This window comes from Bythopirellula superficialaquae, assembly GCF_059632245.1.
In genome coordinates, this window is the sequence record NZ_CP197426.1 from 3,228,515 (window position 1) to 3,285,920 (window position 57,406).

Annotated in this window: 53 protein-coding genes, 2 pseudogenes and 1 riboswitch (1 of these 56 only partly in view); of the genes and pseudogenes, 20 read left to right on the forward strand and 35 right to left on the reverse strand. The window is 56.2% G+C overall.

Annotated elements, in window-relative coordinates:
- From SH678x_RS13185 to SH678x_RS13200, 4 genes are all read left to right on the forward strand, one after another.
- Positions 1 to 301 carry the 3' portion of a tRNA (cytidine(34)-2'-O)-methyltransferase gene (locus SH678x_RS13185; protein WP_496918920.1) on the forward strand. It extends 176 nt beyond the left edge of the window, so only the last 301 of its 477 coding nucleotides appear in the window; its start codon lies off the left edge, out of view; it ends in the stop codon at positions 299 to 301.
- A 241-nt stretch (positions 302 to 542) separates the two neighbouring features.
- Complete coding sequence (murB, locus tag SH678x_RS13190; RefSeq protein WP_496918921.1) at positions 543 to 1,421, forward strand: UDP-N-acetylmuramate dehydrogenase; 879 nt, start codon at positions 543 to 545, stop codon at positions 1,419 to 1,421.
- Positions 1,422 to 1,498: 77 nt separating this feature from the next.
- A complete protein-coding gene (locus SH678x_RS13195) occupies positions 1,499 to 2,527 on the forward strand; it encodes a cell division protein FtsQ/DivIB (RefSeq protein ID WP_496918922.1) in 1,029 nt (342 codons plus the stop codon).
- A 237-nt stretch (positions 2,528 to 2,764) separates the two neighbouring features.
- Entirely contained in the window at positions 2,765 to 6,214 is a 3,450-nt protein-coding gene (locus SH678x_RS13200) for a hypothetical protein (RefSeq protein ID WP_496918923.1), read from the forward strand.
- Here the strand turns inward: SH678x_RS13200 and SH678x_RS13205 are convergent.
- Positions 6,211 to 6,450, reverse strand: a complete 240-nt coding sequence (locus SH678x_RS13205) for a carbon storage regulator (RefSeq protein ID WP_496918924.1) — start codon at positions 6,448 to 6,450, stop codon at positions 6,211 to 6,213. The genes SH678x_RS13200 and SH678x_RS13205 overlap by 4 nt on opposite strands.
- Before the next feature lie 243 nt (positions 6,451 to 6,693).
- On the opposite strand from SH678x_RS13205, the gene thiL reads away from it, so the two are divergent.
- Together thiL and tsaE are read left to right on the forward strand one after the other, a co-directional pair.
- Positions 6,694 to 7,638 (forward strand): thiamine-phosphate kinase, encoded by a 945-nt coding sequence (gene thiL, locus SH678x_RS13210; protein ID WP_496918925.1) that lies wholly within the window; start codon positions 6,694 to 6,696, stop codon positions 7,636 to 7,638.
- 2 nt (positions 7,639 to 7,640) lie between these two features.
- Complete coding sequence (gene tsaE / locus SH678x_RS13215; protein ID WP_496918926.1) at positions 7,641 to 8,135, forward strand: tRNA (adenosine(37)-N6)-threonylcarbamoyltransferase complex ATPase subunit type 1 TsaE; 495 nt, start codon at positions 7,641 to 7,643, stop codon at positions 8,133 to 8,135.
- A gap of 128 nt (positions 8,136 to 8,263) precedes the next feature.
- On the opposite strand, the gene hslU is transcribed toward tsaE, so the two are convergent.
- The 3 genes from hslU to SH678x_RS13230 form a co-directional block, all read right to left on the reverse strand.
- Complete coding sequence (gene hslU, locus SH678x_RS13220) at positions 8,264 to 9,610, reverse strand: ATP-dependent protease ATPase subunit HslU (RefSeq protein WP_496918927.1); 1,347 nt, start codon at positions 9,608 to 9,610, stop codon at positions 8,264 to 8,266.
- A complete protein-coding gene (gene hslV, locus SH678x_RS13225) occupies positions 9,607 to 10,140 on the reverse strand; it encodes an ATP-dependent protease subunit HslV (RefSeq protein ID WP_496918928.1) in 534 nt (177 codons plus the stop codon). The genes hslU and hslV overlap by 4 nt, the downstream gene beginning before the upstream one ends.
- 191 nt (positions 10,141 to 10,331) lie before the next feature.
- Entirely contained in the window at positions 10,332 to 10,514 is a 183-nt protein-coding gene (locus SH678x_RS13230) for a hypothetical protein (RefSeq protein ID WP_496918929.1), read from the reverse strand.
- 168 nt (positions 10,515 to 10,682) lie between these two features.
- Here SH678x_RS13230 and SH678x_RS13235 point away from each other — a divergent pair, with 168 nt between their 5' ends.
- The gene (locus tag SH678x_RS13235; protein ID WP_496918930.1) at positions 10,683 to 11,261 is read left to right on the forward strand and encodes an isochorismatase family protein; all 579 of its coding nucleotides are present in this window, start codon (positions 10,683 to 10,685) and stop codon (positions 11,259 to 11,261) included.
- Positions 11,262 to 11,357: 96 nt separating this feature from the next.
- On the opposite strand, the gene SH678x_RS13240 is transcribed toward SH678x_RS13235, so the two are convergent.
- Entirely contained in the window at positions 11,358 to 12,185 is an 828-nt protein-coding gene (locus tag SH678x_RS13240; protein ID WP_496918931.1) for a dimethylarginine dimethylaminohydrolase family protein, read from the reverse strand.
- A 47-nt stretch (positions 12,186 to 12,232) separates the two neighbouring features.
- The gene (locus SH678x_RS13245) at positions 12,233 to 13,495 is read right to left on the reverse strand and encodes an ornithine cyclodeaminase, nickel-pincer nucleotide-dependent (RefSeq protein WP_496918932.1); all 1,263 of its coding nucleotides are present in this window, start codon (positions 13,493 to 13,495) and stop codon (positions 12,233 to 12,235) included.
- Between the two features lie 222 nt (positions 13,496 to 13,717).
- Between SH678x_RS13245 and SH678x_RS13250 the strand changes: the two genes are divergently transcribed.
- From SH678x_RS13250 to SH678x_RS13280, 7 genes and pseudogenes are all read left to right on the forward strand, one after another.
- Positions 13,718 to 15,052 (forward strand): hypothetical protein, encoded by a 1,335-nt coding sequence (locus tag SH678x_RS13250; RefSeq protein ID WP_496918933.1) that lies wholly within the window; start codon positions 13,718 to 13,720, stop codon positions 15,050 to 15,052.
- Positions 15,053 to 15,153: 101 nt separating this feature from the next.
- Positions 15,154 to 16,788, forward strand: coding sequence for an adenine deaminase (gene ade / locus SH678x_RS13255; RefSeq protein WP_496918934.1), 1,635 nt, complete (start codon positions 15,154 to 15,156; stop codon positions 16,786 to 16,788).
- A gap of 9 nt (positions 16,789 to 16,797) precedes the next feature.
- On the forward strand, positions 16,798 to 17,241 hold the full coding sequence (locus tag SH678x_RS13260) for a nucleoside deaminase (RefSeq protein ID WP_496918935.1): 444 nt from the start codon (positions 16,798 to 16,800) through the stop codon (positions 17,239 to 17,241).
- 18 nt (positions 17,242 to 17,259) lie between these two features.
- A complete protein-coding gene (locus SH678x_RS13265; protein WP_496918936.1) occupies positions 17,260 to 18,306 on the forward strand; it encodes a type II secretion system F family protein in 1,047 nt (348 codons plus the stop codon).
- Positions 18,307 to 18,505: 199 nt separating this feature from the next.
- A pseudogene (locus SH678x_RS13270) lies at positions 18,506 to 18,871 on the forward strand (pentapeptide repeat-containing protein); the annotation flags it as partial.
- Positions 18,872 to 18,984: 113 nt separating this feature from the next.
- A pseudogene (locus SH678x_RS13275) lies at positions 18,985 to 19,047 on the forward strand (hypothetical protein); the annotation flags it as partial.
- Between the two features lie 123 nt (positions 19,048 to 19,170).
- On the forward strand, positions 19,171 to 20,160 hold the full coding sequence (locus SH678x_RS13280) for a pentapeptide repeat-containing protein (protein WP_496918937.1): 990 nt from the start codon (positions 19,171 to 19,173) through the stop codon (positions 20,158 to 20,160).
- On the opposite strand, the gene SH678x_RS13285 is transcribed toward SH678x_RS13280, so the two are convergent.
- Both SH678x_RS13285 and SH678x_RS13290 read right to left on the reverse strand, forming a co-directional pair.
- Positions 20,130 to 21,254, reverse strand: coding sequence for a WD40/YVTN/BNR-like repeat-containing protein (locus SH678x_RS13285; protein ID WP_496918938.1), 1,125 nt, complete (start codon positions 21,252 to 21,254; stop codon positions 20,130 to 20,132). The two genes, SH678x_RS13280 and SH678x_RS13285, sit on opposite strands and share 31 nt — an antisense overlap.
- 42 nt (positions 21,255 to 21,296) lie before the next feature.
- Positions 21,297 to 21,566 (reverse strand): MoaD/ThiS family protein, encoded by a 270-nt coding sequence (locus tag SH678x_RS13290; RefSeq protein WP_496918939.1) that lies wholly within the window; start codon positions 21,564 to 21,566, stop codon positions 21,297 to 21,299.
- A 61-nt stretch (positions 21,567 to 21,627) separates the two neighbouring features.
- Between SH678x_RS13290 and SH678x_RS13295 the strand changes: the two genes are divergently transcribed.
- Complete coding sequence (locus SH678x_RS13295; protein ID WP_496918940.1) at positions 21,628 to 22,449, forward strand: hypothetical protein; 822 nt, start codon at positions 21,628 to 21,630, stop codon at positions 22,447 to 22,449.
- A 3-nt stretch (positions 22,450 to 22,452) separates the two neighbouring features.
- Here SH678x_RS13295 and SH678x_RS13300 read toward each other — a convergent pair whose 3' ends face one another.
- From SH678x_RS13300 to SH678x_RS13320, 5 genes are all read right to left on the reverse strand, one after another.
- Positions 22,453 to 23,262 carry a DUF1570 domain-containing protein gene (locus SH678x_RS13300; protein WP_496918941.1) on the reverse strand — a complete coding sequence of 270 codons (810 nt, stop codon included), beginning with the start codon at positions 23,260 to 23,262 and terminating at the stop codon, positions 22,453 to 22,455.
- A 123-nt stretch (positions 23,263 to 23,385) separates the two neighbouring features.
- The gene (locus SH678x_RS13305) at positions 23,386 to 24,267 is read right to left on the reverse strand and encodes an ABC transporter substrate-binding protein (protein WP_496918942.1); all 882 of its coding nucleotides are present in this window, start codon (positions 24,265 to 24,267) and stop codon (positions 23,386 to 23,388) included.
- The gene (locus SH678x_RS13310; RefSeq protein ID WP_496918943.1) at positions 24,264 to 24,461 is read right to left on the reverse strand and encodes a C1orf53 family protein; all 198 of its coding nucleotides are present in this window, start codon (positions 24,459 to 24,461) and stop codon (positions 24,264 to 24,266) included. The genes SH678x_RS13305 and SH678x_RS13310 overlap by 4 nt, the downstream gene beginning before the upstream one ends.
- 129 nt (positions 24,462 to 24,590) lie before the next feature.
- A riboswitch (cobalamin riboswitch) is annotated at positions 24,591 to 24,828 on the reverse strand.
- Positions 24,829 to 25,031: 203 nt separating this feature from the next.
- A complete protein-coding gene (locus SH678x_RS13315; protein WP_496918944.1) occupies positions 25,032 to 25,727 on the reverse strand; it encodes a hypothetical protein in 696 nt (231 codons plus the stop codon).
- Between the two features lie 250 nt (positions 25,728 to 25,977).
- Positions 25,978 to 26,325, reverse strand: coding sequence for a winged helix-turn-helix transcriptional regulator (locus tag SH678x_RS13320; protein WP_496918945.1), 348 nt, complete (start codon positions 26,323 to 26,325; stop codon positions 25,978 to 25,980).
- Positions 26,326 to 26,435: 110 nt separating this feature from the next.
- On the opposite strand from SH678x_RS13320, the gene SH678x_RS13325 reads away from it, so the two are divergent.
- Positions 26,436 to 27,764: an SCP2 sterol-binding domain-containing protein gene (locus tag SH678x_RS13325; RefSeq protein WP_496918946.1), complete on the forward strand. Its 1,329-nt coding sequence runs from the start codon at positions 26,436 to 26,438 to the stop codon at positions 27,762 to 27,764.
- A 30-nt stretch (positions 27,765 to 27,794) separates the two neighbouring features.
- On the opposite strand, the gene SH678x_RS13330 is transcribed toward SH678x_RS13325, so the two are convergent.
- From SH678x_RS13330 to SH678x_RS13420, 19 genes are all read right to left on the reverse strand, one after another.
- Positions 27,795 to 29,828 carry a hypothetical protein gene (locus tag SH678x_RS13330; protein ID WP_496918947.1) on the reverse strand — a complete coding sequence of 678 codons (2,034 nt, stop codon included), beginning with the start codon at positions 29,826 to 29,828 and terminating at the stop codon, positions 27,795 to 27,797.
- Positions 29,829 to 29,870: 42 nt separating this feature from the next.
- Entirely contained in the window at positions 29,871 to 30,851 is a 981-nt protein-coding gene (locus SH678x_RS13335; RefSeq protein ID WP_496918948.1) for a YybH family protein, read from the reverse strand.
- Between the two features lie 237 nt (positions 30,852 to 31,088).
- On the reverse strand, positions 31,089 to 31,493 hold the full coding sequence (gene acpS / locus SH678x_RS13340) for a holo-ACP synthase (RefSeq protein WP_496918949.1): 405 nt from the start codon (positions 31,491 to 31,493) through the stop codon (positions 31,089 to 31,091).
- 1 nt (position 31,494) lies between these two features.
- The gene (trpS, locus tag SH678x_RS13345; RefSeq protein ID WP_496918950.1) at positions 31,495 to 32,463 is read right to left on the reverse strand and encodes a tryptophan--tRNA ligase; all 969 of its coding nucleotides are present in this window, start codon (positions 32,461 to 32,463) and stop codon (positions 31,495 to 31,497) included.
- 101 nt (positions 32,464 to 32,564) lie between these two features.
- Positions 32,565 to 33,524, reverse strand: a complete 960-nt coding sequence (locus SH678x_RS13350; RefSeq protein ID WP_496918951.1) for a dihydroorotate dehydrogenase — start codon at positions 33,522 to 33,524, stop codon at positions 32,565 to 32,567.
- A gap of 156 nt (positions 33,525 to 33,680) precedes the next feature.
- Positions 33,681 to 33,899, reverse strand: a complete 219-nt coding sequence (locus SH678x_RS13355; RefSeq protein ID WP_496918952.1) for a hypothetical protein — start codon at positions 33,897 to 33,899, stop codon at positions 33,681 to 33,683.
- Positions 33,900 to 34,275: 376 nt separating this feature from the next.
- Entirely contained in the window at positions 34,276 to 34,740 is a 465-nt protein-coding gene (locus SH678x_RS13360) for an HU family DNA-binding protein (protein WP_496918953.1), read from the reverse strand.
- A gap of 436 nt (positions 34,741 to 35,176) precedes the next feature.
- Complete coding sequence (locus SH678x_RS13365; RefSeq protein ID WP_496918954.1) at positions 35,177 to 35,620, reverse strand: YkgJ family cysteine cluster protein; 444 nt, start codon at positions 35,618 to 35,620, stop codon at positions 35,177 to 35,179.
- A 28-nt stretch (positions 35,621 to 35,648) separates the two neighbouring features.
- Positions 35,649 to 36,815, reverse strand: a complete 1,167-nt coding sequence (locus SH678x_RS13370) for an aminotransferase class V-fold PLP-dependent enzyme (protein ID WP_496918955.1) — start codon at positions 36,813 to 36,815, stop codon at positions 35,649 to 35,651.
- A 6-nt stretch (positions 36,816 to 36,821) separates the two neighbouring features.
- Positions 36,822 to 37,874, reverse strand: coding sequence for a GTP 3',8-cyclase MoaA (moaA, locus tag SH678x_RS13375; RefSeq protein WP_496918956.1), 1,053 nt, complete (start codon positions 37,872 to 37,874; stop codon positions 36,822 to 36,824).
- Complete coding sequence (locus SH678x_RS13380; protein ID WP_496918957.1) at positions 37,853 to 38,266, reverse strand: molybdenum cofactor biosynthesis protein MoaE; 414 nt, start codon at positions 38,264 to 38,266, stop codon at positions 37,853 to 37,855. Before SH678x_RS13380 ends, moaA begins: the two co-directional genes overlap by 22 nt.
- A 46-nt stretch (positions 38,267 to 38,312) precedes the next feature.
- The gene (locus SH678x_RS13385) at positions 38,313 to 38,555 is read right to left on the reverse strand and encodes a MoaD/ThiS family protein (protein ID WP_496918958.1); all 243 of its coding nucleotides are present in this window, start codon (positions 38,553 to 38,555) and stop codon (positions 38,313 to 38,315) included.
- Complete coding sequence (locus SH678x_RS13390) at positions 38,552 to 41,539, reverse strand: anaerobic glycerol-3-phosphate dehydrogenase subunit C (protein WP_496918959.1); 2,988 nt, start codon at positions 41,537 to 41,539, stop codon at positions 38,552 to 38,554. The genes SH678x_RS13385 and SH678x_RS13390 overlap by 4 nt, the downstream gene beginning before the upstream one ends.
- A gap of 46 nt (positions 41,540 to 41,585) precedes the next feature.
- The gene (locus tag SH678x_RS13395; protein WP_496918960.1) at positions 41,586 to 42,074 is read right to left on the reverse strand and encodes a hypothetical protein; all 489 of its coding nucleotides are present in this window, start codon (positions 42,072 to 42,074) and stop codon (positions 41,586 to 41,588) included.
- A 70-nt stretch (positions 42,075 to 42,144) separates the two neighbouring features.
- On the reverse strand, positions 42,145 to 43,014 hold the full coding sequence (locus SH678x_RS13400) for a hypothetical protein (RefSeq protein ID WP_496918961.1): 870 nt from the start codon (positions 43,012 to 43,014) through the stop codon (positions 42,145 to 42,147).
- A 48-nt stretch (positions 43,015 to 43,062) separates the two neighbouring features.
- Positions 43,063 to 43,668, reverse strand: coding sequence for a GTP cyclohydrolase I FolE (gene folE / locus SH678x_RS13405; RefSeq protein WP_496918962.1), 606 nt, complete (start codon positions 43,666 to 43,668; stop codon positions 43,063 to 43,065).
- A gap of 108 nt (positions 43,669 to 43,776) precedes the next feature.
- Positions 43,777 to 47,001, reverse strand: a complete 3,225-nt coding sequence (locus SH678x_RS13410) for an autotransporter family protein (RefSeq protein WP_496918963.1) — start codon at positions 46,999 to 47,001, stop codon at positions 43,777 to 43,779.
- A gap of 316 nt (positions 47,002 to 47,317) precedes the next feature.
- Positions 47,318 to 48,034, reverse strand: coding sequence for an LON peptidase substrate-binding domain-containing protein (locus tag SH678x_RS13415; protein WP_496918964.1), 717 nt, complete (start codon positions 48,032 to 48,034; stop codon positions 47,318 to 47,320).
- A 26-nt stretch (positions 48,035 to 48,060) separates the two neighbouring features.
- On the reverse strand, positions 48,061 to 48,462 hold the full coding sequence (locus tag SH678x_RS13420) for a DUF309 domain-containing protein (RefSeq protein WP_496918965.1): 402 nt from the start codon (positions 48,460 to 48,462) through the stop codon (positions 48,061 to 48,063).
- Between the two features lie 181 nt (positions 48,463 to 48,643).
- On the opposite strand from SH678x_RS13420, the gene nth reads away from it, so the two are divergent.
- Together nth and dcd are read left to right on the forward strand one after the other, a co-directional pair.
- Positions 48,644 to 49,396, forward strand: coding sequence for an endonuclease III (nth, locus tag SH678x_RS13425; RefSeq protein ID WP_496918966.1), 753 nt, complete (start codon positions 48,644 to 48,646; stop codon positions 49,394 to 49,396).
- 36 nt (positions 49,397 to 49,432) lie between these two features.
- Positions 49,433 to 50,008, forward strand: coding sequence for a dCTP deaminase (gene dcd, locus SH678x_RS13430; RefSeq protein ID WP_496918967.1), 576 nt, complete (start codon positions 49,433 to 49,435; stop codon positions 50,006 to 50,008).
- Between the two features lie 55 nt (positions 50,009 to 50,063).
- Here dcd and SH678x_RS13435 read toward each other — a convergent pair whose 3' ends face one another.
- Both SH678x_RS13435 and SH678x_RS13440 read right to left on the reverse strand, forming a co-directional pair.
- The gene (locus SH678x_RS13435) at positions 50,064 to 51,311 is read right to left on the reverse strand and encodes a Gfo/Idh/MocA family protein (protein ID WP_496918968.1); all 1,248 of its coding nucleotides are present in this window, start codon (positions 51,309 to 51,311) and stop codon (positions 50,064 to 50,066) included.
- Positions 51,312 to 51,445: 134 nt separating this feature from the next.
- Entirely contained in the window at positions 51,446 to 53,782 is a 2,337-nt protein-coding gene (locus SH678x_RS13440) for an ATP-dependent helicase (RefSeq protein ID WP_496918969.1), read from the reverse strand.
- Positions 53,783 to 54,032: 250 nt separating this feature from the next.
- Here SH678x_RS13440 and SH678x_RS13445 point away from each other — a divergent pair, with 250 nt between their 5' ends.
- Together SH678x_RS13445 and SH678x_RS13450 are read left to right on the forward strand one after the other, a co-directional pair.
- Positions 54,033 to 54,311, forward strand: a complete 279-nt coding sequence (locus tag SH678x_RS13445; RefSeq protein ID WP_496918970.1) for a DNA-directed RNA polymerase subunit alpha C-terminal domain-containing protein — start codon at positions 54,033 to 54,035, stop codon at positions 54,309 to 54,311.
- 452 nt (positions 54,312 to 54,763) lie between these two features.
- Entirely contained in the window at positions 54,764 to 55,789 is a 1,026-nt protein-coding gene (locus tag SH678x_RS13450; protein WP_496918971.1) for a hypothetical protein, read from the forward strand.
- A 110-nt stretch (positions 55,790 to 55,899) separates the two neighbouring features.
- On the opposite strand, the gene SH678x_RS13455 is transcribed toward SH678x_RS13450, so the two are convergent.
- Positions 55,900 to 57,381 carry a DUF8689 domain-containing protein gene (locus tag SH678x_RS13455; protein WP_496918972.1) on the reverse strand — a complete coding sequence of 494 codons (1,482 nt, stop codon included), beginning with the start codon at positions 57,379 to 57,381 and terminating at the stop codon, positions 55,900 to 55,902.
- Positions 57,382 to 57,406 lie beyond the last annotated feature (25 nt).

Genomic DNA, 57,406 nt, shown 5'->3' on the forward strand with positions numbered 1-57,406 from the left:
CCTGAATCTGGAAGTCGTCGAGAATTGGGCTGAGTTGGTGGCACGGCTGCCCGCCGAGAATCATTGGTACTTCACCAAAAGGGCGACCATCAATTACGGCGACGCGCAGTTCCTGCCAGGGGCCGCGCTGGTTTTCGGCAGCGAATCGGCGGGTCTTCCCGGCGAAATTCTCACCCGCCCCGAGCGTTGCTTACGAATCCCGATGCGTCCGGAAGTGCGCTGCCTCAATCTGTCGAACGCAGCTGCCCTGGGCTGCTACGAGGCTTGGCGGCAGTGGGGCGGCCTGTCGGAAGGTGTTTAACCGACCACCGAGTCTCCGCCTTGAGCAGATTCTCCCCAAATCCACAGAAAAACGGCGAATTTTTTCGCGTCTGCGCGGATTGTTCGCTTCGGAACGCCCCCATTTTATGCAAGAATAATACTCTGCCGAAACAAGAATCAGCGGCGGTGCGCCGTGGCGGTTGGCGCAATTGTCACAGGAGAATTGACGACTGGCGGCCTACAAGTCACGATAATGCCTGCTCTTTGAGGTGGAATCTGCAATGACTGTTGTCAGTGGCTTTGAAAAAATTGTTCGTGTGAATGAACCGCTCGCCGAGCGGACTTGGCTCAAGATCGGTGGACACGCCGAATTCTTCGCCGAGCCCAAGACCGTCGACGAACTGCGGGCCCTCGTGCGCCGTTGCCGCGACGAAGAAGTTCCCATCCGCATTCTCGGTGGTGGCTCAAATATCCTGATCCGCGATGATGGTGTTCCCGGCATGGTGCTGAGCCTCGCCGGTGGCGATTTCGCGGAAATTCAAATTCGAGGCAACCGTCTCACAGCCGGTGGCGGGGCGAAGCTCGCCCATGCGATCAGCGAATCAGTCCGTGCTGGCCTCGCGGGCCTGGAGCCGCTCGTTGGCATTCCCGGCTCGGTGGGTGGTGCGCTGCATGGCAACTCGGGTAGCCGCGCGGGCGACATTGGCCAATGGGCCTGCCGCGCGACCGTGATGACCCGCGCTGGCGAAATCCTCCAACGCGACCGCGAAGACCTCGTCTTCGCCTACCGCCAAAGCAGCCTCGACGAGCTGGTGATCCTCAACGCCGAATTCTTGCTCGAAGAAGACGACCCCGAGCAACTCACCAAGCGGATGCAGAAGCAGTGGATCGTCAAGAAAGCCGGCCAACCGCTTTCGCATCAAAATTGCGCTACCGTCTTCAAGAACCCACGTGGCATGAGCGCGGGGATGTTGATCGATCAGGCCGGACTCAAGGGAACCCGCGTCGGCGGGGCCGAAGTCAGCCAACGCCATGCGAATTTCATTGTCGCCACCGAAGGTGCCACGAGCCAGGACGTGCTGCGGCTTATCGACATGATTCGCAGCCGCGTGGCCGAGCGTCTCGGCGTGGAATTAGAAACCGAACTCGAGATTTGGTAAGGAAACACAGTGGTGGCTTCCAGCCGCCATTGAGCGAGTTAACCAACGGCTAGAAGCCGTCGTTACAAAACTAAGAAATGTCGCGACTCAACGCAGGAGGTGTTCGAGTGGCTACGATCAAACGCAAGAAATCCGCCGAAGGCAAGAATCCTCAACCGGCAGCGCCGACGAAGGCTCCCAGCAAGAAGCTTTCTTTTGCAGTGCCACGTATGCGCGTGTTGCTCTCTCTCGTGGTTGTTGCGATTCTCGGTTGGGGCATGCAGACCGTTTGGCAGCACGTCGCGCCGCTTGTGATTCATCGCCAACCGTATCTGCTTTCCGCCGAGCGAATCACGATGACCCCGCAGCCCGAATGGATCAGCTCAGATATTCGCGCCGAAGTCATCCGCAACGCGGGCCTCGATCAGCAACTCTCCGTGCTCGACGATGCCTTTATGAATGTCGTGCAAGACGGTTTTGTTCTGCACCCCTGGATTCGTTCGGTCGAAAGAATCACCAAGCAGCTTCCCGCGGGCGTACACGTCGATGTCGAGTTTCGTAAGCCCGTGGCAGTGGTGGAAATGGCGAGCGAAGAAGGAATGCTGCTCGTTCCCCTCGACGAGCAAGCCGTTGTGCTGCCGATTGGCGATGTGCCTGAGATTCGCAAGCGCTACATGCCCCGGATTCAAAACATCGTCGATCGTCCCCCCGTGGGACAAAAATGGGACAGCCCCCGCGTGCAAGGTGCGGTTGATCTCGCCGTGAAACTCTCCGACGTGTGGGAATCGCTGCATTTGGTCGATATCCTTCCCTCCACCCGGCCGGAGATTCTCGACGAGCATCGCTTTTTCGTCTACGACCTCATGACCCGCGGCGGTACCCGGGTTGTGTGGGGCGCGGCCCCCGGGCAATCGCCGCCAGGTGAAGCCGACTTCGCATCCAAGCTCGACCGCCTACGAAGCTGCGTCAATCAACACGGCCCCCTCGACACGGTGCAAAGCCCTGCGATTGTCGACGTGCGTAATCAGCTGACCGTCACGCCACGCACGGTAAAAAAGACCGATGGACCGGCGCGCACAGTGAAAAAAGAAGACCCCGTCGACGAAGATACTTCGGTGGTGAAGTGATGGCTGCGAATTTGTGACCAGATTGTGGTCATTTTCCAGCACACGATCAACTTTCCATCGCGGCAAGGCGCAGGTGACAAAACCGTTATAAAACGGCCCCGAAACCGACCATTGGGTCAAATTCCTTGTCCAATCGGCAGCGCCCATCTATTCTGGAAACTGCGGCACTCGACGCATATTCCAGGGAGCGGTTCGGCAATTCACTGCTCTCTTTTCCGATCGGAACAGGGCAACTTGATGATTCAGTATTTATTCTCCGTGGTGAAGAAGCGCTCATCCGTGCGCCCTGTCCCCAGCAGTTGCACGTTGCGCATCGAAATGCTGGAACCACGCTATGCCTTTTCGGGCGAGTCGCCACTGACGCTTGAGAATTGGCAATCAGCCATTTTCGACAACGGCATTCAAGGGACTTTGCCGTTCCAGTTCACCCGCAATTCGGAAACTGTTGATCCTCAGGGCAATTCCGTGGATGCCGGCGTGCCCCGGTACGGTGACGAAACGCTGCTCAGTGAGATCAATGCTTGGACGGAAGTTTATACGGACATCGGTCAATCGGAAATTCTTGGCACAGGCTGGGATCATGACGGTAGCACACCTTTGGCGATTTTGTGGGACCGTAGCGCACAACGCATGCAGTTCCTACGCGGCCAAGATTTCACTGTTGTGAACACACTGCAGCTTAACACTGCTAGCGGCGACCTGTTGCAAGGTACTGTCGCTGGTTATCGCTACATCGCACAACACGCGATTATTCATGAAGGTTTAGTCGTCGTCATGTGCCAACGTGAACGGCGCATGGGCAGCGCTTGGGTCGCAGAGGGCGTTTCCTTTGCTTACACCCAAGATTGGGGACAAACTTTTACCCGCATCGAACAAGTGGGTGGTGGCTACGACGTGCCGGCGATCGCTGGAAGCGTTACCGACGGTATGCAACGCGCGCGGAGTTGGTCGTTTGCCAATGCGTTTCCCGAACAGTCGCCTGAAGACAGACTTGGCGCTTGGTTTCCCTGGGCCGACTATCTGCAACAATCTGGCGATCCCCAGGGAGGGCAAATTGGCGTGTTCCGCGCTCGTCGTTCCGCCGTGGGGGAAGCTTGGGTTGTCGAAGCCAACAAATTGGTTTACGAAGCCTGGGAGCTTGGCGACATCGGAGGACTCCATGCACATACGGCTGGAATGTTCACCGATGGCATGGCCTCCTTTTGGGGCGATGTTTCCTATCGCAACCGGGTCGTGCGTCACGTTGCCGAAGATTTGGAAAACTACACCACCACGACCTGGACTCACCAACTCGAATTTCAGGGAGGGTGGAGCCCCAACGACGCGAAGGTCCACGTACTTGGCAATCAAGCCGTGGCGGCCGCTCCCGGCGCCGAGCTAGGCGATATCCTCGTCGCTGGCGATGAACAGGCCGAAGTCATCATGAAAGTCGAAGCGCCCGAGCAGCTTGGCGACAAGGCCGTAATCTCGAATCTTCGGGGATCGTTCACGGGTGCCATCTCGGGCAGCAGTTACGCTGGGCGACTTTCGATATGGTTGCAGCACATCCGCGGAGTGGGGTACATATCCAAGGAATTCAATTCTCAAGTCGGCAATATTGATTCGCTTTACTTTTCGATAGATGGAGAAAATTGGGGCACCCTGTTGAATCTGGGTGTCTCCGAACCTTACATCTACGGAAATCGCGTCGTCGTGTTGTACGGAGACGCGATGTATGCACTTGAATTGCCACGTAAGATCGAAACGAGTACTCAAGCACCGTTATTGATTAATCCAGGCGGATTTAATTTAGCTACCACCAACTGGAATCAAGTCACGGCTCCTGCAACTGGTAACACCCTGCGACGTGTGCTTTATGTTGATAACCAGTATGTCTACGCCGACAACTTGCAGCCTTTGGATGTTCAACCCGAAGGCGCGCCGCCTGTTGACGATGATATGCCGTTGTATGAAATCACCAGCGATGGCTCGAGCCGCAACCTTGGAGTCTGGGATGTGACGGGCTCGGCCAGTTTGGGCAATCAGCTGCATTGGCTCACCGCCTGGCATTATTCGCTCGATGGCAATGGCGTTACGCCGCAGATTCGAATAGGCAGTACTGTTGGAACAGAAAGAGAATCAGCCTGGTACACCAATAGTCAGTGGGTGCCATCGCTCGATTATGTTGTCCCGAGTCCAGCAAGTACGGTTGCAGGAGAACAGCAATTACGCCTGTTTACGGGCACCAATGCCGGACCCCGCCGGTGGCTCATGGCGATGGGAGGCTTGACACAATCCACAGATCCCACTTATCCGCTGGCACCTGATACGTTGGGCGGGCATGAATTGGCACAAGCCAATTTGCCCGCGACCACCACCACCTCTTGGTCAACGGCACTCACATTCGGTCTCTCAGAATTAAGCTCGTTTTCAAGTTATTTCGATGCGAACGGTAGTGGAGCGGTTCATACGATTGCCTCGATTTTTAAGAGTACGTCCGAACACATCGATGTCACATTCACGAGAACTAACACTGCTGCGGGCGTGCTTTCCATTGATGTTTACAGTAGCGGCGTGTTGCTCGACAAGATGGCATTCAAGTCGATTTACTGGGACCGGGAAGATCAAATTCGCTTGGTGATCTCCAATTCTCCCGAGGAATTGGGCGTCACGATGCTCGTGACGCGTAACGGCTACGGTTACGATAGCAAGTCTTTAACGGGGTCGACTACAAATCTGATTCCCACGAGTATTTTCCTGAGCAACGCCAGCAAGACGCAAGTCACACCGCTTGAATGGTACGCGATTCAATTTAGCCCGACCCAGGCCTTAACCACCGACGAGAGAGAAATATTCGTAGGCAGCTCGTACATGTTTGAGGCGCTCGACATCCCCCCCCAACCCAGCGCTCCCGATTTCGATGGTGATGGCGACATCGACGGTCGCGACTTTCTCATTTGGCAGCAAGGCGCCTGGATAACAGCGGGGGCATCTTTGGAGGATGGCGATAGCAATGCCGATGGCCGCGTCGATAGTCTCGATCTCGCAGCCTGGCAAGCCGGTTACGGATTAGGAATCAATGTTGGCCCCCCCGATGGCGATTTCAACGACGATGGTGTGATCGACGACCTGGACCTCGCCGCTTGGCAGGAGGGTTACGGCATTAAGTGGACCTACGGTGTGCATGTTCAGGGTGACGCTGATTTCGATGGCGACGTCGATGGCCGCGATTTTCTCATTTGGCAGCGTCAGCATTCGGGCCCGGATGCTCAAGAAATCACGGCCCCTTCATCAGCACTCGTTGCTAGTGAAGAATCGGAAGATGCAGATGAAAATGTAATCGCCGTCGTCGAATCCGTTCCGAGCATTCAGCAAGAAACGTCTTCACAACAAGCGTTATCTACCACCCCAATCACGGCAACCCGCGAGCCGGTCGAAAATCAAATATCGACTGCCAATTTCTGGCTGGCTCCACTACCGGTGGTGAATTGGATCGACCGCAGCGAGTATCAAGCCACAGCCTTGATCGCCGATAATCTCGTGCTGCAGGAAACAGCTTTCAACCAACAAAGCCTCCAGCCCGCTGATCTGGCGTGGGAGACCGCGCCCGGCATAATTCTGCGGGAAAATGAAAACAGCGATCTGGCAGAAGAAGTTATCTGGTCCGACGCCGCGGATTCCGCGCTCAATGATTGGCAAACGCTCTAGCGCTCTGCCGAATCCATGGATGCCGACTCGCCGTTTGTCGACGGATCTTGCGCAAGTTTGATTGTGAGCTCCTCGGCCCGGCGGACTTGCTCGGCGAGCTCTTCGCGCACGACGGCCATTTCCTTGGGCGCTTGGATACCAATCCGCACGCCGCCGCTGCCAACTTTGATGACGGTGACGCAAATTTGCTCACCGATCAAAATTCGTTCGCCAACTTTTCGCGAGACGACCAGCACGAGGTGAACTCCTTTTCACAACCCGCTTCGGGTTTCGAGGGCCTGGGTTTGCAAAACGCATCCATTACCTGAAAATAGCTGAGGACCGACAATCCAACGGCTTGTGATCGCCTCATTAACCGTAACGCTAATGCTGGCGGTGCTAGAACGCAAGCAGTTGGTCGAGCCGCGTTCAGCATTTTTCTCGAAGAATTCCCACGCTAGCAAGCCTAATTGGTGGTTTGCGTAATTTAGGTCATTCCTTTGTCGCTTGAAGCAGAACTCATCGACTGGCTCGAAAAAAATTTGCCCTCAGGCGAGCGGCTGAAAATTGCGCTCGGCGATGACGCCGCGGTCATCGCTGCGCAAAACGCCGACACCGTGGTCACCACCGACATGCTCACCGATGGCGTGGATTTTTTGATCGACCAAGTCGACCCCCAACTCATCGGCCGCAAGACGCTCGGCGTTAATCTCAGCGATCTGGCCGCCATGGCCGCGAAGCCGGTTGCCGCGTTTGTGTCGCTGGTGTTGCCCAAGCAAGGCACGGCGAAACTCACGGCATTGGAACTCGCGATCGAACTCTATCGCGGCATGATCCCGTTCGCGCAAACCCACGGCATCATCATCGCCGGCGGCGACACCAACACTTGGGACGGCCCACTCGCGATTAGCGTTGCCGCCATCGGCGAAACGACCGCGCGCGGTCCGCTCATCCGCAGCGGGGCGAAAATCGGCGATCAGATTCTCGTCACTGGTTCGCTCGGCGGCAGTATCTTGGGCCGACATCTTGCCGTGGAACCTCGCATCGCCGAAGCACTTCTTCTCAACGAACGCTACACGCTGCACGCGGGAATGGATATCTCGGATGGACTCGCGATCGACGCCGCACGACTCGCCAAAGCGAGCAACCTCGGCATTGTGATTGATCCGCCATTAATCCCCATCTCCCACGCCGCTAACCAACTTAGCGCCCAAGATCACCGCCCCCCCCTTGAACACGCCCTCGGCGATGGCGAAGATTTTGAACTGCTACTGGCCGTGCCGACCGACACCGCCCGCGAAATTTTGAGCGATCAACCCCTTTCCATTCCCATCACGCGGATCGGTGAGGCCATCGCCGATGCCGGTTTGTGGCAGGTCGATTCCCACGGGCACCGCCAACCGCTCGCCCCCCAAGGTTTTCAACACCGCGCAGACAACGATTGAACATGATGAGTTTCCATTTTCTCGCTAAAAACGAAACCGACACCGACCGCCTCGGGGAAATGCTCGCCGAGGTCCTTACTGCCGCGACAACCGTGGCACTGGTTGGCACGCTCGGCGCTGGCAAAACGCGGCTCGTGCAAGCCGTCGCCGCAGCGCTCGGCAATCCTCGTGATGGAATCACTAGCCCCACGTTCGTGTTGGTGAATGAATACCGAGCCGGCCGGATGCCGGTTTACCACTTCGACACTTACCGGCTGCGCGATGAGGATGAATTTCTAGAACTTGGCCCCGAGGAATACTTCGCCGGTGCAGGAGTGACGTTCGTCGAATGGGCCGACCGCTTCGCCGAGATTCTGCCCAACGATTATCTGAAAATCGAAATTGCCCCCGTCGGCGAAACCGAACGGGAATTCACCATTACGGCGGTGGGAACGAAGTACGATCCGCTTGTGGAAGAATTAAGAAACCACGAAAAACAGAACCAATCGTCATCCTGAGAGAGCCTAGGCGACCGAAGGATCTGGCCTGCAGCACCATCACACGATGAGAGCGTGTGAAGACTGAAGCTAGTTTCTTCGGGTCGCGGAACTCCCCTCAGAATGACAACTACACATATCTTTCGTGGTTAAAGAATATACTTACTCTGATCCTCATCCTGCACGATATCCGCCAGGCGCTCTTTCACATACGCCGCGTTGATTTCTACGCGGCCCATTTTCATATCCGGCGCGGCAAAGCTAAGTTCTTCCAGCAGCCGTTCCAAGATCGTATGCAATCGCCGCGCGCCAATGTTCTGAGTCTTTTGATTAACCTGAAACGCAAATTCGGCCAGCGCCTCGATCGCGTCGGTCTTAAAATCAACGTCGACCCCTTCGGTCTGCATCAGGGCCACATATTGCTTGGTCAGCGCGTTGCGTGGTTCGGAAAGAATTCGCACGAAATCGTCCTTCACCAACGCTTCCAACTCCACGCGAATCGGAAAGCGTCCTTGTAGCTCCGGCATCAGGTCGCTCGGTTTGGTCGTGTGAAACGCCCCCGCCGCGATGAACAGCACGTGATCTGTTTTCACATAGCCATACCGCGTTTGCACGGTCGTTCCTTCAACAATCGGCAGCAAATCACGCTGCACACCCTGCCGCGACACGTCCGCCCCGCGACCTCCATCGCTCGCGACCACTTTATCGAGTTCGTCGATAAAGATCATGCCCGTGTTCTCGGCAAGCTCCACCGCCTGGGCATTCACCTTTTCTTGATTGATGAGCGCCTCGCACTCCTGATCGAACAGCACCTTGCGAGCTTCGGCGACCGTCATCTCGCGGCGGGAGACATTCTTCGGCAGGATTTTTTCGAGCATCCCCTGCATATCGAAATCCATCGTGTCGCCGCCGGGACCAGCCAACCCCGGAATCATCATCGCATGGGCCTTTTGCTCGATCGTGATCTCGACGTTGCGATTCTCAAGCTCGCCGCCAACAAGCATCGCTCGCATCTTTTCACGTGTCCGCTCGAAGCGTTCCGGCGAATCCACACTGTCCGCCCCTACGTCGAACGACGACGGCATCGGCGCAAGCATATCCAGTAGCCGTTCCGTGACGCGCCGTTCGGCTTCTTCCTTGACGTTAGTCATTTCGCGTTCGCGAACCAAGCCGATTGCGTTCTCGACCAACTCGCGAACCATGCTCTCCACGTCGCGGCCATAGTAACCGACTTCCGTGTATTTGGTCGCTTCGATTTTGATAAACGGCGCACCGGTCAAATTCGCCAGCCGCCGCGCGATCTCGGTCTTGCCGACGCCGGTGGGGCCAATCATCAGAATATTTTTCGGAGCGACTTCTTTGCGCATCTCGTCGTCGAGTTGCTGCCGCCGCCAACGGTTACGCACCGCGATCGCCACCGCACGCTTCGCGTCGGCCTGGCCGACGATATGGCGGTCGAGATGTTCCACAATTTCGCGCGGGGTCAGATTCTTCACTTGATCTCTTCAATTGTGATGTGTCGGTTGGAATAAACGCAAATCTCGCCGGAAATTTCGAGCCCGGCCCGTACGATCTCGGCGGCTGACAAATTGCTGTGCTTAATGAGTGCCCGCGCGGCCGACAGCGCATAGTTCCCGCCCGAGCCGATGCCGATAATGCCGTCGCTCGGTTGAATGACGTCGCCCGTGCCGGAAACGAGCAGCGAATGCTCGGCGTTCACCACCGCCACGAGCGCTTCGAGCCTTCTCAACGCGCGATCCATTCGCCACTCCTTGGCCAACTCCGTACATGCCCGCGGCAGATTCGAGGGATGATCCTTCAACTTCCCTTCGAGCCGTTCCATCAAGGCAAAGGCGTCGGCCGCTGCACCAGCAAAACCAACCAGCACTTTGTCGTCCATCAAACGACGAATCTTGACGGCATCGCTCTTCACGACGGTTTGACCCATCGTCACTTGGCCGTCGCCCCCGATGGCAACTTGCCCGTTATGCCGGACGGTAAGAATGGTGGTCGAACGAATTTTCATAAAGGCTCAATCAGGCTTGCTACTCAAATTGAATGTAAGCAAATCATTTTCGCTCACATCCCCAAACCTGCCAAGGGGCTTGAATATTGCCCGAAGAAGTTGTGGACCACGAATCACACGAATAAATCAAATTCGCTATATTCGTGAGGATTCGTGGTTACTTCCACTTTGTGTACTTCGTGGCTTTGTGGTCAATCTTCTTTCGGCAGCTTCTTTGGCTTGCACAGCCACTTCTTCGCATTCGCAGCGCGGCCACATTTTGTGCAGCCATACGTCGGCTCAACCACGATCTTCGCCAATAGCCCGAAGTGGTTTTCGAGTTGCGACTTCGTCCAGTGGCAAATCTCTTTCGTGGGTTCGGGTTTGTCGCTCATTAAAGAATTCACCACGAAGGCAGAAAGGGCACGAAGAACAAATAAAGAAAAAATGGCAACCGAACTAAACTTTGTGATCTTCGTGCCTTTGTGGTTATTATAACTCGCTTTATGATAGCAGGCAGTTGATCTTCATTCCGAATTCCGCAATCCGAAATCCGCATTCCCATGCCTCTCCCCAAATCCCCTGAGCTCATGCGACCCGCCGACACGGCCCTGCTGGTGATCGACGTGCAAGAACGATTACTCGCCGTGCAAGCCGACGCCGCGCGGATCACCTGGAATATTCGCCGTCTGCTCGATGGCGCGAAAATTCTCGACGTTCGCATCGCCTGCACCGAACAGTATGCCGAGAAGCTCGGCCCCACCGCGCCAATCCTCGCCGAGCGATTGACGAGCGCAGCCGTAAGCAAGATGACGTTCAGTTGCGGCTCGTGCAGTACGATCTTCGACGACTGGCAAGCGGCCGGCATCGAGCGGGTCGTCGTCTGCGGCATCGAAACCCACGTCTGCGTCCAGCAAACCGTACTCGATCTATTAGCCGCGGGCTATCAAACATTGGTAGTCACCGACGCTGTAGGGTCGAGATTCCCTATCGACCACGAAATCGCACTCAAACGTATGGAAGCCTCGGGTGCACTACTCACTACGACCGAAGCCGCCCTCTTCGAATGGTGCCACCAAGCCGGCACGCCGGAGTTTAAGGAGATTAGCAAGTTGGTAAAAGAATGCGAGCCGTCAGCGTAAGCGCCCGGAATTAACCACGATATACACGAATAAATTTAGCCCCGGATGATTGCGAGGTCCTGCCGAGCACACACCCGGGGGCAGCAGTGTCATTAACTATGACGCCCTCCACCCCGCCGCTTCTTCTCCGTCGAGTCGTAACGTGAGGCACTTCGCACTGCCGCCGGCTTTCACGAATTCAGAAAGCGGCGTCTCGATCGGCGTGTAACCAAGCAAACGCAAAAGTTCGTGCAGATTAGGACAGCCGGTGTTCGTGACCACCGTTTTGCCGACGACCACCGCATTGCAGGCAAAGCTGCGCGCCTCGGCTTCCTCGATGGCGTGCAGATGCGGAACGTGCTCGGCCAGCACCTTCTGGCCGTAGTCGTCGAACGCGCCGGGGAAGTAAATCGCTTCACCGGGAGCCAGCGGGCAGAAACAGGTGTCGAGATGGTAATAGTAAGGATCAACCAGTTCCAATGGCAAAACGCGCACGCCGAGCGTTTCGCCGATTTGCTGGTGACCTCGGGCATCGCTCCGCATGCGATAACCGGCGAACAGTGTGTCGCCACAAAACAACGCATCGCCCGCCCCCTCGAAAAACATCCCACCCGGAGGGTAGTTAACGCGCCATCCGTTAGTTTCGAGCCACGCACGAAAGTGAGGTTCCTCGCCCTGGCGCTGCGGATGTTTGAAGTGGGCCAGTACGGCGGAATCACGAAACACGAGCGCCGCATTGGCCGTGAACACGAGATCGGGCAGTCCTTCCACAGCGGGGACTTCGGAGATCATCGCCCCGGTGCCGGCGAGGATCGCCCGAAGATCAGCCCATTGCTCGTTCGCCAGCGCGTGATCGGCCTGCCGTGCGGTGCTCATCCACGGATTGATTTCATAGTGGATGCCGTAGTGCGTCGGCGGGCACATGAGGATGTGAGGTGTAGACATGGGAAATCTCTTAAGCCCAGGGATTGCAATCCCTGGGCGTGTAAGTGTTACGATTGTTCCTCAAGCCGTTTGACTTCGCTCACGAGCGCACGCAGGAACGGTTCGACATCGGTCACGAGGCCGACCGTTTGAAAACTTCCGCGGTCGTTGAGTTTGATGACCGTCGAGGGATTAATGTCGACGCACACAACTTTCACGCTCGCGGGGAGGATGTTCCCGACGGCGATGGAGTGCAGCGTCGTGGCGATCATCAAGCAGAATGTTACATCGCGAATGGCGGCCCGCATGAGTCGTTGGTTGTCCAACGCGTCGGTGATCACATCCGGCAACGGGCCATCATCGCGGATGCTGCCCGACAGGATGAAATCGACATTGTTTTTGATGCACTCATACATAATGCCCGATTTGACAACGCTTTGGTCAACAGCGGCTTTGATCGAGCCAATTCGGCGGATGCGGTTGATCGCCCGCAGGTGGTGTTCGTGGCCGGCATCGGCGAGGCTCCCTTCGCTAATGTTCACGCCGAGGCTCGTGCCGAAGATCGCTTGCTCGATGTCGTGGGTTGCTAAGGCATTCCCCGCGAAAAGCTTGTGGATGTATCCGCCGCGGATCAATTCGCCGACCAGCGCACCGCTGCCGGTGTGGACAATGGCCGGTCCACCCACGAGCAAGGACTTGCCCGGGCCATTGCGATTCTCGAACAGCAGTTGTGCGATCTGCCGGATGACGACCCCTTTGGGTTTCTCGGTCGAGACCGCGCTGTTCATAAAGGCGAAGGCGTGATCCTGCTGGGCGCGTTCCAACGGAAAAACCCGCACCCCCGCGTGGCCCAAAACAATCGGCATGCCGACTTCCACGTCGGACATCGCCACGCACCGCGCGGCGTTGGTTTTGGGATCGACCGTGATCCCGCAATCCATCTCCTGAAGCGCGACAGGATTCCATTTGCCGTCGAGGCGGACCTCGGTTTCCTGGTTGGTCGTGCTGTAGAAGCCTTCGGGGAACGCGCCGGCGATATCGGCCTCGATCAACCGACAGTCGGTTCCCGCCGTGGGGACCGCGCCATGATCGGCAATTTGGGCAAGGATCGTTTGCAGGTCGTCGTTGGTCTCGGCACGAACTTCGACCAGCGCATAACTGGGATCGGAGCGTTCCTGACCGATGCTGATGTGCTTAATCCGAAAGTGCCCACCGAGGGTCGTGATTTGGTCCAAAACCTTGGGCAGGATGAGGCTGTCGATGATATGGCCGCGGACTTCAACGTCTTCGACCGGCCCATGCTGTTCGGCGGCAGTGGTTTCCAGCGTCATGACTTCACCTGGAGTGGCAAGAGGAGTCTGTGCAGGGAATTGTAGTCGTAAGTCCAGTGGGAGTTGAGCCGAATCAATCGAAAACCGACGAAACCGGGCCACAACGGCGTGTCTTTCCGAATTTGCGAAAACACCATATATTAAGGGGCTAACTGAATGACTTGGCCGCTTGCCCGAAACCGCGCGGTGATTTCGGCAAACGGTAATCAATATAAGTAAGCAATGATGAACGAAGAAAACGAAAACGGTTCGCCCTGGGACTCCCTAATCGGCGACCTGGGCGTGGAAATCCAACCCGAAGCACTCGAGCGCAAACAGCCAGCTCCCAAGGAATTGCCCAAGGTGGTCCAGGAGCGCAGCGAGGTTGCACCTCCACCAGTCGCCCCGAGCGATTGGAGTGGCTTGGCGTCGTCCTTAGGTTTGGAAGTACCTCCCGAACCCGAACCAGTTCCCAAGAAGGCGGAACCCATCGCCAAGAAGCAGTCCGAACCACAACGGTCGGAAAAACCACGCGAGCCCAAAGCACGTGAAGACCGGGCACGAGAAGACAAACCACGTGAGGAACGACCTCGCGAGGAAAGATCTCGCAGCGATAAACCCCGCGAAGGTCGACCGCGGCCTGAGCGTTCGCGCTCCGACGATCGCGCCCGAGAGAAAAAGTCGGAACGCTCGGAAGAGCGCCCGCGTGGTCGTGGTGATCGCCGTCGCGAAAAGCCGGTGGAAGCTCAAGAGGAAATCGTGTTTGAGGAAGTCTTCGAAGAACACGATGAGTTGATTGAAGATACCGCCGCTCCTACCTCGGAACCTCAAACGGCGGAAGAGAAAGAGAAGCAGCGGATCTCGGGCGAGGCGGCACGCAGCGCGTTCGATGCCCTGTTCTCGGCCGACGCCGTGAATTGGGGAAGTGCCTTTGTTTCGCCACGGACGAATGTTGAATCATCCTTTTTGTTCACCGAAGGTGAAGAAGCCGTATTTGCCGAGGACATCCCCGACAAGTCTCAAGATGACGAGGACGAAGAAGAAGCCTCGGATGAGACTAAGAAACGTCCCCGCCGACGCCGACGTGGTGGACGTGGTCGGGGCCGCGGCAGACGCGGTGAACAAGATGAGAAATCCGAAGATGATGTCGAACTCGAAGAAGGAACTTCTATCGACGACGAGGACGCTGGTGACTCCGAAGGTGCGGACACCGATGGCGAGTCCACCGAGGAAGGGGATGAACGGCCCGAGAAGCGTCGACGTCGCCGACGACCGCGAGGACGGGGCCGTCGAGATGAAGAGGGTGAAACCTCAAATGAGGAAGAGGACACGCAGGTCCGCCGCCGAGTCGCTGCCCACGTCGACGACGAGGGTGACGAAGACGACGACGATGATGAAATGGATGGCGATGGCGACGACGAAGCCCGCAGCGGTCATCGCAATTTGCCGACCTGGAACGACGCCATTGGCGTGATCGTCGATGGCAATCTGGCCCAACGGAGCAAGGCACCCGCCAAACCGCAGAATTCTTCGTCCCGAGGCCGCAGTCGCGGAGGCCGCCGGCATAAAAAATCGTAGTCCCTTTTACGAATGAATATTGAACCGAGCCGGTTCGTTTCGACCAGACAATCCTATGTCCGGCGATGCGAACCGGCTCGTTGAATGAAATGAGATCGCGTATGAATTCCGGAAGCGTCGTTGGAAATGTGGTCGATATTCGCGGCAAGCAAATTTTCGCTGCGGAGGTCAAATTTCTCGATGGGAAGATCACAGCCATTGAACCCGTCGACGCCAAGCCGGAGAAATACCTGCTGCCGGGTTTCATCGACGCCCACGTGCATGTGGAAAGCTCGATGCTCGTGCCAAGCGAGTTCGCCCGCGCTGCGGTAACGCATGGCACGGTGGCCACGGTGAGCGATCCGCACGAAATTGGCAATGTGCTGGGCGTGGCCGGTGTGGAATACATGCTGGCGAATGCCGCGGCTTCGCCATTCAAGTTTAATTTTGGTGCCCCCTCGTGCGTACCGGCCACGACGTTTGAAACCGCCGGCGCGACGATCACCGTCGATGAAGTTCGCGAGCTGCTCGCCAATCCACGGATTTTGTATCTGAGCGAGATGATGAACTTCCCCGGCATCTTGCACGACGACCCAGAATGCATGGCGAAAGTCGCTGCAGCGCAGGAAGTGGGTAAACCCGTCGACGGCCATGCCCCCGGCTTGCGCGGTGAGCAAGCTGCCAAATACATCGCCGCGGGAATCTCGACCGATCACGAATGTTTTACGAAGGAAGAAGCCCTCGATAAAGTCGCGGCGGGTTGCAAGATTTCGATCCGCGAAGGTTCCGCCGCGCGGAATTTCGATGCTCTCTACACGCTGATTGGCGAGTATCCTCAACAAACGATGCTGTGCAGCGATGACAAACATCCCGACGAATTGTTGATCAGCCACATCAATGGCTTGGTGCGCCGTGCCGTCGAACGCGGGATCGATGTCTTCGATGCCCTGCAAGCGGCCTGTCTCAATCCGATCGATCATTACCGCCTTAACGTCGGCCAACTTCGTGTGGGCGATCCGGCGGATTTTATCGAAGTCGATTCGCTCAAGGATTTCAACGTCAGCCGCACGTGGATTGATGGCCAGCTTGTGGCAGAAAACGGTGAAACGACAATTCCGCGAATCGAGCCGGAAGTCGTCAACAACTTTACGGCCGATTACATCACCACCGACCAACTCAAAGTCAAAGCCGGTGGAGAGACTTTGCAGGTCATCGAAGCGCTCGACGGCCAGTTGATTACAAATTGCTTGCCGCTGCCGCCGAAAGTCGAGGATGGCTTCGTGGTGAGCGACACCGACCGCGACATTTTGAAGCTGGTGGTGATGAACCGTTATCAAAAAGCCACGCCAGCGATTGCGTTCATCAAGAATTTCGGACTGAAGCGCGGTGCCATGGCCTCGAGCGTGGCCCATGATTCGCATAATGTGATTGCCGTAGGAACCAATGACGACGATCTCGTGACGGCGATCAACGAGGTCATGACTGCTGGAGGCGGCTTGTCGGCCGTTTGCGCGGCCGAGAAGGTTAAACTTGTGCTACCCCTCCCCGTGGCGGGATTGATGGCCACTGGCACCTGCGCTGAAGTTGCCGAAGCCTATGAAAAGCTCGACAAGGCCGTAAAATCGTGGGGTTCACTCCTGCGAGCGCCCTACATGACGCTCTCGTTCATGGCCTTGTTGGTGATTCCAGCGCTCAAGGTAAGCGATCTCGGCTTGTTCGACGGCGGTAAGTTTGAGTTCACACCATTACTCAAGTAAGGAGACACGATGGGCGATCCCTTCATGGAAGCTGCGATTGAAGAAGCCCGGGCGGGCCTTGCCGAGGGTGGGATTCCGATTGGTTCGGTGTTGGTGATCGACAACAAGATCGTTGGTCATGGCCACAATCGCCGCGTACAGAAGGGGAGCGCGATTTTGCACGCCGAGATGGATTGCCTCGAAAACGCGGGGAGGCTCAAACCGAAGGATTACCGCCGCGCCACACTGTACTCGACCTTGTCTCCCTGCGACATGTGCAGCGGCACCGCCCTGCTCTACAACATTCCACGAGTCGTGATCGGTGAAAATCGCACATTTCAGGGGCCTGAAGACTATGTCCGCTCGCGGGGCGTGGAACTAATCATCGTCGACAATGCCGAGTGCATAGAATTGATGCGTCAGTTCATCGCCGACCGTCCCGAATTGTGGAACGAGGATATCGGCGAGGTTTAACTCGGCCGGTGGATTTCAATGCTTTTCTCACCTCGCATACGCTTGAAGTCGCTCGCCCAGCTTTGCCATCGCTTGGCGACGGCTACCAATGCGGGGATTCAAGATCGCAAGATCTGGACCGACGAAGCAACCCGTGGTTCACGCAGTGAACGTGCCGCGGCAGGTTTGATTAGCGATCAATTGGCCAAAGGCAATTCAATCACCGATGCGCTCCGCCAGACGGGAGATTATTATCCCCCCCTGTTTCGACAGATGGTGGAAGTTGGTGAAGTGAGTGGCCGGCTCGGAGAAATCTACAAGCGCTTGGCTCGCAACTACGATCGTGTGTTGGCATCGCGCCGGGCGTTTCTCGGTCGCATCGCTTGGCCAGTTCTGCAACTCGGCATGGCGATCTTGGTCATCGGCTTGTTGATTTTGATCCTGGGCATGTTGCCGGTCAACCAAACCGCCCAAGGGGTCCAGTATGATTCCTTGGGCTGGGGACTGGTGGGCACACCGGGCCTCATTAAGTACGTCAATTTCCTGTTGCTCGTAACGATCCTATTCATCGTGTTCTTTGAATCCATGCGGCGGGGTGTCGGTTGGACACGTTCCATGCAGCGCATGTTGGTGACAATCCCCGTCCTCGGCGGCGCATTCAAAACACTTGCACTGGCAAAGTTCACATGGGCTCTGCAACTCGTGCTCGACACGCCGATGGATATTCGCAAGGCGCTCGCGCTCGCACTCAACGCCACGGGCAATGATTACTACTCACGACACGCCGAAGACGTTGCCCGGCGGATCGAACAAGGCCAAACGGTCACCCAAGCACTGATTGCCACGCGTGTTTTTCCCAGCGACTTGATTGACAGCATTGCCGTCGGAGAAGAAAGCGGCCGGATGGTCGAAATCATGGAACGCCAAGCGGCGGAATATGAAGAACGCTCGGGCATGGCGATCGCGATCCTCGCCCAATTCGCCGGCTACGTGATTTGGCTGTTGGTGGCGGGATTCATCATTGTCATGATTTTCCGCATGTTTTCGTCCTACGTGGGGATGCTCCAGGGGCTCACGCAAAATTAACTATTTCTACAGGGATTTTTAACATTAAATTTACTAATTTAATTACTCTAGGTGTCATGCATTGAAATCTGCGAAATTGGAGATTATTCTTTATAAGGATAACACAATGATTGGAATCGACCAACCGATTGTCCAGTAAGTGTTCGTAAAAACCATCGTCAAGTTAGTAATCTCAGACGGCATTGGATTGACAAATTTGATGAATTGCTTGAACAGATACTTATCCTCTGCGGCCCTTGCTCTTTTCGGACTACTATTTGCGTACCCTCAAAACTTGCATGCTGACATTTTTCAGTGGGAATACATCAACCCTTCAGACACATCACTAGGAAAACGCGAAAGCACGCTATTAACTTTGGGCGGAGCCGGAGCTAATCCTCTCCCAGGTGCGAAATTACGACAGCTTGATCTGCAAAAGGCATTTCTAGCAAATAAGAGTTTGAACGGAACAGATTTCTACAAGTCAAATCTTTCGCAAGCCTATCTCTACGGATCTGATTTGACCGACGCGTATTTGGGCTACGCAGATGTCACCAACGCGGACCTGGAAAATGCCGTTATTCGAGGGGCGGCTTTATACGCACAGGTTGGTCTTACGGCGTCGCAAATCTATTCAACAGCGAGTTACAAGAACAAAGACTTGAAAGGCGTTGGTTTTGACTCTCTCGATTTAAGGAACTGGGATTTTTCTGCCAAAACCTTGATGGTGCGAGCTTTAATTCTTCTAACTTCGTTAATGCAAATTTTTCTGGAGCAAGTGTCAGAGGTGCATCCTTTATTTCGCAGGACCATGGCTCCCTAACTGCGGCTCAACTCTACTCTACCGCTAGCTACCTCAACCGTGATTTATCAGAAATTCGGTTTATGGTAGCCGATTTGAGTGGGTGGAATTTGTCTGACCAGAATCTCTTTGGAGCTCTCCTAGATTCCAGTGATCTAAGCAATGCTAATTTCGAGGATGCCAATCTTGAACGAGCTATTTTGGATTTTTCATCTTTGCATGGAGCGAATTTCAAAGGTGCAAATATCCATAACGGTTCTTTTTGGTTTGTTAACGGTTTTACGCCTGAGCAACTCTATGAAACCCAAAGTTACCAAGTCGGGGACTTAACCGGCATAGGTATGTTTGGAAATGATCTGCGGGGATGGAATTTTGCTTCTCAAAATATGATCGGTTCAGAATTCCGCGAGGCCAACCTCAGTAATGCCAGTTTCCAGAATGCCAATCTTGCGAATTCTGTTTTTGAGGACTCAACATTCACGAACACCAATTTGACCGGGGCCGATATGCGTGGCAGTAGAGAAGCTAGGTTCGCAGAAGCAATTGTGTCCAATCTCATTCGACCTGATGGGACCATTCACGGATTAAATTTGACCTCGGGAAAACTGCTGATTGTGCGAGATCACGATGGCAATCCTAATCCGTACTATTCTCAGGCACCATTGCCTCCTATCGACATACTGGTTCAAGACGATTGTTCACTTGACGAAGGAAGTGAATTGCTTCTCCTGCTCGAAGATGACCATTGGGACTCGGTTATTTCTTTCGAGACAGGAATTTCTGTTGAACTTGATGGAATCCTTACACTCACCTTTAACAATGGCACCGATGTAACCAGTCAAATCGGACGCACATTCAAACTGTTCGACTGGACAGGTGTCGATCCCATAGGAATGCTGACTGTTTCAAGTCCATACCACTGGGATTCGTCAACGCTGCATACCACGGGTGAAGTTACTCTATTGGCGGTTCCTGAACCAACCAGCTGGGTCATTTTATTTTGCGCAGCCTTGGGATCGCTTGTATTGAATCGCAAAATGACTCAACTGTTACCCACAAACCGCACCGCATAAATCGGTGGCATGTTGCTCGACACATTCTGCCACGATTCGCCGCTGTCTTCCGAAATCCACAGATTGCCTGTTGTGGAACCCATCACCAAGCGGTCGCCTGTTTCGTCGACTTCGAGCGCGTGCCGAAACACGATGTCGTAAGCTTTTTCTGTGGGCAATCCTTGGGAAATCTGCCGAAAACTCTGCGCACCGTCCGTCGTTTTCGTCACGACAAATTTGGCGTCTTTGGGAATGCGAAACTCATCCTTGATCGCCGGAACAAACCACGCCGTTTGGGGATCGCGCGGATGGACGGCCACGGCAAAGCCAAACACGGCTGGCTCGACGTCAGTGATCTCCTCCCAACTTTCACAGCCGTTGGTGGTGTGGAACATGCCATTGTGATGTTGAATCCAGGCATGATTAAAATCGCTCGGACAAGCCACAAGCCGATGGGGATCTTGAATCACTGGGTTGTAGGCTTCCTCGGGGGGCATATACTCAGCGCGAAGCCCTGTGCTGCAACATTCCCAGTTGTCGCCGCCGTCACGAGTCCGCCAAGCGCCGCCACACGAAATTCCAATCACGACGTGCTGCGAATCCCTGGGATCGACCGCGATCGAGTGAATCCCCGGTTCATCCTTGCCGCCGCCAAACCACTTCATCCGCTCGGGGCGATTCCATAGCGACTCAACAAGTTGCCAACTCTCGCCGGCATCGTCACTGCGGAAGAGTCCCCCCGGAATCGTGCCGCACCATAACGTTTGATTCCCAGCGCCCCCTGTTTCCATGGCCCAAATTTCTTTGAGCGCTGCGGGCTTCATCGCCTGCGAACCATCGGCTTCGGGCATGCGATCGGGAAGCGTTGCCCCCTCGGGATAGGTCGGTGCCGCGACCTCGGTCCATGTTTTTCCCTGGTCATTACTGCGATGCAAATGCGCGCCAAAGTGCCCCAACTCCAGCGCAGCATACCAATTTCCATCCCGAGGATCGGCCAGCGACATCGACACCGGTGAGCCGAGAAATGCCAAGTCGGCGATCTCCCACTTTCCCGCGGCAGACCGCCTAAGCGTAAACAATCCCTTCCGAGAACAAACGTGAATCGTGTCAGACATGGTATCGCTTCAAGAATGCAAATAGATTTGTGAAAAGATTTGTCAGCCCCCTGAAAGGGCCTGCATCACATAAATTTCGGAGTTAGCCTGTATCGGGTCGGTAAGTCCCAAGCGGTCGGCAATGATTTCGCCGTCGACGAAGATCATCACATGCCGACGCAAACGGCCCTGATCGTCGAGAATATAAGTCCGCAGCCGGTCGCGGCCTGCTAGCGAACCCGTCAGCGCAGCTCCGACGGTATTCCCCTCAACTTGGACCGGTTCGCAGTTGACGAACGACTGCAAATGACTGGTAAAATGAACAACCGCCATAGCGTTCGATTATTGTCAACATGCAAACGCTTGAGAAGCTTCCTAGAATGGAAAAATCGGGATGAATCAAGACCAGGCCGATTCTCGCTGGAAGCGCGTGCGTGGCTGGTTGCTGTCGCGGAATGTGATCCGGGTCTGCTGGTTCATAAACGTGGCGGTTTTGCTAGGAACAACTGTCTGGATTCTCCGCGATGGCGAGTTTGCCGAAGGAGTGGTCGCCTTCAAACGGCACATCGCTGCCTACGGGAACGAAGAATCGGCACTCACGGTCGTTCCGCCACTGCTCTGGCCACGTGTCGATGCGTTATGGTTCGTATTCATCACAGCGGTTCTAAGCTCGGCTGGAATTTTTACCGGGTTGGTGGCCGGCGCGGGAATTCACCGCGGCGTGCGGGCATGGCTGGTGCTGATGTTGCTACTGGCCGGGTGGCTGACACTCGTCACGACCTGGCCGCAACTTGTCTGGCAGGGGCAAGTCTGGAGGGTGGCAGGCGCGATACCCGAATTCACCCAGCTCTCAGAAGAACTGCTCGCCAACTGGCCCGACAATGACGGCGACATCAAACCGCTGGGTCCTTTCATGGCTTACCCGATTGGCAAGCCACGGACGCTGATGCTGATTAAGAATCCACAAGTCTCTGGCACGGATCTCACGATTTCGTTAATCGAACGCAACACCGAAGAGACGCTACTTTTTCAACTGGCGGGCAATGAAGAAGGGCTCTGGCTCGTGAAAGAGCAAGCCGACGAACCGCAAGCCTTTTTCAGCGGCCTCGACGGCGAGTATATGCCTGTCCATTTTCGCCGCCTAAAACCGGGATGGTTTCTCGTGCGTTACATTTACGCACCAACCGTCATGCCTGAGTCGCGGCAGGCACGATAATTCTTAGTGCAACGTTCGCACGTGCTCACGTAAGGCAAGCTGCGGACCCACCAACCGCTTGGAAATCCGAACGCTCAGTGTCTCGGCGTGAGGCTGGGTCACGAGATCGGCCAAATAACTTGTCAGCACTTCGGACTTGCCGTCTTCAGATTCAATCAAGTAATGCACCCAAGCCCATGATTCGGCATAATCTTGTTGCGTCATATCGGCGGCCGATGTAAGCGATTCGAGCCGCGCTAAATCTGGCTGCCAAGTTCCTGCTTCCGCCTGCTTCACGAGCATTTCGATATGGGCTTCGTTATAACCCCGGCGGCCACGACCGACTTCAAAATATTCGGCCAACCCTTCGTCGAGCCACAACGGCAAATGAGGCACGGCCGCGTGTAGATAGCCGTGAGCCACTTCATGCCGCAGATCGACGGCCACTTGATCGCTCCAGTGAGCATAGACCGTGAGATCAGTGTTGGTTCCAACAAAAATGGCTCGCCGCGTATTCATCTCGGGGAAGCGCAGATTCAAGAACTTCGTATAACTCGATTCGTCAGCATACAGATAGATATGAATTGGCTTGTCGTTGGGAGTCAGGCTCAAGCGCGAGTTAATCCATTCGCGCTGTTCGACGAGCTCGTTGATCAGTCGTTGTTGACCCGCGAGCGGTGAATCGCTGTGGATCACCAGCTGTCCGCAGGGATGCTCATAGGGAAAGGCATCCCAATGCTTTTGCTTGTGCAAGAGTTGGCAACCCGCGCACACGCCCCCCACGAGAATCACTAGCCATAGCGCGGCGGTTCGAATCCAGGGGCGAGCGAGCATTCCACGACTCGCGCACTGCGAGTATCCAACGCCAATACGGCTCCCTCCGTGGTGACCGTTGCGGGCAATTGTACCGCTTTGCTAGCAAATCTCGAAGATCAATAAGCCCGGCGAATTAACGAGCTAGCAACTCACTGTGTGCGACTTTTCAAAGTGAATCACTTTTGCCAATTCTTCCACGGCGTCGGCAATCGAGGGGCCCGGCGCGGTGTAACAATTCTCGGCATCGACCATGTGTACGCGGCCATGTTGCACGGCGCGCAATTCTTGCCAACGCGGTGCTGATAAAATCTGGGATAAGGTTTCCTCGGTTCGTTCGGCGGTCCAGCCGCAACAACCCACCACGATCACGTCGGGATCGGCGGTTTCCAGGTCATCAAATGCGATTCTCTGCGATCGCTTCCCTGCCCTGCCGAGCACGTCGGTCGCACCGGCAAACTCGACGAGTTCCGGAATCCAATGCCCTGCACAATACAGTGGTGCTAGCCATTCCAAAAACACGACGCGCGTCGGTTCAGCAATGAGGCTCGTGAGATACCGCACATTGAACAATCGACAACGAATCGCCCCGGCCAATTCCTCACCAGCGTCGGCTCGATCGCAAACCCTGGCCAATTCCACGATGCCGTTGAGCACGTCGTCCACCGTGCGCGGCGACCATTCCCACATGCGACTCTCTAAACGGTGAACCATGTTCCGAATCGCCGACTCGTCGATGGCGCACACATTGCACAAAGATTGCGACAACACAACGTCAGGCCGCAGTTCCATAAGGAGCTCTGCATCGAATTCAAACAGCGGCTCACCCGCGCGGGCCATTCGTGTCACTGCGGCATCAATTTCTTCCGCCGTGCCATTCTCGGGTCCGCGCCAACGAGTGATTCGCGGCAAGGCAGCCAGTGATCCCGTGCGCGGGCAAGCATGACTCAACCCCACTAATTCCTGTTCGAGTCCCAATGCACACACGATTTCCGTCGCCGCGGGAAACAAGGAAACGATTCTCATGGGGTTGACTCCTTTCGCAATTCCGCCTGCATGTCACATTCGTACGGACAGTGCCGGCAACCATTGCCACAGCACCAACCGCGTTTGAGCAAATACTCCGCCGTAAACACCACGAAGCCACGTTCGACGTAGTAGTCGACGCCTGCGCGCAATTCATTCGCTGCTTCCGGCGCAGCGGAATCTAACTTATTCATGACAGACAAAGTGCGCAGCAATGCACACGGACCCGTTGTATGGACAAACCCAGCGTAAGGACGCATCAAAATTGCGGTAGGGCAACTTTCGACTGGCAAAGTGCGACTGGCCTTCATCCCGCGCAAAGGCTTCATCTATCCGTCGTGGTAGGTCTTCTGACTCCCAAGCTCGATCGGTTCGGCCTTCTCGCGGCAAATTTCCGAGGAAATCAGCCGCAATGGCCCTAAGAATTGAACCCATCTTCACGCTTGGTCACAGCGGCGGGGCCGTCCCGGACTAAGATTCTCGAAGAATCTGGCACCGGATTCCCTGTTCGTCGATCGGAGAGAAACTCTGCGACCGACCACCATGACAGTGTGGCCCAAGGTATCAGTAGCAAAGAGCAGCGTCAAGCAAATTTTCAGGAGTTGGTGACCAACCGTTGGGTTATTTGAACGGGTTCAGTCGGGACGCCGAAGGCTGGGCGTTGAGGCCGAAGTCGATAATCAGCTCCTTGTTTTTTAAGACTCCCGACCCCTAATCTTTTCCCTGGCTTTTCTCATTACAGGATGCCCGTTAGCCGTGACTAGCTACGCTTCCTTTTTGAAATCCCAGGGCAATCCAAAAAAATCCATGGCATTGCGTTGTGTGGCGAGATCCGTCTCGCTGGTTGGATTAAAGGCTTCAGGAGTCAATTGGATGAGTATCCCGTCGCAGAAGTGTTCAACCTTGTAGGCCGGTATCTCCATGCAATGCGCCACCCCCCCAAAAGTGTTCGCCATTTGTGTGTTGAAGTAGTGCAACCAGTTGATGATGACAGGACGATTTCTCACGCCCTTTCGACCTTGAGCATAAGCTCTGTCACCAAATCTCAGTGTTTCCAAATTGTCGGAGTGACTTATCTCAGCCACCGTTGGTCGACAACTTTCAATGCAGCGACGGAAATACGACAGATCCGGCACTGGATCGGTGGCATGGAAATCGACCCACATAAAATCCCAGACGTATTCGCTTGATCCAGTGGAAGCGCTAATCATTATTGGATAAGAACCCTCTACTGGACCTAGCGTAATAATTCCACCTGGGGAGGACGGACGAATTCGCCCTTCCTCGTCCAAATATCGACTCACTGTCTTGGTGCTGACCTCAAATACTTCATCGCGACCGGTACGCCAGTTGGTTACACGGAATGCTTGTTGCATCAAGCCGAGGAACGAAGCAACTTCCTCGACTCGCAGGTTGCCCTCCGGTGGGAAGTCCATACTGAATTTGTAGCGGTTCAACATTTTGGGTGGTTAGAAAGTTGGATCGTAGGGGACAATGTCGATCTCTTGCACAAGTTTGCCAAGCACATTACGAAATGAGCTCATATCCTGTCGTCGAACGTGCCATTCCAAGGGAAGTCCGTACTTTTGGGCAACGCTGACTTGCCTGAGAGGAAGAAAGGGGACAGGTCCATATCTAGCCTATATGGACCTGTCCCCTTTCTTCTCCCCCAGCGATATCAGTTCTTGTACCATAGCATTTCAAGCTTACCTACCGAACTAATTTCATCCTGGCTTCCGTCCCCTTGATATTAGCCAGCCCCCATTCGGCGACGGCTGAAAGCACGGGCACGAGCGATCGGCCTTTCTTGGTCAGTCGATAAGCCTCCCAACCCGGTTTCTGGGGCGCGGGAAACTTTTCGGCGATGCCGTTTTCGACGAGCCGATTCAGGCGATCGGTCAAAATGTTGGTCGCAATCTTTTCGGGGGAAGCGATGAACTCGCGGAATTGAGATTTGCCGCAGGCCATGTCGCGAATGAGAAGCAACGTCCACTTGTCGCCGATCAAATCGAGCGTGCAGGCCACAGGACACGGCGAACGTTTCTTCTCGGCAGACATGGAAGTCTCGAATTTTGGGATCAATGAATTCGTCTGTTGACATTCTAACAATTCACTTGCACAATGCAACTTTATTGCTTGCAATTTGCAACTTAATGAGTGGCGAAAAAATGAGCCGTTTACAAGAACATCCCACCGTCCTGGCGCATCGAGAAAAATCGGGGGCCCCGCTGCCTACGCGGCTGGACGGCTCTGAGTTGCGGGCATTATGCCTCGATGCTGGGGCCGATGACGTAGGCTTTGTTTCTATCGATCGACCGGAACTTGATGATCAACGCCGTGATATTCTCAGCGCCTTTCCAAGTGCGCGATCCTTGATCAGTTTCGTCTGCCGGATGAATCGGGAACCTATCCGCAGCGTGGCGCGATCGGTGGCCAATGCCGAGTTTCACCAAAGCACCGATCACGTTAACGAGGTCGCCCGCGAGATCGTTCGCCGGCTCGAAGATCGTGGCCTGCGGGCAATGAATCCGACCGCGGGATTTCCCATGGAGATGAGCAAGTTTCCTGGCAAAATCTGGGTTGTCTCTCACAAACCCGTGGCCGTCGCGGCGGGCTTGGGACAGATGGGGATCCATCGGAACGTGATTCATCCACGCTTTGGTAATTTTATTTTGCTGGGCACTGTTCTCTTGGGTGTTGAGATCGACCAAGAAAGCCAACCCATCGACTACAACCCTTGCTTGACGTGCAAGTTATGCGTAGCCGCCTGCCCCGTGGGAGCCATCAAGCCCGACGGTCGCTTTGATCCCAGCGCGTGTCTGACGCATAACTATCGAGAGTTCATGCAAGGCTTCACCGACTTCACGGAAAATATCGCCGCGAGCAGTAGCGCCCTTGATTTACGCAACCGCGTCACCGATCAAGAAACGGCTTCGATGTGGCAAAGCCTCAGCTTCGGTGCGAACTACAAAGCAGCCTATTGTCTGGCTGTGTGCCCAGCGGGTTCAGACGTTATTGGTCCTTATCTGAGCGATTCCGTTAAGTTCATGACAGAAACACTCAAACCACTTCAACAAAAAGAAGAGACCATCTACGTTGTGGCCAACTCCGACGCGGAAGAACATGCCGCTCGCCTGTTTCCTCACAAACATCTCAAACGGGTCAATGGCGTGCGGCCCGCTTCCATTGCGGGATTTATCGACCGCATGGATATCGCCTTTCAAGCGGGCAAGTCCAAAGGCCTCGATGCCGTCTATCATTTCAAATTCACCGGCGCGGAAACAGCTTCGGCTACCGTGACCATTAAAAACGAACGGCTCCACGTTGCGCGCGGACTGTCCGGCCGAGCGGATTGCGAAATCATCGCTGATGCCACCACTTGGCTTGGGTTTTTGCGTAAAGAGAGAAACCTACTTTGGGCGATTCTGCGTCGCAAGGTGCGAGTTAAAGGCAAATTATCTCTGCTGAAAGCTTTTGGCAAATGCTTCCCTAGTTAAGCTTTCAACGAATCCTTTTACGCTCTCAAACTACTGCGGCGGCACCGTGGGACCACTCGTTGCTGCCGCTGGCGAACCCTTCGGCTTATCCAGCCGCACCAGCAGCCATTCCTGCGTTGTGCCATCGGCAAAATGCACCAGCGCCGGCGCGGTGTCTTGCGTCAGGTTGCCGATGCCGGTTTCCATGATCGGCCGAGTTTCGCCCGCCAAGGTCCACGCCGCGCGTTGCGATTGCTTGTCGACCATCCCTTCGACTTCTTTCACCGTATCGGCAGTCGTGTTCTGCAGTGAACCCGAAATGATCCCTTGCTTGCTGACGGCGAGTTGCAGGTACAAACTCGGGTCAACACCCTCCGCAGATTCATCGGCCGGAGTAATCGCAAACACACCTAGCGGCATCCAATCCTCGGGAGCCGGCTCGGCATCCGCTGGAATCGACGTGGCAATCTGCTGGGCTTGATAGGCATATTCGTCCGCGGTCGCGACGGGTTGATCACCGTAATAGACCGTGTCGTTCTGGTAATAAACGTTGTTGCCGTAGTTGTAGTAAATCGGCTCGGACCAACCCCAACTCGGGAACCAAGTTGTCATCGCTGGCCAAGTCGACCAACCCCACCAGTTGATGCCGGGAGCATAGTTCCAGCGCCAATTGTTTCCGGCCCACCAGTTCGGACGGAACCAATTATTGACGCCGTGCCAGTTATTGTTCCAGTGGTTGTGCCAATGATTGTTGATGGTGGTCCAATGATTGTTCCGCCAACTGTTCCACTGGTTCCAATCGGGACGATGATCGGGACGGTTATTAGCCCAATCGCCGCCACCCGGTCGGTTAGGCCGTTCGCCTGGACGCCCGGGGCGTTCCCCAGGTCTGCCTGGCCGATCTCCATCCCCAGGTCGGCCTGGGCGATCACCGTCACCTGGGCGACCGGGCCGATCGCCTCCGCCCCCAGGCCTGCCGGGACGATCACCATCCTCGCCACCAGGGCGCCCCGGGCGATCTCCACCACCTCCCGGACGACCGGGCCGATCTCCATCTTCACCCCCTGGCCTTCCAGGTCTGTCTCCGCCACCAGGACGACCGGGGCGATCACCTTCTCCGCCTCCAGGTCTGCCGGGCCGCTCTCCATCTCCGCCACCCGGTCTCCCCGGACGATCACCGGTTCCGCCCCCTGGTCTGCCGGGTCGATCACCACCGCCAGGCAAAGATGGTCGAGTCAAATCACCGGGACGCTGACCTCCTCCGGGACGACCGCCACCCGCAAGATCACCCTCGCCCGGTCTGCCCGGACGAGAGCCACCACCGGGTGCAGGGCGTGTCGTGGGACGACCTCCACTAGCCATACCCCCTTCCGAAGGAAATGGACGCGGTAAGTTGTTCAAGAAATCATTCGCGGCACCACCGGGAACACGACCACCAGCGTATCCACCACCGGGTCGCGTCGACCCGCCGGGGCGATTTGATGGGAAATTACCAGGACGGCCACTGATGTCGAGAAAGTTATCGAGTTGCCCCGTCGATGGCCGCCCGCCAGAGCCGGGGCGTGTTGAACCGCCAGGGCGTGTCGTACCCCCGGGGCGCCCTCCACCTCCGGCAAAATCAGGTCGGTTCATCCCGCCACTAGGCCGACCGGTGCTCGGCCGATTACTTGGCGTTGGCAGGGTGCCGAGCGAAGGGCGGTTGCCCTGGGGACGGTTTATGTTTCCTGGGTTTGGTCGGCTTCCGCCGCCACCAGGCCGCGAGCCGCCTCCGCCGATATTTCCACCACCAATATTTCCACTGGGGCGACCACCACCACCGCCGCCGGGCATGGGCCGCGACACATTCGGGCGCGACGAAGGCATGCTCATCGAAGGCGTACGGCCCGCGCTAGGACGCGCACCGCCACCCCCTCCACCCATGGATGGCCGCCCACCACCGCCGCCACCCCCCATGTGCATTCCACCCCCACCGCCGCGTCCGCCACCGCCGCCTCCACCCCCGCGGCCACCGCGTGCCCAGAGTTCTCCCGAGCACCACATCGCGACGGCCAACATCGACAGAGCGAACAACGTGTATTTTTTCATCTGGGCACCTTTGATAGGTCATCCTGAAGGACGAGTTGGAATTCAGTTCTCTTCCGCAGCTTCGCGCACGATCAAAACTTCATCGACATTCGGCTGCAGTTCGCCGTCGGCGACGCGGTTGATCGATTGCCACGTATAAGAGTCGTCATCGATTTTCTTAAGGAGATTTGTCGCCGAGGTCTTGCGGCCATCGGGCAGAGAACCGGTTGATTCAATGGTCCAGTTGTCCCCGTCGGCGGTCCACACCCCTTCGCCGAACCCGCCGTTGGAATCAAACACCCACGAGCGAATCTGATTGTTCGCGGCATCCCAACCGACGATTTGCATCCCCGACAATTCCACCCCGTCGCGTGTGACCATGGTGAACGAACGTGTCATGAAATTCTTATTACGGGTCCATTCGCAATCCGTTTCAATCACCGTATTCTCATCTTGGTCAATCCAAGTGCCGACCATCCACTCCAGAGATTTGAGATGTTCGTAGTTCGATGGGGGCGGCAACGGGATTTCTTCTTCCGATACGCGGTCCAATACCCATTGGCCGTCGCGTTTCATATGGACGGCCGTGTATGTTGTTTCCTCGGCGGGATGATCGGAGTAGGTCACCACTGCCGCACCTTTTTCAATCGCGACGTTGGGCGAGACAAAATCAATGGACTCAACATTCACCACAAGTTTCGCGTCTTCTTCGCCGGCGAAGATTTCATCGAACAGCTTTTTGATCGCATCGCGGCCCATCACCCCTTCGCCGCTGCGTGGGTCGGTGTAAATCGCTTCCGGCGACCACATGTTGGCCATCGTTTGCGTATCACGCCGATTGTACGATTCGACGTATTTATCGATGTTCCCACGAATTGTCGCTTCGTCGGGACTCACATCGTCGTCTGTCGACGCTTGAGCCGCGGGTGCGGCTGTTTCTGCAGCCGGCGCCGTAGTCGCGGCAGATGTGGTTTGGGCACTTGCCACTGCCGAGCATAAGCAGAGACAAACCACTATTGTCATGAATTGACCAAGGAATTTCATGGAATGCCCTTTCATGGCGACCAGATTGTTAGGCGGAACCGCGTTCCTAAGCACCACGGTTCGATAAACAGATAAGCATCGTTCGTAGTGACGCGATTCCCTCTTGGGTGCTGATTTTATCGCGTTCCACTCGTGAATACTAGCATGTCCCTTGAAATGGCGAGTTCTTTCAGTAGAAGCAATCGTGATGGCGCTAACGACTAATAATCAAAGAAACGAATGCTTGACTTTGGCAAGTTAGTCGTTGTCGGGAACTTCGCCTTCGGCAATCGCATAGGCCGTGGCGTGGCTGCGGCAATGGGAGATGCTGATATGCATTGTCCGAATACCGCTTTGCTCAAAAACTTCACGCGCCCCGCCACAAAGAGCAATGATCGGCGCGCCGCCATGTTTGTGTCGGACTTCGATATCGCGCCAACTGATCCCCTTGCGCCAACCCGTGCCCAACGCCTTGAGCACTGCTTCCTTTGCCGCCCAACGGCCTGCGTAATGCTGCGTGGACGACTTCTTCGTCGAGCAATAATGAATCTCATGCTCCGTATAAACCCGGCGAATAAACAACTCACCGTGCCGCTCAATCATCTGCGCAATCCGCAGACATTCAATGATGTCGGTGCCAATACCGATGATTTGTAGCGCCATCTCAATAGCCTTTCAAACCGCATGCTTGTTGCGCACGTGCCAACACTTCAGCGGCTTTCTTACGAGCCTTCACTGCTCCCGCCGCTAGGATGTCGCGTACATCATCTGGCCGTTTTTCCCAATCCGTCCGCCTCGCGCGTGCGTCGGCGAAATACGCTTCCGCCGCTTCGGCCAATTTCTTCTTCACATCGCCGTAACCAAAACCACCCTTAGCATACAACTCTGCCATCTCATTGCGATCCGTTTCCGTCGCCACTAACGAAAACAGCATATACAGCACATCATTCGTCGGATCTTTCGGATCTTCCATCGGCCGCGAATCAGTCGCGATCCGCATGATGAGCTTCTTCTGAGCCTTGGCATCATCAAACACCGCCAGTGTGTTGTTGTAGCTCTTTGACATCTTTTCGCCGTCGGTCCCCGGCACACGTGCCGAGCTATCGAGCACCTTTGCCTTGGGCAGCACAAACACGTCGCCGTATTGATGGTTAAAACTCCCAGCGATGTCGCGGCAAACTTCGATGTGCTGCACCTGATCTTCCCCCACCGGCACGGTGTCGCTGTCATAGGCTAGAATGTCGGCCGCTTGCAAGACAGGATATGTGAACAGGCCAGTATCCGCCGGCAGTCCCTTGGCTTTCTTATCCTTGTATGCGTGGCAACGTTCCAGCAATCCCATCGGCGTCCCCGTGAGCAGTATCCAACAGAGTTCGCTTACCTCAGGAACATCGGATTGAATGAATAGCACGGCCTTGTTGGGATCGAGTCCCAACGCCAACAAGTCCATGGCCGCATCGAGCGAATACTGCTTGAGCAACTCCTTGTCGCGCACCGTGGTGAGAGCGTGCAGATTCGCAATGAAGTAAAACGCCTGTTCGGCATCTTGGAGGGCGATGTATTGAACGATGGCCCCAAAATAATTGCCCCAATGAGGCCGGCCCGTCGGTTGAATTCCGCTAAGAACACGCATTTGTTTTTGATCGTTCGTGATGAATGTAATCTGTAATTAATGCTAGCCGCAGGCGGAAGCCAACGGTCGCCCCCATCTCAACCGCTGGCTACCGCCTGCGGCTAGGAACTTGTCTTCAACGTCCCAACAACTTCCCGAACGCTGACCGCGCCCAGTTCCGCCAGCGCGCCCGGCAAAGCGTCGAGCACTTGTATCGACGCCGTTGGATTGTAAAAGTTCACGGTCCCCAATTGAACCGCGGTTGCCCCGGCAATCAAAAACTCCATGACGTCGTCGCAGTTGGCGATCCCCCCGATGCCAATGATCGGCGTCTCCACGGCTCGGGCGGCTTGATACACGGCCCGCAAAGCGATCGGCTTGATCGCCGGTCCGCTCAAGCCCCCGATAATGTTGCCCAGCATCGGCCGTCGCCGTCGCCAATCAATGGCCATCCCTTGGCATGTGTTGATCAGCGAGATCGCATCCGCCCCCCCTGCCGCCGCCGCTTTGGCCATCTCGGCAATGCTCGTGACATTAGGTGTGAGCTTGGCAACGATCGGATGCGCGCAATTCTCGCGGCACGCGGCCACTACACGCTCGCACATCGATATGTCAGTGCCAAAATCCACCCCGCCGCTCACGTTGGGGCACGAGATGTTCAGTTCCACGGCAGCGACCGATTGATGGGGAGACAATTGCGCCGACATTTCGACGAATTCTTCCTGCGTGCGACCGGCGATGCTCACGATGATCGCCGTCCGCTGCTCGGCGAGATAAGGCAAATGATGGGCGATGAAGGCGTCGATGCCGTCGTTATCAAGCCCGATCGAATTGAGCATTCCCGAGGGGGTTTCAATCGTCCGCCACGGCGAGTTGCCTTTGCGCAGGAGTTTGGTGATCGTCTTGGGAACGACGCCACCCAGTCGCGAGAGATCAACCAGCGATTGCATCTCGCGGGCATAACCAAACGTGCCCGACGCCACGAGGATCGGATTGGCGAGTTTCAGTCGACCGAGTTCGACGCGAAGATCGAGCTTCGCATCGCGAGGTGAGTCTCGGTTTTGGAGGGAAACTACAGGCATGGAAGCGACATACGCGGGCATTGGCGACTGATATCTTGTCCTAGCCAATGTACACGCACTGGGGGGCAGTTCACAACTTGCCCTGGCTGCGACCGATTTGTGCGCGAACCGGTCGCGCAGCCACCTTCCACGTGGTTTTGTGAAGCGAATCGACGACTAGATAATGCCGCCGTGAACGCTATGTGGTGACAGATGCGACGGTTGATCGAGGAACCAAATACGTTCCCATTCATCAAGCAGCGAACGCAAGTTTTCGGATGTGTAAATCAACTGTTGCGCACGTCGTGCCGGGTCCGCCGAATAGATCGGCAGCAGGCAGCCGGTATTCCCGGCCAGCACGCAGACAGTCGCCATCGTTAAGAGCCATTTACGCATTGGCGCAGCTCCTCCTTGAGCATCGAAGCGTCCAGCGGCGCACGCTGCCGAACAACTTCATCAAATTGACAGAGCCCTAATGCCAACCGGCACTGAGCTTCCTGCCGTTCCCGCAAAAAAGTTGAAAAGTCCAAAACACAGATAAGCATTCGACGTTCACTCTCCGGGGCGTCGTGTCGCGGGGGACGAAACCCGTCTGACACCGCCTGAAATTGACCGTCTGGTAGAAAAGTCGCGGAAGAATAGCGAGCGGCTTACTTTGCGCCGAGAGCAGATTGGCGCGGCCGCGGTGATTTGATTTGGGTGCTATCGCGGATTGAAACTCGCGAAGCAATTGCCAGTGACTGGCAATCAATTTTGCTGTCGAAGACAGCACTTATTGTTGCTCGTAGGCAGGCCGTTCTGGGGTGGGCTGATCGAAACTAGACGGTTCATGATTAGGCCGCTCGTAGATCGGCTGTTCATAACTTGTTGGCAGAGCATGGTTTTCATCCGGTGAGCTGTCAGGCTCTGGACCTGAGGCAGCGCGATGGGCCGCTTCCGCGGCAGCATTGGCTTGCCGTTCCAATTCATGGACCCGCTCTTCCATTTCCTTACCCGGCTTGAACGTCACTACAAACTTTTCTGGAACAAAGACTTTCTCACCTGTGCGGGGATTACGTGCCTTGCGGGCTGCCCGTCGTTTCACCTCGAAGACGCCGAAATTGCGGAGTTCAATCCGCTTTTCGTCCACCAGCGTTTCGACAATTGCGTCGAAAGTCTTCTGGACGATTTCCTTCGTCTTCAATTGCGTGAGACCGATCTCTTCTGAAATGGTCTTTACAATCTCTTTTTTGGTCACGACGAGTCCCCTGTACGATGCCTGGTGAGGTGCCAGCGATTGCTGACTCAGTGCCTTGCGCCAGATGAGGTAACTTAGACAAGCGAACTTCGTCCGCTCGTTCCAAGTGTAATTGGCGCAAGAGTTAGTGTCAAGGTAATCGCAAATCGTCAAACGACTTACGACGCGCGACCAGACCGTGAAAAGGCCTCAAAATCCCGTTGGGAACTCGATAAATTGTCAAAGAACAAACCCAACTTCGGGCTGTGGAAGAACTCCCCAAACCGCCCAAATCTGCCGTCTTACAACGGCAGGCGATCTCGAGAGAACTACCTTTGACATTGATCGACCTCGCAGGCGGCAAACTTGAACTAACCGCTACAGATTCCCAAATTTGTAATTTCCGCCCGTTAGCCGGCATCGTCCCGATGCCGTGAATCGTGTGAACGCGAACCACTCACACATTAAAAATCGCCGCCTGCTCTTGGATATGCTCGAGCTGATAGAGCTTCCCCTTACCACTGCCTGGGCACGACTCGCAGGTTTCGGCCCAGGTCTCGGGGCTGCGAAGGTTGGAATTCCAGAAAGGCCAAGTCCGGCATTGCCGTGGCCGTTGCTCATAAACCTGGCATTTGCGCGTTTTGGTGTCGAAAAACACGCAATCGCCGTTCTTATACTCCACCAGGCTCCGCCGTACGCCGATCTGGCGGACGTACTTCTTCTCGAACTTGGCCGACTCCATGCCGAGCCGCTCGGCCAAGGCGTCGATCTCCACCTGATTTACCCACACATAGCCCGGCGCGCCGGTGCAGCAATCACCGCAACCCGTGCATTTGAATTTCAAACCGTCTTTGTACCAAGGTTCCGGGGCGGGCGTTTGCTTATTGGCGGCTTTGGCCATGTTCGTCATCCGTGAGTAAAGAATCAGTCTAAAGTGCGGAGCTGGCGGCTTGAGCGATCGCCATCAAGGCAATTTCAATCTCCTCGGTGGTTGTCGACCAACCAGGGCTCAACCGCACCGTGCCCCCGGTGGGCAAGGTCCCTAGCGCGACATGCATCCGCGGCGCACAATGCAACCCTGCCCGACACTCGATGCCGGTCGACATCTCCAGCACCGCGGCAAACTCCTGGGGATCATAACCTTTCACGGTGAAGCTGACCACACTCGTGCGAGATTTTGCCGTCCGTGGTCCGTGAATCGACACACCGTCAATCGCGTCGAGTCCGTTAAGTAAACGCCCGGCGAGCTCGCGATGATGCTCGTGAATCTTCTCGAAGCCATAGTCGCGATGAAATTCCATCGCCGCCGCCAAGCCCACAACTCCAGGAACATTGAGATTCCCCGCCTCAAACTTATGCGGCAGTTCCTCGGGCTGGCGGTCGTTCTCGCTGGATGTTCCCGTCCCGCCAAAACGAAACGGTTTCATTTCTTTCGCGGCACGTTCTGACAAACACAACACGCCTGTTCCCAGCGGAGCCAACAAACCTTTATGCCCCGGCGCGGCTATGACGTCGACGTGGCAATCCTTGAAATTGAGCGGCAATTCGCCCAACGTTTGCGCGGCATCCACCAGAAAGTAAGCTTCGTGCTCGCGAACGATCTCACCGATTTCATTGATCGGCTGAATCGCGCCAGTCACGTTCGAGGCATGCACCACCGCCACGAGGCGCGTGTTGGGTTGCAGCTCCCGCCGCACGTCATCCGGCGAAACATACCCCTCGCCATCACACGGCACGTAGCTAACTTTCACACCCAAGGTGTCGCTCAAATAATGCAGTGGCCGTAACACGGAATTGTGTTCGCAAACCGTCGTCACCACGTGATCGCCCGCACGCAACAAACCTAAGATGGCCGTGTTGAGAGAATCGGTCCCGCTGTTGGTGAATATCACACGATTGGGTTCATCCATGCCCAACAAATCGGAGACTTCCCACCGCGCTCGCGCGACCAATCGCAACACTTCTTCCGCGGCACGCGAAGAGCCCCGCCCGCTCGGTGCGCCATTCTCACGCAGATAACGATCCACCGCATCATAAACCACGGTCGGCTTCGGCCAGCTCGTCGCGGCGTTATCGAGATAGATACGCTTCTGCACGATAGGTCATCCACCAATCTGATACATGGCCCGCGCAGGCTTGACGAAATCTGCCTCCCCCACGCCATGCGCCGGTTGCTTGTGCCACACGCAATCGCGAATCAATTGGGCTAACTCTTCGTCGCTGCCACCGCTGCGCAGCAGCTCACGCGCATCCCATTCCACGGTCGAAAACAAGCAATTGCGAATCTCACCCTCTGCAGTGAGTCGCAGACGATTGCAGTCGCTGCAAAACGGATGACTCACGGGATTGATGAACCCAATCGAGCCTTTGCCATCGGCAAAATGAAAATCGACGGCTGGCTGGCTTAAATCCGCTCGTTTGCTCGGCACGAGCGGGCAAAACTCCGCTTCCAGCATTTGCCGGATTTCGTCGCATGTAAGCACCTGCTGTTGCTGCCACTGATTCTCGGCATCAAGCGGCATGAACTCGATGAACCGTAGTTCAAACCCATGCGTGCGGGCGAACTCGGCCAGCGGCACAATTTCTTGTTCCGTTAGTCCCCGGATCGCCACCGCGTTGAGACGGATATTCTCAAACCCCGCTTCTCGTGCCGCAAAAATTCCATCGAGCACGCGCTGCAACCCAGCACGTCGCGAAATTTTCTGAAACGTCGCCTCGGAAAGGGCATCCAGGCTAACATTCAAACGTTGTAACCCCGCCGCTTTGAGTGCCGCGGCTTGTTCGTTGAGCAAAATGCCATTTGTGGTAAGTGCCAAATCCTCAAGGCCCTCAATCGCAGCGACCTGCTCGACCAACTTCGGCAGTTCACTCCGCACGAGCGGTTCGCCCCCAGTAAGGCGCAGCTCTTTGATCCCCAGCGACACCGCCACGCGCACGAATTGCTCGATCTCTTCGAAGGTGAGCAACTCCTCGCGTGGTCGGAACACCACATTCTCGGCCGGCATGCAGTAGAAGCAGCGAATATTGCAGCGATCCGTCACGCTCACCCGCAGGCTCGTATGCACGCGCCCCAAGCGGTCCACCAGCGGTCCGCTGGTTGGCATGTCGGTCGTCGTGTTGGAAATTTCGCTGATCATTTCGTCGGATGCACCCATTCGCTGCTGCCGTCGGCCCAATGTTCCTGCTTCCAGATCGGCACACTCTCTTTAAGCGTATCGATGAGCCACTCCCCCGCTTCGAACGCTGCCTTGCGATGCGGACTCGCCACCACGATGGCCACGCTCGCTTCGCCGAGCGGCACAATACCCAGCCGATGCACGATCAGACACTCGACAAGCCCCCACCGCTCGCGGGCGGTCGCTTCCAAAGTTGCCAATTCCTTAGCGGCCATCTCTTCGTAGGCATCGTAAGCAAGTTCCGTCGTTTCCCGTCCCGCCGTATGTTGGCGCGTGCAACCCAGAAACAACAGCACCGCCCCCGCCGCAGGCGACTGCGCACTCCGCACCAACAAATCAGCATCAATCGGCGAGTGCGTCAGTTGAATCATTCGTGTTGTCTTAGCCGCGATTCAACGAATCGCCGGTCTTCCACTTCTAACCACCACTCACCGGCGGAATACACGCCACTTCGCTCACGCTCGAAATGACCGAATCATCATTCGCATACGTCGTATCAATCGCGAACATCGCCCGACGAATCAAATCCGCCAGTTGCGGATAATCCGTTATCAGCTGGCCGCGTAAACTGGCGATCGTTGCATCATCCGGCACTTCAACGTCCACACTCGGCCCTACTGCGTCTCGCGCCGCCGCGAACATCTTCACGGTAACTCTCATGTTACCACCAGGTCTTTGCCGGGGCTATTTATGAGCGTGCGCAGCTCGGGCATCAAGCCATACGCCAGCGCGACAATCTTCACCGGGTGAATCGTGGGCTTCGAGGTGCTCTGTTCCATCTGCACTTTGCACGTGCTGCACTCGGTCGTCCCCGCGACGAAGCTCCCCGTCCGCACGGCGGTGATCAAAGGCAAACCCGCCCGCAAGCTGCGGCGGTAATTTTCGCGTTGGAATCCATACATTCCCGCCATGCCGCTGCAACCTTTTTCGATCCGTTCGACTTTCAGTCCCGGAATCAGCCGCAACAAACTTTCCGCGGGCGTGCCGATTTCCAGCGCCTTTGTGTGGCAAGGCGTGTGATAACCGAGCGACGTGTTGAGCTGCCCAAAATTGAGCTGCAACTTGCCGCGCTGATGCAACCGCCACAAATAATGACACGCTTCGAGCGCGTTCTCGGCAATCATTTCGGCATCATGATCCCCCGGCAGCAACTGGGGATACTCATGCGTGAGGGCCAACACGGCCGACGGCTCGGTCGCCACGATGGTGTACCCTTGCCGCACCGCTTCGGCGAGAATCGCGACATTATGTTCCGCGATTCCCCGGGCCTTGCTCACCAAGCCCCGCGCGATCATCGGCATGGCCGCCTGCATTTGATTCTCGGGAACGTAAACCGGAATGCCATTGTGCTCAAGCACCGCCAAAAATGCTTCGGCCAGCTGCGGATCGCAATAGTTCGCGTACGTGTCGACGAAGTACAGCACCTTTTCGACGCTGCTTCGCTCGGGTCGATTGAGACGTTTCTGCGCGGCTTGTTGCAAAAACGCTTTCCGCCGGAACCGGGGCAACTTGCGACTCTGCGGAATGCCGACCAATTTTTCAATCAACCAGCGTGCCCCACGATTCGCCACCGCCCAATTTGCTACCCGAGAATATCGCGAAGCATAGCGGCACATTGTATCCACGCGTGCCATGAACCAACCGTAGAGCGTTTCGCCATTCGTGGCTGTGTAAAGCGCCTTCGCTTCGACCATCAACCGCGGAATATCCACATTCGCCGGACATTCCAAGCGGCACATGTGGCAATGCACGCACAAGTCGACAATCTCTTTGAACTCTTCATCCAACACGCTCCCCTGCGGCAGGGCCCCGGTAAGCAACCCACGCGCAAGATTCGCCTTCGCGCGCGGTGATGCTTCTTCGCGCGGCGAATAGCGATTGATCGGGCACATCCGCGTTTCAGGTGAAAGCGTGCGGCAGACGCCGCAGCCATTGCACACCCGCGCCGCGTGGGCCATCTCTTCCGGTTGCCAGGCGAGCTGCAATTGAATCGTTGGCGGTTCGTTCTTTTCTTTGGGCGACTTTTCCTCGGCCTCGGCTTGCAGATTCTCCAGCACCGGATAATGCACGTGCCGCAGATGATTGGTCATCGACACCACGTCGTTGGCCACGATCTTATTCGGATTCAGCAGATTCTGTGGGTCAAACAATTGCTTGACCTCATGAAACGCCGTCATGAGCGGGCCAAACTGCCGCAGCACATACGGCGTGCGGCTCAAGCCATCGCCATGCTCACCGCTGATCGTGCCGCGAACCTTCCAAACCTCTTCGTAAATCTGATCGGCAATCAAATCCATCTTGGCAATGTCGGCAGCGCTCGAAATATCGAGAAATGGTCGAAAGTGCAACTGCCCATGGCTGGCATGCGCGAACAACGACGCCGTCACCTGTTCCTGCTTGAATATGTGCTGCACGCGCGGCAGGAAATTGGGCAATTCCGCTGGCGGAATCGCAACGTCTTCCACAAACGGCAATGGGCGTGTCTGCCCTTTCAGCCGGTAGAGAGTCGGCGTGTAATGGCGAGCCAGCTGCCAAAGCAGTTCATGATCGAGCCAATCCGCCGCAACGTAAGAACCAAATGCCAGCTTAGCTTTGTCTTGCACAAAGGTCACAACGTCGGCCAGCTTGCCTTGCACCTCGTCGGTTGAATCCCCTTGAAACTCAACTAGCAGCACGGCTTCGGCTTCCTGGGGAATCAAGAATTCGTAGCGTGGGTCCATTTCACGCGCGAGGCTCAAGTGGCGGCGATCCATCAGATCACAGGCACTCGGCTTGAGCGGCAAGAGTTCCACCGTGGCGAGCGACGCTTTTTCAATCGAATCAAAGAACAACAACAAACTGCACGCGTCCACTGGCAAGGGGAGCGTCCCCAAGGTCACCGCCGTAATCAGTCCCAGCGTCCCTTCGCTCCCCACGAACAACCGCGACAAATGCAGTGGCTTGCCAAACGCATCCACGTCGTGCAGATCATTCAGCCCATAGGCACTGCTATTCACCAAGCTCTGGGGATAGCCGTTCTTAATATCCTCGGCGTGTCGCGTACAAATGTCATCGACGGCCAGCACATAGCGATCGACGCCGATATGGCCTTTCGTATTGAGCAACTCATGCGTGCCAAATTCCAGCACCTCGCCATCGGCCATCACAACTTGCAATGACTGAACATGCCGTCGAGTTGATCCCACCACCGGCCAATGACTTCCCGACGCATCGAGCGCAACCATCCCGCCCACGGTTGTGACTTGAGCCGTGGCAGGATCGGGACCGATGTATCGCCCTTGTGGTTGCAGTACGCGGTTGAGCTCGTCCAGCACCACCCCTGCTTCAACACGTACGCTCTCTTCACCCACCTCCAGCACTTTGCGCATAAAGCGCGAGAAGTCGATGACTAAGCCGCGTCCCAGTGCACCGCCAGCAAGCCCTGAACCGCTCCCCCGCGCGTGAAGCGGAATCTCCCTCGCGGCGGCATACTTCACCGTCGCCACAACGTCGTCGACGCCACGGGGGCGCACCACGCCCAGCGGAGGAATCTCATAGATGCTCGCGTCGCTGGCAAAGAGTTGCACGAACAGGTCGTCGCAGTGAACATCGCCCACGATCTGCCCTCGCAGATCATCTTCTATGCGCTGTTGTTCTGCATCCATAGGTCATCATGCCCAATGTTCAGAGCGACTGCTTCAAAACGTTTCTTCAAGACGATTGATTGGCAGCCGCCGCGCGCTCGGCCGATTGCAGCCGAGCGTTCAATTGCCGATGCTTTTCGTGCGTTTCCAAATCGAACAGACCGTGGGAATCCATTTCAGCAACACCGCGATACTGCGCCTGGCAGCGGTAGCACATCAGCGCGTCCCCCACGAGGGTGTAAAGCAATACGTCGATCAGGGCCGTGGCGAACAAAATCCCAAACGTCCACAGCAAGTGAGCGTGATACCAGGCAATCGAGCTGCCGATGATCCCCACGGCCACAATCAGCACGCCGAGCCGCTGTGGAAAATCCTTGCGGACAAACAAATCGGTGCTCGGACAAACCAAGCAACGCTGCACCCGGTCGCCGTCAACTGCATCCTGGGGCACGGCCAATTCCTGCCCACAGGCGTTGCACTTCAAATGCCGGGTGTCGGCAGCAAAATGGGTCCGCGTCCCCTCGTGACAAGCCGGGCATGCATAAGTGACGTTCACGTGAATCTTTCAATTAGGTCAACAAGCCGCCAACCGCCGCTTGCGGCTTAGCGCGTAACACTCACCACTATTATAGCGGGAACAGCGACTCGCGAGACAGTAGCAACGCCATGGTTTCGCCGACGAATGTGCCAATCACAGCCACATAAAGAATGCCCGTAGCGCTCTGCGTGTTGGGAATTTTGAGCGTCTCCCACGCCATCCAAGCCAGAATTGCGACCCCCACGATCCCAAACAACCACCGCAGCAACAAAAACAACCACCACTGCGTCGTGATCTCATTGGCGTAAGTCAGCTCGCCCCACACGCCCAGCGTCGAAACAATCGCCTGGAGCACTACCGCCACACCCATCGCGATAATGAGTCGCCGCAGCGGCACAAGCTCCATCGTCGGCGTGTTCAAATACCAATGGCCCAACAGCATCGCAGCCATCGTCATGCCGAGCAGAAGACCGGAGGTGATCACAGATCCAGCTGTTAAACTCGCAGACGGATCAATCATACTCTTGATGCGCTGTTCCGATTCAGTAATCAGTTCGCTGGTGCCATTGCTCGTCACCGTGCCAGGTTCCACCGGAACGATGTAACGCAGTAGCAAGTTGTCGTCCTTGCTCCGTTGCTCATGCAGGCCAATTTCTTGAACAAGCGCGCCACCCCCGGCTGAGAGCGTCACCAGAATTAAAAACACTTTCCCCGCAGCCGGCTTTTCGTACAACCAGCACACCGACCCCACGTAACTCGCTGTCGCCGCGCCGACGGCGTACCACAGCACATCCGGCGTGACGTAATAGCTCACCATCGCAGCAAGAGTCGTGAGTCCAAGCGTCACGTACAGATGGTTGCGAAAATACCCGCTCGTGACCTTTTTCGACGAAGTGATCGCCATCCCCGCGGCCAAACCGAATGACAGCCGCAGCAAGAATTGGATGAGCAGGTTCATGATGACTAGCCGTGTCGCAACGCATCACACGGCGCTATGTTATAACAACTAAGTCCGATCACCATAAATCAAAGTCATCACTTCCGAACGGCTCGACAGGTTCGACCGGAACAAACCTTTCATCGCGGAAGTCACGCAGACGCTCCCCGGCTTGCGAATTCCGCGAATGCTCATGCACGAATGCGAAGCCTCGATCACGACGGCCACGCCCTTCACGTCGAGTTCGGAAATCAACAAGTCGGCGATCTCCTCGGTCATCCGCTCCTGCACCTGCGGACGATGCGAAACGACTTCCACCACCCGGGCCAATTTGCTCAGTCCCACGACCTTGCCGTTGGGCACGTAACCAATGTGCGCCTTTCCGATGAATGGCAACATGTGATGCTCGCACATGCTGTTGAAGGAGATATCCTTCACGAGCACCATCTCGTCGTACTTCTCGGTGAAGAACTTTTGCAGATGAATCCGTGGATCAGCATGCAAGCCGCTAAACAATTCGGCGTACATGCGGGCCACCCGCGCGGGAGTTTCCTGCAATCCTTCGCGGTCGGGGTCCTCTCCCACAGCGGCAAGGATCTCACGCACCGCTTTCTCGATCCGCGGCAAATCGACCGGCGTGGGCTCGGAGGGTTTTTCGTCGTCGGCACAACTCATGGCATATTACTCGGGAAAATCGAAGGATTAGCAAACCTTCGATGGTACGCCCCGAGTATCGCCATCGTCAACCACTCGCCCTTAGCGCCAGAGCTTGCTCCGTAATGTTTACCAACTCTTCTGCACGCTCCCCGACCCCACATGGAACGCAGCCCGGTCGTTCACCTGGGCATCATAGTTCGCCTGTGCCGACCAGCCGCGTCCCAAGTAGCAATTTAGACCGGTACCAACCAGCGCCCAATCGCGGCCCATGTTGAGGCCCTCGGCAATGAACGATGAACCACCCACGGGGGCGAACGTCGCCACCACCGGCGAGTTCACATCCAGAAACTCATGAACCCACACAGCCCGGAATTCCGGCGTGATCTTCGCCCGGCTGGGAACCGTGCGCACTTGCGTCCGCACACCCACCAAGCTCCGCAACGAATCGTCGTCGAGACCGTCGACACTCAGATTCGCAGCCCCGGCACCAGTTTCGGTGAATCCATTCTGCCGCACGTGTACATATTGCAGTGCTGCGAAAGGCTGGGTACTGAAACGCTCCGTCTCATGCAAAATGAAGCCCCGTTCCAGATAGGCAAATCCTTGCCAGCCGTCATAGTCGCCTTGGGCGGTCAGGTTCAAACCGCCCGCGTTGATAAAGCGTTCGCTCTCGTAACCATCAAACTGAAAACCGCTGATCACCGTGTAGTAATGAATATCATTGAGCCTGGTGAGGTAAGCACCGATCTGCCCGCCGGTAATATCATTCGTGCCACTGGCGTTGGTGGTCTGTAAACCAGTACCCACATAACCGCCGTAGAGGCCAATCCGGTGGTTGGCATTCCAGTAGGCATCGAAGCCCACTATGGCACCACCCATGCCATAATCGAGACTCCCCGCGTTGCCGTCCGAGTCGGCGTGACCACCCAACCCATAACCCACGGCCCACGTCGTGCGGCTCCGCGAAGGTGCGCGATTGAATGTCATCGAACCGTCAGGCTGATAACTCACCTGCACAATTTCCGCATCGCTCAATTCACTCACGGTATCTTCTTGAGCCCAGCCATCGTAGTTCGCACCGTTGCGGAACGATTGCGGCTGAAGTTGCTGGGCAATCGTGTGCAAAATCAACGTCGTATTCTGCACGCCCATCTGCTGCGTCGTGCCGTAGATATCGCCGCTCATCTGCTCAAGCGCCGAGCGGACCTGACTGTTAGTCATCATCTGCAAATCATCAAGCAGGGCTTGGAAGGCGCCTGTGGCACCCTGAGAATTATCATCGAGATACTTGCCCACGGCTTTCTGGTTGACCGTGTTGCCTATCGCCTCAAAATCAGTGCTGTCGGCAATCAGAGTGAAATAAGCACTTGTCGAAGTGTAGCCCAGCTGTGCCGTGAAGAACGCTAAGTCGTCGGATATAGAATCAAACGTGCCCGTGATCGATCCCGCGGTCAAGAATGTGTATTGCGTGCCGCCGGTATAAGTTCCAGGCGCCGCATATACCGCGACCGCTCCAGCCAAGTCGGCCGCACCAGTCACAGCCAATAAGTCGTTATTCGTACCTGCAACGTTGCCACCATCGTTGATCTCAACGGCAATGGTTCCCGCGTTCGATTGCGTGTAACCATTCGTCACAGAGAGTGTGCCAATCGAGTTGCCGGGGGCCACGCGATTGTTGTTGATTAAACTACCAATCGTGCCCGTGCCGCCCACGATACCGCTGTTAGCGGATGTCACCTCACTGGTAACGCTGCCGTTGACGATCAAATTGCCTGCATTCGCTGCCGTGGCGCCGGTATAGTCGTTGGTGCCGCTAAGAATCAATGTCCCCGTGCCCGTCTTTTGCAAACCACCCGCCCCGGAAATCTGGTCGGCGTAAGTCACACTGTTCGTGCCGGTGATTTCGACGTTTGCCGTCACGCCGGTGTGGACATACATGCCAGCCCCTGCGGTGGTACCACCCGTGCCCCCTGTTCCACTAGCGCCCGCGGTAACAGAATTATTGGCGACCTCCGAATTGATGATTGTCAGAGTTCCCCCCTGGCGAACAAACACCGCGCCGCCGTAACCACTGCCCCCTGAGCCACCTACGTTATTAGTGCCGCCATTGCCGGCACCAAAACCTCCGGTCCCACCGGGAACAGACGACGAGGTGCTACCGCCGCCACCGCCGCCAAACCCACCGTCGCCACCATCTCCCTGACTAAAATCACCTAAACTGGCGCCACCACCACCGCCAAAATCACCACCATTTCCCCCAGCAGGATTGCCTGTATCGCCGACACCACCACCGCCGCCACCGCCGAACAATCCGCCGTTGCCACCCGCGCCGCCCGAGGTGGTATTAAATCCCGAACCAAAGCCATCTGATCCACCACCGCCGCCGCCACCACCGATACCTCCATTGCCACCATCGCCGCCATCGCCGCCATCTCCCGTGTCAAAATTGGCACCGCCTAACCCACCACCGCCGCCACCACCCAACAGCGGCGATTGACCGTCGCCGCCATCCCCTGCGGGGGCAGGCGTAAAACTTGTTGTCCCCATCGCTCCACCTGATGCCCCGGAGCTTCCATTACCGCCGGCGTTGCCAGCGTTTCCCCCGTTAAGAATTCCACCACCACCGGCGCCGCCATTGGCCGCCGCGCCACCATTGCCCGTGATACCACCACCGGCACCGCCGCCATTGCTGCCGTTGGAACCATTTCCGAACAAGCCGCCGCCGCCACCACCGCCGTTGGCACCGCTGCCACCGTTAGCGCCAAAACCGCCACCGCCGCCGCCGCCGTTGGCAATTCCCCCATTACCGCCGTTGCCACCCTCGGCCGCGTTGCTGTCGAAGTTCACATTGTTGAGCGTCACATTGGCACCCGTGTTCACAAACAACGCGCCACCTGCCCCCAGACCACCACCACCACCACCGCTGCCGCTGCCCGCGTCACCACCTTCGGCGAGGCCATTCTCAAGATTGAAATTCAGCAGCGTCACGTTCCCCGCCACGACAAAGAGCAACCGATGTTGATCCCCACCGTCCAGCGTGGCACCAAAGCCGTTGATCACGACCGTCATGCCCGTGGCATCGATATGGGGCAGACTTCCCGTCATGGAAATCCCATTAATGCTGTCGTCGACGGTAATCGAATGACTCCCAGGACCGGCGACGTTGAGTTGATCGATGGCCCACCGCATCGTGCCAGGACTGCCGTCGTCAGCGGAGCTATTCACAGCAAAGTCCGCCGCGGGGGCCATATTCGGGGCCAATCCACCCAGAAACAGCGCTGCGCCTAATCCGAACGAGCCAATCGTCTGCCAAGCCGCATAGCGCGCGCGTATGTTGATCCCGAAGCCCATGGATAATGCCCTCCCTGTTCATGCGTGTGCGTCGAACCGAGTCCAGACGATGCGAAATCAGCTTGCGGAACAATCCTTTGTTCGCAAGTTGCTGCACCATAATCCTGGCTGCCGGAATGCGTAAGCAATGCATCGCCAGCACAAGAAAGTATCGACGACTGGTTTTGAGACTATCAGCCATTCAGCTCCCCCCAGAGAGCTGGAAATACTGATAGCACTGACAAGACCCTTACAACCCGCACAAGTAGAAATTCGGGTAGGGAAATGTGCGCGCGATCCAGGTTAGCCGGCAGCGTCCCGCTGCCGAGAAATTCGCTTAATTCGCGCTAAAAGGCGGCAGTTTCTTAAATCGCTGCAGCGGCAACCGTTGTGGCGAATTCCCCTTCGCTGAGTCAAGGGCTGAGAGCAACATCGTCGCCCGGCGATCAATATCACACTCCCCTAACAGGTCCCGTTTCTCATCAAAATCCATCGGCAACGCGAAACTCACCAAGTCGGTCAGCACCCCCAGCGGGATCTCGGTCGCCAGCAACTCCTGCAGCGCGGCATCCGCCGACTTGCCGTTGGGCAAGAAATCTTGGAACTGTTTGGTCAGCGCCGCTTGCAACCCAGGGCGACGTTCGTCGTTGGTCTTCTTGCAGAAATCATCGAGCAACGTCACTTCGGCTTCGCGGTAGCTCTTCGTCGCCGGAAGTTCGCGATCGATGCGAATCCGCCGCATCCCCAACAGCAGGATGTTGTATTCGCCCTTGCCGGTCCGCTGATAGGTGACCACTTTTCCCAAGCAAGCATACGGCAACACGGGGGGACGGCCTTCGTAATCGGCTTCCCAACCCGGTGCCAACATGCTCATCGCGATCAGGCCATCGCTGTTGAGCGCGTCGTTCAGCAACTCGCGATAACGTGGCTCGAACACATGCAGCGGCTGCATCACGTGCGGAAACATGATCAGATCCGGCAACGGAAACAACCGCACCACACCTTTGAACCGTGTCTCGTCGAAAATCAAATCTTCTGCGTTCCAGGGAACCATTTTATTCTTAACTCCCCATCTCTTGTTCAAACGTCGCTCGCGGCGGGCTGCAAATGAATTTCAGGAATCAAATCGGGCACGATCTCAATCCGCGGGAACTCTTCCTCGTTCACCAGCACTTCGGCGAAGCACTGTTCGTACTGTGCGAGAAACGCCGCCAAATCGAGTCCTTCGTACAAAGGCAAATACTCAGTCAAATAACCGAGACTCGAATGATACACCTTCTTGGCACCGCGAATGTTGCCGTTGCCAAAATGATGCAGGGCGACGGCCACTTGAATCAAGCCCTGATAAAATTTGCGGGCCGGGCCACGATACTCGGTCCACAGTTCTTCCCACGTCTCGTGCGCTTCAAAAAAGTCGCAGACGTTAAAATGCTCAATCCCCGCCAAGTAGAGCGGATCATAAGGCTCGGCTTCAGTGCCCATGAATTTGGAGCCCAACTGTGTTCTCAATCCGATTTGGTAAATCAATGCCACAGGGATTATAGTCAGCTGGTTCCCGCGGGGCCAACCACCGCCACAAACACCGCGGTCCTTGACACGTTTGCTGCCCTCGCCACAATGACCAGCAGATTCACGCCGCCGGACACTCCTACCTCTGCCCGTCATGCCCTCGAAACGCACTTCTCCGGCAAAAACAGCTTTAACAAAAGCATCGCCCACCAAAAAAGCCGCGCCGAAAAAGTCCGCCGTCAAAAAACCGTCGGTCCCTTCGCCGGAACTCAAGAAGCACACTGCGAAGATCATCGCACAGCTCAAAAAGGACTTCCCCGACGCTGATTGCGCATTGGTACATCAAACGCCCTTTCAATTGCTGATCGCGACGATTCTTTCGGCTCAATGCACCGACGAGCGGGTCAACATCGTCTGCAAAGACCTGTTCAAAAAATATAAGCAACCCGCCGATTTCGCCGCCGCGCCACTCCCCGAGATCGAACAGGCGGTCAAAAGCACAGGCTTCTATCGCAACAAGGCCAAGAACATCAAAGCCTGCAGCGCCGAGCTGGTCGACAAATACAAAGGCAAGGTTCCCAAGGATCTCGACGCCCTCGTTCAACTCGCCGGTGTCGGTCGCAAGACGGCCAACGTCGTTCTTGGCACGGCGTATGGAATTCCTACCGGAGTGGTGGTCGACACCCACGTGGGCCGGTTAAGCTTACGCATGGGGCTGACCACAAACACCGATGCGGTGAAGGTCGAGCAAGACCTGATGCAACTTGTGCCGCAAGGCGAATGGATCGGCTTCTCGCACCGCATGATTCTCCACGGCCGCAAGACCTGCCAAGCCAGAAAACCTGATTGCCCGAATTGCACGCTCCAAAAGATTTGCCCAAAAATCGGCGTTGTTGTTAAGTCATGATTCCCTGACCACTGACCTCCAACCTCTAGCCTCGCAATGATCCTCACCGGCCCAGAAATTCTTGCCCGTCTCGGCGACGACATCGAGATCGACCCCTTCAATCCCGCGCGGGTCAATCCCAACAGCTACAATCTCACGCTGCATGACGAGCTCATGGTCTACGAGGAAGTTGTCCTCGACATGGCCAAGGCTAATCGCGTCAGGCGGATCTCGATCCCGAAGGAAGGGATCATCCTCAGCCCCAACCAGCTTTACTTGGGCCGCACCGTCGAGTTTACGCGCACACGCAACCTCGTGCCTCAGATCGAAGGCCGCTCATCAATCGGTCGGCTGGGCCTGTTCGTCCACGTGACGGCCGGCTTCGGCGATGTCGGCTTTGCCGGTTGCTGGACGTTGGAAATGTTCGCCGTCCAACCCGTACGAATCTACGCGGGCACCGAAATCTGCCAGATCATCTACCACGAGATCACCGGCTCGGTTGAAGAGTACTGCTCCAAGTACCAACACAACCGCGACATCCAACCCAGCCTACTCTTCGAAGAACTGGACCCCGACCGCGAAAACGACCCCCAGCTACCCCTCAACTTCGGGCTGGAACGTTCGCACGGGTAAAAATCAAGATTTTCGGTGACACTAATTGCTCTTGGAGAGTTCTGCTGATAGCGGACTAAACAAACATCGCAGGATCAAACTCACGATACTCTCCTGAGTACTGGGCCTCGGCACCCGTGACAGTCATTGCAATTGATCTCAAGCCCACCTCGCCCGGGCAAGACGGCGTCGTGCGATTGATGATCGCATTGACAAACGAACGGAATTCAAGCGCGTAAGAATAATCTCGCAAACCACCTGCAGAAGACTGTTCTGCTTGCACCATTTCGGTGACGGGACACAAAAGCCCCGCCAAATCAAAATCGCCTAGTTTGGCAACCGAAATCTTTGTGGCCTTCCGCTGACGGTCGTAGTGAATCAATTCTTGTTCTGCCGTGATCCGCAAGGCCCCCTCATTTCCCAGGAACAACTCACCGTAGCTCCAACCGTAGTTGAGCCCTTGGTGAAAGTCTTGCGAGAATCGCACCAAGATATCTCCATCAAACAAATAGTCGGCTGTCACTGCATCATAGGTTTCCCGCTGATCGGGATAACGTGCCACACCGATCCCACAAACTTTCTTTGGCAACTTCCCGCCCAGCACCCAACTGCAAGCATCCATTTGATGTGTACCATTCTCGGTCATCAAACCATGGCCATACTTGCGATATAGACGCCAGTTGATGAGATGATCGAGGGACGGAAATCCCCAACGACTGAAATCTTTTTCGACACTTGGAAGCGGACGCTTCCAGTCCTCCCAGCGATCCCAAAAAGCATCCACGCGAATCACTTCGCCAATAATGCCTTCCTTTTGTACTAGCTGCTCGGCCAGATAATACAGCGGATTGCTGCGACGCTGCTGACCGATTTGCAAAACCCGCCCCGTCCGGTCACGAACCGCATTCATCTGCCGCGCTTCATCAATGCTATAAGCCATAGGCTTTTCACAAAACACATCCCGCCCCGCTTCCATCGCGGCGATCGCGGCGGAGGCATGTGTATCTTCGGGTAGCGCGATGATAACCGCTTGCAAATCGCTTTCCGAAGCCAGTAGTTCGCTCCAATCTTCATAGATTCGGGCGTCGGGGCCAAGTTTCGTGGCCTCGGATACAGATTCAGGATTGATGTCACAGATACAAGTGAGCTTAGTGTCCGGAATTCGCAACATATCATTTGCACAATGCCGTCCCTTTGCACCCGCTCCGATCAGGGCAAAGTGCAAGGGCTCGTTGGCTGTTGCGGCAAAACTTCTTGAGGCTGCAAAGGTCGCTACTGTAGTCGCCGACGATTGCAAGAAACCACGTCGATTCATGTCAGGCATGAACTTACCCTTTGTCGCGTTGGGAGAAGAAGAGGTGGGTTATCACGGATATGATACCGCACTATAAGTTCTAGCAGTTTTACAGAGACTGCGCATTCTTTTTCGCGCAACTTGAGCGACATAAAGCGCAGTTGCTACAACTTCCCCGCCGGCCGCAGCGGGCTGTGCGCCAAAATAAAGCGTTTCTCGCCTACCGTCACGAAGCGCACCGTCGCACGGCGATTCTTGCCCGCCCCGGAGAGTGCGACAATCTTTCCCACACCATACTCGGGATGTACGACGGTCATCCCTTGCGCAAACACATCCGGCGGTACGCGCGATTCCGCGGGTTCAACTTCGCCAGCTAACGCCGCGGCGGTTGTCACTTGGGCGGCCACGACTTGCCAGCTGGGTTTTTCCTTTTTCTCGGGCTTGGCCGCCGCACCGAAGTCAAACGAGGTATCCGGTTCTTCTGCAAATTCGTCCTCGGTGAAGTCTTCGCCCGCCGCGTCGGTCTCTTCGTGCAGCCACGATTCATCGTCCCAGGAATGCATCTCCGAGGTGGAATGAACAAGCTCCATCTCCTCGCGCGGAATTTCCATCAGAAACGAACTGGGCACGGTATACCGCCGTTGACCGCGGAAGTCACGCTCCACCGCATAGCTCAACTGCAATTCGTCTTTGGCTCGCGTGATCCCCACAAAGGCCAGCCGCCGCTCCTCTTCCATCTGGGCTTCGTCGTTGGTGCTCCGCTCGTGCGGCAACAAACCATGCTCAACCGCGACAAGAAAGATGACGGAAAACTCCAAGCCCTTCGCCGCATGCAGCGTCATCATCGTGACTTTGTCGCTCTCGGTTTCCCAATTGTCGGTTTCATTCACCAGCCAGGCATTTTCCAGATAAATTTCCAACTGCCCGCCGCCCGGGTTGTGCTCATCAAACTGCCGGGCGTCGGTCAGCAATTCTTCGATGTTCGCCAACCGGTTGAGGTCTTCCTCGTCGTCGCTGCCGGAAAGGTGATCGCGGTAACCCGATTCGTCGAGCACCGTGCCCAAGATTTCTTCCACGTCGCGATCCCCCAACTGACAAAGGTGATCGATCAGCGCGACATATTCCAACACCTTCTTAGCCGAGCGGGCCGCGAGTCCTTCCACTTGGGCCGCATCGCGGGCCGCTTCCAACAGCGGAATGCCGTGGGTGTAAGCATATTCGTTGAGCAAATCGACGGTCTTGCGGCCTATGCCCCGCGCCGGCGTGTTGATCGTCCGCATGACGGCTTGATCGTCTTGCGGATTGTTCACCAACTGGCAGTAAGCCAACACGTCCTTAATTTCTTTGCGTTGATAGAACTCCTGCCCGCGGACCATTTGATACGGCACGCCCGCTTCGCGGAGTTTCCGTTCGATCGCGCGCGACAAGGCATTCACGCGATACAAAATCGCAAAGTCGCTCGCTCGACGAGTGCCGCTCTTGATCGACTCGGCAATCCGCGCGGCGATGTCTTGGGCTTCATCATCCTGGCTCGCGTATTCCACAAGCCGCACCGAGGCACCCTCGTCATTGTCGGTGAACAACGCCTTCTGCTTCCGCCGCAAATTGTGGCGGATGAGATTGTCGGCGATTCGCAGAATCTTCTTCGTGCTGCGATAATTCTGCTCCAGCCGTACGACCTTCACTTGGGGAAAGTCATTCTCAAATTGCAGAATGTTGTTGATGTCAGCGCCGCGCCAGCCATAGATCGACTGGTCTGGGTCGCCCGTCACCGCGAGGTTCGGATAATCGACCGACAACGCTCGCAACATGACGTACTGCACATGGTTGGTGTCTTGATACTCATCAACGAGCAAATATCGGAACCGCTCATCCAGCGCGGCCCGAATTTCCGAGTTCTGATACAGCAAATGCGCGACGTGCAGCAGCAGGTCGTCGAAGTCGACGGCCGACGACGCCAGCAATCGCTTCTGATAAAGCGGATAGACTTCGGCCACGACCTGACTCAATGGGCTGCCGGGACGGGGCTCGAACTTGTCGGCCGTGATCAGCTTGTTCTTCGCGCCGCTGATCGCATGGGCAATCCGTTCGGGCGTGTAATGCAACGTGTTGATTTCGGCGGCATCGATCACGCGAGCCAAGGTTTGCTTGGCATCGGACGTGTCGTAGATCGTGAAGTTCGGCGTCAAACCGACAAATTCGGCGTACTGCCTGAGCAGCCGCGCACCGAAGCGGTGGAACGTGCTGACCCAGACGTTCTCGCCGGGGGCCAATTGCTCGACCCGCGATTTCATTTCCTGGGCGGCTTTGTTGGTGAACGTCAGTGCCAGAATCTGCGAAGCGGGGATTCCTTCACGCAGCAAATGGGCAATCCGGTGGGTTACGACCCGCGTCTTGCCGCTGCCGGGACCAGCCAACACCTGCATCGGACCATCGACATGGCGCACGGCCTGGCATTGAGCTTCATTGAGCGAATGGAAGAGCGGATCCACGGTGTCCATTCCCTTGGGAAAGAATTACTGCTAGCAGAAGTGTACTCCTATTCACTACATCCTACGCGTGTTGGGCCTCATGCGCCAATGACAGCACCGGTTGGGCAGACTAAGAAATTTTCACAGACAGGGAAAAATACTTCTGGCAATTGGGCAAAGTTTGCTATACTCCCGACCAGTGCGGCGGAGACTCGCCAGCACTTTTCAAGACAACACAATTCGACACTCAGTATTCCAACATTCAGGGAGGGAACCCGCGATGACACGTGTACCGCTGAACCGCGCAGAATTGGCCAATCAAGGATTGAAGGATCGTCTGGAAATGAGCACAGCCGAAATCGGCTTGGCTGTTCGTACGACCAACTGCCTGGAAGAAAAAGGCATCTTCACGGTCGACGACTTGCTCCACTGCACTCGCGAAGACTTGCTCAGCATTTCCAACTTCGGCGAAAAGACCCTCGAAGAAGTGTATAAAGCACTCGAGCGCATCGGCTTCTATCGTCCGCAGCCGACCGGGCGGAACAACCAACCGCGCTAAGTCGAATCTCTGTAGCCGAGGTCTTCGACCTTGGACTCTTTTGCATCGCTTGCATTGAACGCCTCACACCGCGTTTGCGTAGAGGGTCTGAACTGGCTGCGCGGTTCGTAGGTTGCGTTTTGTCAGCGCGATGTTGCATCTCGGCATCAAGCCAAATTTGACGCCGCGCGCTGCAATCCCGTGTCCTAGAGTTGACTAACTCGATGTGCTGGCAGCATTGCTTGTCCCTCGGCGTTTCACCGCCAGTGACAGCAGTTTTGCCGGTTCAAAGACTACTCCTCCGGCCGATCTCCCCCAGGTCGCAAGGTCTCCCCAAGTTGAATTCCTCGCCAAATTGCGGCGTGGCCAGAAAAAATCATTGCCAACGGACGGACCGTGAGTCTAATACAGTATGCCTGGAGGCGGCAGTAAGCCTGAGCCTCGGGAACCTTTTGGATTGTGAGAAGACCAACATGAAACGCTGTTCGCTAATTGCTTCAGTTGTCGCCGTGAGTGCGTTCGCGCTGTTGAGTGCATCGACGGCTCAGGCTCAATGCAGTACCTGCGCTCAACCCCAACAGGTTGTCGCATTTTCTCCAGTAGTAGCGGCACCCGTCTCTACGGTGACGTTTGAACCGGTCCGCGGTTGGTATCCTGGTCGCGCGATCGACAATTGGCGGATGCGCCGCTGGGGCTTTGCTGCTCCAACGACTGTGACTGCTGTGACTCCCACGTGGTCGACCGCTGTGCCCGTCACCGCCGCCATGCCCGTGACCTCCACTTTCGTTCCCCAAACAGTGAACTTCGCGCCGATGGCGACCACCACGTTCATGGCTCCCACCGTGACCGCCTTTGCACCTCTCGGCCAACGCCAGGTGTTGATGCGTCCGGTTGTTGTGCAATCACCCGTCGTAGCGACTTCGTTCGTCGACTCGGGTTGTTCGACCTGTGCCGCCCCTGCTCCATGCTCGGCTTGCTCTGCATGTGACGCGGCTGCCCCTTGTTCCTCATGTGCTGGCTCAAGCGTCGTTGAACAAGCGACATTTGCTTCGGCGGCTCCTGCCCCTTGTGCTGGTTGTGCCCAAGGCAGCTCGATCACTTATGCCGACCAAGGTGCCGTGCAACAACAAGCTCCCATGAGCGGCAATCAAACTCCACAGCCCGCTTTGACTCCCCAAGAAGCCGCGCCGCTGCGTTCCAACTATCCTCAGCAAAATTCGACTTCGACCCAGGAAAACAGCACACAGACGCCTGACCCCGGCCCAGCCGCCGTAAAGCCAAGCGAATCGAGCACCTACCTGGAACCACCCGCGTTGTTCATCCCGGGCGATCGGACCGCCCAAGAAACGGCCAAGCCGGTGAATCGTGCCCCCAGTGTCAACGTCTGGAACGCCGTGTATCGCGAACCAGTCAACGCCGACAATGTGAGCACAACTACCACCAGTGCAACTCAAGCCGAGATCGATGCCCAAGGGTGGCATTCGGTTCCGGCTAACTGAGTCACCTAGACATACGGCCAATAAAACTTACGTTACAAACCAACAACAGAACCGGCGGCAATTTTTGCCGCCGGTTTGTTTTATTTGAGAGGCTAGTGAATCCGGATCGATCACATGATGGCAAAGTAATTTTCGACGGCGTAGTCGAAGTACTCACGGCACATCGTGGGGGTCGTATCGAGGTAGTTGCAATAGTTACGAATCTGAAGCAACAAGTCGCGCGGTTGGCAGCAACGGAACGGCCGCTCGATCGGCTTGTAATGATTGTCGATCAAATAGTCGACCGCGTCGGCATGGTATTCTACACCCACGATCGGAGCCATGATCTCAAACAGCTTACGAAATTCCTCTTCGCTTGGATTGGGAACTTCGATCTTGTAAGGAATACGCCGCAGGAAGGCGTCGTCGACCAGGTCCTTGGGTTCCAAGTTGGTCGAAAAGATAATCAATTGATCGAACGGCACCTGAATCTTCTTGCCGTTCACCAGCCGCAGGAAGTCATATCGCTTTTCCAGCGGCACGATCCAGCGGTTGAGCAATTCGTCGGTGGTCATCCGCTGCCGGCCGAAGTCGTCGATCACCAGCGTGCCGCAGTTGCTCTTCACCTGCAAAGGCGCTTCGCTGACATTGTTCCCCGAGCCGGGCATCACTTCCAACGAATCCATGGTGAGTTCGCCACCCGCGATGATCGTTGGTCGACGAATCCGGACCCAACGCTTGTCGATGGCCAGTGCGTGCAGCGGACCCGCAGGCATCTCCAGCGGCATTTCTTCATGCAACGCCGGATCGAACACCCGCATGATCTCGCCATCAACACCGATCGCACGCGGTACCCACACGGTGTCGCCAAAGGCCTTGGTCACTCGTTCGGCGATGCTCGTCTTGCCGTTGCCCGGATAACCGAACAAGAACAACCCGCGGCCGGAGTTCACCGCCGGTCCCAAGCGTCGCAACATGTTTTGATTCACGAGCAAATCGGCAAACGCGCGTTCCAAGTCCGCCTTGGTAGGGTGAACTTTTGTCAGCGTTTGCTCCGAGACGCTCCGGACATAAGCTTCCAGCGGCACGGGCGCGGCGCCAAAGTAGCTGCAATATTCAGCCAACTTCTTAGCTCGTTCGCGGCCCATGTCAGTAAGCTGATAGACATAGTCGTTCATGGGGGCCGAACCGCGAAACCCAACAAGCTGGGCTTGTTTCAGCGCGGCCAGGATCGGTTCCATCAAGCGGAAAGGCATGGCATGCTGTTCGGCCAGCTCATGGCCCGACATGTCGCCGCAGGCGCCCAAGCATTTCAAGGCGAGATGTTCGAGTTGCCCCTCCGTGATGCCGGCTTCGACAAGCGTCTTGGGCTCGGTGGGCGTCCATTGATTGCGCTGTTTAGACGCCTCAGCCGTATCGTCACCCCCACTGGCCATCGGCCGCGGTGCCGCGATGACGGTCTTTTTCTGCGGGATCGCCGCCAAGGCCTGAACGTCTTCTTCTCCGCTTGCCAAGCGATTGATTCTCGCGAGCAGCGAATCGAGATCGTTGCCGACCGACATTGGTGGCGCAAGAGTATCGTCAATGATGAGATCGTCGGTTGGGATGCTCATGGCGGAAAAAAATACGGTGGGAATC

Excerpts from the sequence above, each read along its gene's own strand:
- SH678x_RS13335 (WP_496918948.1), bottom strand. The coding sequence starts at position 30,851 with ATGAAATTCCTTGGTCAATTCATGACAATAGTGGTTTGTCTCTGCTTA.
- SH678x_RS13330 (WP_496918947.1), bottom strand. The coding sequence starts at position 29,828 with ATGAAAAAATACACGTTGTTCGCTCTGTCGATGTTGGCCGTCGCGATG.
- SH678x_RS13315 (WP_496918944.1), bottom strand. The coding sequence starts at position 25,727 with ATGTTGAACCGCTACAAATTCAGTATGGACTTCCCACCGGAGGGCAAC.
- SH678x_RS13380 (WP_496918957.1), bottom strand. The coding sequence starts at position 38,266 with ATGATTCAACTGACGCACTCGCCGATTGATGCTGATTTGTTGGTGCGG.
- SH678x_RS13325 (WP_496918946.1), top strand. The coding sequence starts at position 26,436 with ATGAGCCGTTTACAAGAACATCCCACCGTCCTGGCGCATCGAGAAAAA.
- SH678x_RS13365 (WP_496918954.1), bottom strand. The coding sequence starts at position 35,620 with ATGGCCAAAGCCGCCAATAAGCAAACGCCCGCCCCGGAACCTTGGTAC.
- tsaE (WP_496918926.1), top strand. The coding sequence starts at position 7,641 with ATGATGAGTTTCCATTTTCTCGCTAAAAACGAAACCGACACCGACCGC.
- acpS (WP_496918949.1), bottom strand. The coding sequence starts at position 31,493 with ATGGCGCTACAAATCATCGGTATTGGCACCGACATCATTGAATGTCTG.
- SH678x_RS13350 (WP_496918951.1), bottom strand. The coding sequence starts at position 33,524 with ATGCCTGTAGTTTCCCTCCAAAACCGAGACTCACCTCGCGATGCGAAG.
- SH678x_RS13390 (WP_496918959.1), bottom strand. The coding sequence starts at position 41,539 with ATGGATGCAGAACAACAGCGCATAGAAGATGATCTGCGAGGGCAGATC.
- nth (WP_496918966.1), top strand. The coding sequence starts at position 48,644 with ATGCCCTCGAAACGCACTTCTCCGGCAAAAACAGCTTTAACAAAAGCA.
- SH678x_RS13200 (WP_496918923.1), top strand. The coding sequence starts at position 2,765 with ATGATTCAGTATTTATTCTCCGTGGTGAAGAAGCGCTCATCCGTGCGC.
- SH678x_RS13250 (WP_496918933.1), top strand. The coding sequence starts at position 13,718 with ATGATGAACGAAGAAAACGAAAACGGTTCGCCCTGGGACTCCCTAATC.
- hslV (WP_496918928.1), bottom strand. The coding sequence starts at position 10,140 with ATGAAAATTCGTTCGACCACCATTCTTACCGTCCGGCATAACGGGCAA.
- SH678x_RS13195 (WP_496918922.1), top strand. The coding sequence starts at position 1,499 with ATGTCGCGACTCAACGCAGGAGGTGTTCGAGTGGCTACGATCAAACGC.
- SH678x_RS13355 (WP_496918952.1), bottom strand. The coding sequence starts at position 33,899 with ATGCGTAAATGGCTCTTAACGATGGCGACTGTCTGCGTGCTGGCCGGG.
- SH678x_RS13310 (WP_496918943.1), bottom strand. The coding sequence starts at position 24,461 with ATGAATAAGTTAGATTCCGCTGCGCCGGAAGCAGCGAATGAATTGCGC.
- SH678x_RS13300 (WP_496918941.1), bottom strand. The coding sequence starts at position 23,262 with ATGCTCGCTCGCCCCTGGATTCGAACCGCCGCGCTATGGCTAGTGATT.
- SH678x_RS13420 (WP_496918965.1), bottom strand. The coding sequence starts at position 48,462 with ATGGGCACTGAAGCCGAGCCTTATGATCCGCTCTACTTGGCGGGGATT.
- SH678x_RS13295 (WP_496918940.1), top strand. The coding sequence starts at position 21,628 with ATGAATCAAGACCAGGCCGATTCTCGCTGGAAGCGCGTGCGTGGCTGG.
- SH678x_RS13410 (WP_496918963.1), bottom strand. The coding sequence starts at position 47,001 with ATGGGCTTCGGGATCAACATACGCGCGCGCTATGCGGCTTGGCAGACG.
- SH678x_RS13385 (WP_496918958.1), bottom strand. The coding sequence starts at position 38,555 with ATGAGAGTTACCGTGAAGATGTTCGCGGCGGCGCGAGACGCAGTAGGG.
- SH678x_RS13305 (WP_496918942.1), bottom strand. The coding sequence starts at position 24,267 with ATGAGAATCGTTTCCTTGTTTCCCGCGGCGACGGAAATCGTGTGTGCA.
- SH678x_RS13400 (WP_496918961.1), bottom strand. The coding sequence starts at position 43,014 with ATGAACCTGCTCATCCAATTCTTGCTGCGGCTGTCATTCGGTTTGGCC.
- moaA (WP_496918956.1), bottom strand. The coding sequence starts at position 37,874 with ATGGGTGCATCCGACGAAATGATCAGCGAAATTTCCAACACGACGACC.
- SH678x_RS13290 (WP_496918939.1), bottom strand. The coding sequence starts at position 21,566 with ATGGCGGTTGTTCATTTTACCAGTCATTTGCAGTCGTTCGTCAACTGC.
- ade (WP_496918934.1), top strand. The coding sequence starts at position 15,154 with ATGAATTCCGGAAGCGTCGTTGGAAATGTGGTCGATATTCGCGGCAAG.
- SH678x_RS13455 (WP_496918972.1), bottom strand. The coding sequence starts at position 57,381 with ATGAGCATCCCAACCGACGATCTCATCATTGACGATACTCTTGCGCCA.
- SH678x_RS13440 (WP_496918969.1), bottom strand. The coding sequence starts at position 53,782 with ATGGACACCGTGGATCCGCTCTTCCATTCGCTCAATGAAGCTCAATGC.
- SH678x_RS13265 (WP_496918936.1), top strand. The coding sequence starts at position 17,260 with ATGCTTTTCTCACCTCGCATACGCTTGAAGTCGCTCGCCCAGCTTTGC.
- SH678x_RS13240 (WP_496918931.1), bottom strand. The coding sequence starts at position 12,185 with ATGTCTACACCTCACATCCTCATGTGCCCGCCGACGCACTACGGCATC.
- folE (WP_496918962.1), bottom strand. The coding sequence starts at position 43,668 with ATGAGTTGTGCCGACGACGAAAAACCCTCCGAGCCCACGCCGGTCGAT.
- murB (WP_496918921.1), top strand. The coding sequence starts at position 543 with ATGACTGTTGTCAGTGGCTTTGAAAAAATTGTTCGTGTGAATGAACCG.
- SH678x_RS13235 (WP_496918930.1), top strand. The coding sequence starts at position 10,683 with ATGCCTCTCCCCAAATCCCCTGAGCTCATGCGACCCGCCGACACGGCC.
- SH678x_RS13280 (WP_496918937.1), top strand. The coding sequence starts at position 19,171 with ATGGTAGCCGATTTGAGTGGGTGGAATTTGTCTGACCAGAATCTCTTT.
- trpS (WP_496918950.1), bottom strand. The coding sequence starts at position 32,463 with ATGCGTGTTCTTAGCGGAATTCAACCGACGGGCCGGCCTCATTGGGGC.
- SH678x_RS13285 (WP_496918938.1), bottom strand. The coding sequence starts at position 21,254 with ATGTCTGACACGATTCACGTTTGTTCTCGGAAGGGATTGTTTACGCTT.
- SH678x_RS13320 (WP_496918945.1), bottom strand. The coding sequence starts at position 26,325 with ATGTCTGCCGAGAAGAAACGTTCGCCGTGTCCTGTGGCCTGCACGCTC.
- SH678x_RS13245 (WP_496918932.1), bottom strand. The coding sequence starts at position 13,495 with ATGACGCTGGAAACCACTGCCGCCGAACAGCATGGGCCGGTCGAAGAC.
- SH678x_RS13260 (WP_496918935.1), top strand. The coding sequence starts at position 16,798 with ATGGGCGATCCCTTCATGGAAGCTGCGATTGAAGAAGCCCGGGCGGGC.
- SH678x_RS13435 (WP_496918968.1), bottom strand. The coding sequence starts at position 51,311 with ATGCCTGACATGAATCGACGTGGTTTCTTGCAATCGTCGGCGACTACA.
- SH678x_RS13415 (WP_496918964.1), bottom strand. The coding sequence starts at position 48,034 with ATGGTTCCCTGGAACGCAGAAGATTTGATTTTCGACGAGACACGGTTC.
- SH678x_RS13445 (WP_496918970.1), top strand. The coding sequence starts at position 54,033 with ATGACACGTGTACCGCTGAACCGCGCAGAATTGGCCAATCAAGGATTG.
- SH678x_RS13450 (WP_496918971.1), top strand. The coding sequence starts at position 54,764 with ATGAAACGCTGTTCGCTAATTGCTTCAGTTGTCGCCGTGAGTGCGTTC.
- SH678x_RS13230 (WP_496918929.1), bottom strand. The coding sequence starts at position 10,514 with ATGAGCGACAAACCCGAACCCACGAAAGAGATTTGCCACTGGACGAAG.
- dcd (WP_496918967.1), top strand. The coding sequence starts at position 49,433 with ATGATCCTCACCGGCCCAGAAATTCTTGCCCGTCTCGGCGACGACATC.